The sequence below is a fragment of the Pseudomonas sp. RC10 genome, assembly GCF_038397775.1.
Lineage (GTDB): Bacteria > Pseudomonadota > Gammaproteobacteria > Pseudomonadales > Pseudomonadaceae > Aquipseudomonas > Aquipseudomonas bambusae.
Window position 1 is genome coordinate 4,268,866 of the sequence record NZ_CP151650.1, and the last position, 56,373, is coordinate 4,325,238.

Consider the following 56,373-nt stretch of genomic DNA (forward strand, 5'->3'; position numbering starts at 1 on the left):
CGAGCCCCGTTGCGCTCGCTCCCGACAAAACCAATAAAAGGGACGCCCATGTTGATCTTTCTGAGCTACGCCATGATCGCCTGCTTCATGTACCTGATCATGAGCAAGCGCCTCTCGCCGCTGGTGGCGCTGCTGCTGGTGCCGATTGCCTTCGGTTGCCTCGGCGGCTTCGCCACGCAACTGGGCGGCATGATGTACGACGGCGTGAAGATGCTCGCCCCCACCGGGATCATGCTCACGTTCGCGATCCTGTACTTCTGCATGATGACTGATGCCGGGCTGTTCAACCCGCTGATCAAGGTGCTGCTGCGGCTGGTCAAGGGTGATCCGCGCAAGATCGTCGTCGGCACCGCCGTGCTGGGATTGTGCGTCGGGCTCGATGGCGACGGCGCCACCACCTACATCATCGCTACGGCGGCTTTTTTGCCACTCTATCGTCTGACCGGCATTCGTCTGCAGGTCATGGCCACCGTGTTGCTGCTGGCGATCGGGGTGATGAACATTCTGCCTTGGGCTGGGCCGTTCTCGCGGGCGGCCAGTGCCATGCACGTCGACATCACCGAGCTGTTTCTGCAGATGGTGCCGATCATGATCGCCGGTGGCGTGTGGGTGATTTTCGCGGCGTGGTGGCTGGGCCGGATGGAATATCGCCGCCTGGGTATCGTCAGTGTCAGCGAAGACAAAGTGCTGGAAGGCTACGCGCACATTCGCCTGAGCGACCCGAAATTTCTGTTCAACGTGGTGCTGACCGTCGCCCTGATCAGCTCGATGATGCTCAGCCTGATGCCGCTGCCGATCCTGTTCATGGTCGCGTTCGGGCTTGGCTGCCTGGTCAATTACCCGACGCTGAAACAACAGAAAGAGGTCATCGGCCGTCACGCCGACAATGTGCTGGCCGTGACCCTGCTGATTTTCGCGGCGGGGATCTTCGTCGGCATCATGGGCGGCACCGGAATGGTCAAAGCCATTTCTGACAACCTGATCGCCATCCTGCCGGAGCAGGCCGGACACGGTATGTCGGTGATCACGGCGCTGCTGAGCATGCCGTTCACTTACGTGCTGACCAACGATGCATTCTACTTTGGCGTGCTGCCCATCCTCGCCGAAACGGCTGCCCACTACGGCATTGGCTCCCACGAAATGGCCATCGCCTCGCTGATCGGCCAGCCGGTTCACTTGCTCAGCCCATTGGTGGCCTCAACCTACCTGCTGTGCGGCCTGCTGGACATCGACTACGGCGACAACCAGCGGGTCTCGCTGAAATGGACCTTCGGCACCGTGCTGGTGATGCTGATCGCGGCCATCGCCATCGGCGCAATCACGGTCATCAACTGACGTGCAACGCGGACGCCGATGGCTTGGCGTGATTAGGCCACGGCGTCCAGTTCGGTCAGCAATTCGCTTGGAAGCCTCAACTCCGCCGCACCGAGGTTCTCCCGCAAATGCGCCACCGAAGACGTTCCCGGAATCAGCAGGATGTTCGGCGAACGTTGCAGCAGCCAGGCCAGCGCCACATTCAGCTGCGAGGCGCCGATGCGCTGGGCCACGCTGGCTAGCACGTCCGACTGCAGCGGCGAGAAACCACCCATGGGAAAGAACGGCACATAGGCAATCCCCTGCTGAGCCAGCTCGGCGATCAATTGTTCATCAGCACGATGGGACAGGTTGTAGTGGTTCTGCACACAAACCACCTTCGCAATGCCTTGAGCCTCTTTCACCTGTTTGCTGGTGACGTTGCTCAAACCCAGATGCCGAATCAGCCCCTGCTGTTGCAGCTCGGCCAATGCGCTGAAACCTTCGGCAATGGACTCGTCGCCCGGCGCATGCAAGTGGCCCCACGCTCGTAGATTCACCACGTCCAGCACCTCCAGACCCAGATTGCGCAGGTTGTCGTGCACCGCGCTGACCAGTTCGGCGGGGCTCTGCGCCGGGTTCCACGACGCATCGTCACCGCGCACAGCGCCCACTTTGGTCACGATCGTCAGGTCATCGGCGTAGGGGTGCAGCGCCTCGCGAATCAACTGATTGGTGACATGGGGACCGTAAAAGTCTGACGTGTCGATGTGATTCACCCCCAGCGCCAAGGCTTCGCGCAACACAGCAATCGCCGCTTGCGGGTCTTTCGGCGGCCCGAATACGCCTGGCCCTGCCAACTGCATCGCACCGTAACCCATGCGGTTAACGGTACGGTCGCCCAATTGAAACGTGCCTGCCTTGCTCGCGTCGCTCATGTCGCTTGCCTCTCTAAAAGGGTGTCAGGCCACTATAGGCGTTGACGGACCGCTCGATAATCCGGTGCAATCGGCACAGGTCGTACGGCTCACCGAACAATCCCCCCACTCAAGAGCACATCATGGCAGCGGATATTCAGGATTTGATGGCCTTCGTGGCCGTGGTCAAGGCCGGCGGTTTTCGTGAAGGCGCGCGCCTGAGCGGTCGATCGGCGTCGAGTCTGAGCGACGCCGTGCGGCGCATCGAATCGGGACTGGGCGTTCGGCTGCTCAACCGCACCACCCGCAGCGTGGTGCCGACCGAAGCTGGGGCGAGGCTGATGGAACGCATCGTGCCCGCACTGGGCGAAGTGGAATCGGCGCTCGACGTGGTCAACGACTTCCGCGATCGCCCGTCCGGCACCCTCAAACTGAACGTCCCCGCCAGCGCCGCGCGGCTGGTGCTTCCCGCGATCATTACGCCGTTTCTACAGGCCCACCCCGACATCCAGCTGGAAGTCATCGTCGAAGAAAGCTTCGTCGACATGCTCGCCGCCGGTTGCGACGCGGGCATTCGCTACGATGAACGCCTCGAACAAGACATGATCGCCGTGCCCATCGGCCCGCGCTTCCAGCGCTTCGCTACCGCCGCCTCCCCCGCCTACCTCGCCGCCCGCGGCATCCCGCAACACCCTCGCGACCTCCTCGACCACGCCTGCCTGCGCGGCAAATTTCCCAGCGGTTCGATGCCAATGTGGGAATACGAAAAAGACGGTGAAATCCTCCACGTCGACCCCTCCGGCCCGCTCGTGGTGCGCATCGCAGGCGCCATCGACCTCGGCATACAAGCCGCCGTCGATGGCCTGGGTGTGGTCTACCTGTTCGAAGACTGGCTCCGCCCACACATCGAGAGCGGCGCATTGGTGCCGATTCTGGAAGACTGGTGCATGACGTTCAGCGGCCCTTTCCTTTATTACCCCGGACGCCGGTATGTGCCGTCGCCGTTGCGGGCGTTTGTGGACTTCATCAAAGCGGATTAAAAGCATCCGAGGACTGGCGCTCCGCTGACTCACGCCGCTCCCCAATCATCTCGTAAAGCTGCTGAGCCGCCGCCGACAGCACCCGCCCCCGTCGACGAATCAAGCCGATGGTGCGGCTGACCACCGGTTCCACCAGCGGCACGCTGACCAATATCGGGTGGTCATCGGCGGGCATGGCCAGGCGTGGCACGGCGGCGATGCCGACACCTGCTTCGACCAGGCTGACGACGCTCATGACGTGCCGCACTTCGCAGAACGAGCGCGGCAGGTCCGGGGCGTCGGCCAGGGCCAGGTCCAGCAGCAGACGGTTGCCGCTGGCTTTGGCCACGCTCATGTAGTCGTACGCGTTGAGCTCGGCCCACGTCACGGCTGGCCGTTTCGCCAAAGGATGATCGCGGCGGCAGGCGACGACGAAGGCTTCTTTGAGCACGGGCTGGAAATCGATGTTGGCTTCCTGAACACCAATGTAGTTCAGGCCGAAGTCCACTTCGTTGCGCACCACGCTGGAGAGCACGTCGCTGGCGCCTTCGTCCATCACGCGGATGACGATGCGCGGGTAGCGTTCGTGGAATTCGCGCAGCACTTGCGGCAGAAAATAGCGCACCACCGAAGGCACGCAGGCCACGCTGACTTCGCCGCTCATGCGTCCCGCGACGTCGCCCAGCCCGATCAGCGACTCGTCGAGGCTGTTGAGGATCTCACGGGCCTTGCGGGCGAAGTCACGACCGAAGGCCGTGAGGTCGACGCGCCGGGTCGTGCGCTCCAGCAGGCGCACGCCCATTTTCGCTTCCAGCTTGGAGATCCGTCGGGACAGCGCAGGCTGCGACAGGTGCAGGTCCAGCGCGGCGGCGCTGAACGTTCCGAGTTCCGCGACTGCAACGAAAGCGCGCAGGTCGCTCATTTCCAGATTCATGTGTGGCATGCATAGATCCATCAGATTGTTGCAATTCAAATGCTACCACTGCTGCGCCATGATCGCCGGGTGCTGCTCGGCACGTGCAACCAGACAATCATAAAGAGAAGGAGCGCACCCTCATGAACACGATCAATCGCCGCGGACTGCTCAAGGCAGGGGCCATCGCCTCTGTCGCCGCCGCCACGCCCGGCCTGTCCCTTTCAGCGCTGGCGCAAGGAGAAGCTCAGGGAAGCACTCAAGGGGACACTATGAAAACTGCCAACCCTGCTCCAGCGCCTGAACCGGTCACCCGCATTCTCGCGCGCTATTTGGTGAACGCCCGCTACGAAGACCTGCCCGCCAACGTGCGCAAGGAAGGCACGCGCACCCTGCTCAACTGGGTCGGCGTCGCGGTCGGCGGGTCTCATCATGAGACCGTGGAGCGGGCGCTGTCGGCGCTCAAGCCTTTTTCCGGGCCGCCCCAAGCCGGTTTGCTGGGGCGCTCGGAGCGGCTGGACATCATGAACACGGCCTTTCTAAATGGGGTCGCCAGCCACATTTTCGACTTCGATGACACGCACCTGAAAACCATCATTCACCCGGCTGGGCCGGTGGTGTCGGCGATTCTGGCGTTGTCGGAGTACCACCCGGTGTCTGGCAAGGATTTCCTCAACGCCGTGGTGCTGGGCGTGGAGACCGAATGCCGCATCGGCAACGCCGTGTACCCCAACCATTATGACGTCGGCTGGCACATCACCGGGACCGCCGGGGTGTTCGGCGCGGCTGCGGCGGCGGGCAAGATTCTGGGGCTGAACGAACAACAGATGGTCTGGGCCCTGGGCCTGGCGGCCTCGCAACCGGTGGGGCTGCGCGAGTCGTTCGGCTCGATGAACAAGAGCTTCAACCCCGGCCGTGCGGCCAGTAACGGTCTGTTTGCAGCGCTGCTGGCCTCGAAGGACTACACCAGTTCCGACGGCATGATCGAGGCCAAGCGCGGCTGGGCCAACACCATCAGCACCAAGCAGGATTACCGCGAGATCACCGAAGGCCTCGGGACACGCTACGAGGCGGCGTTGAACACCTACAAGCCCTTCGCCTGCGGCATCGTGATTCACCCGGCACTGGACGCGGCGATTCAGCTGCGCAATCAGAACACGCTGACCGACGACCAGATCGCTCGCATCGACCTCAAAGTGCACCCGCTGGTGATCGAACTCACCGGCAAGAAAACGCCGAAGATCGGGCTGGAAGGCAAGTTCAGCATTTACCACTCGGTGGCGGTGGCGATCATCGAGGGTGCCGCGGGCGAACGGCAATACAGTGATCGCGCGGTCAACGACCCCAAGGTCATCGCGCTGCGCGAGAAGGTCACGGCGACCATCGACCCGTCGATCAAGCCCGAACAGGTGGACATGACCATCACACTGAAGGATGGCCGCACACTGCATAAATTCATCGAGCACGCGATTGGCAGCCTGGAAGTGCCAATGACCGATCAGCAGCTGGAGGCCAAATTCACCGACCTGGCGAAAGGCATCCTGCCTGATGCCCAGATCCGCAAGCTCATCGAAACGTGCTGGTCGGTGGAAAAACTGGCGAGCGCGGCGGAGATCGCCAAGGCAGCAGTGGTCTAGCGGCTCAATGGTGAGAGCCCTTTAGCAGCACGGCTCGCCGACGGCGCGATCTTGCGGACTCAACCGCCGGCAAGCCGTGCTGCTACAGCGGGATCGCGGCGTGCACGATCTGGCGTCGCGTGGAAAACCTGTGGGAGCGAATTCATTCGCGAAAAGGGTTCGGGCAATAGAGACGTTGAGACTGCACCGCCCCCTTCGCGAATGAATTCGCTCCCACAGGAATGAGTGCCCGCAGGTGAAAACAGGCGCGCATGACCTCAGCGGGCTGAACACGCCCTGTAGCCGACCCGTTTCGACTGGGCAATAATGCACGACGTTTTTCCGCGCCCACCCAGAAGGAATTTTCGTGTCGTCGAACGGTTCAACCCCTGCGTTGCTTGAGGTCAGGAAACTGAGCCGTCTGGATCAAAGCGGCACGACGCAACTGCTGAAACCCACTGATTTTTTCCTGATGCCCGGTGCGCAGGTCGCGATCACCGGGGCGTCCGGTTCGGGCAAGAGCGTGTTCCTGCGTACGTTGGCGTCGCTCGATGCGCCGTCCACCGGCGAGATTCTGTGGCAGCAACGCCCGCTCTCCAACGACACGATTCCGCACTTCCGCACCTGCGTGGCCTATGTGGCGCAACGCCCGGCGTTGATCGAGGGTTCGGTGCTGGACAATCTGCAGTTCCCGTTCACCCTGAACGCCCTGCGCACGCGCACGTTCAACTTGGCCTACGCCACCGAACTGCTGGTGAAAGCCGGTAAGAACACCCCTTTTCTGAGCAAGTCTGCCGGGGATTTGTCCGGCGGCGAATCGCAGATCGTCGCGCTGATCCGCACCCTGCAACTGGCGCCGCAGGTGATGCTGTTCGATGAACCCACTTCCGCTCTCGACCCGGCCTCGGCGGCCGCCGTCGAGTCGTTGGTGCTGCATTGGTTCGAGGAAGGCGCGGGGACGCGGGCGTACATCTGGGTGTCCCATGACCCCGAGCAGGCGCGCCGGATGAGCATCCGACATCTAACGATGAATCAAGGCGTGTTGCGGTCGGGAGCCGACGCATGAATTACCAGAACCTGTCGTATGTGGACTTGGCCATCGCGGCCACGCTGATCCTGATCAACGGCGTGTTGTCGCTGGTGCTCAAGCTCGGGTTGGGGCGCCAGTTGTTGTGGGCGTCGGTGCGCACGGTGGTGCAGTTGCTGGCGGTGGGTTATCTGCTGGGCTGGGTATTCGCCCACGCCGAATGGTACGTGGTGCTGCCGTTGATGTGCCTGATGACGCTGGTGGCCGGGGTGTCGGCGGCGGGCCGGGGCAAGCGCACGTACGCCGGGCAGTTGATGGACAGCGTGGCGTCGGTGTGGAGCAGCTCGTGGCTGGTGGCGGCCATCGGTCTGTTCGTGATCATCCGCATCCGGCCGTGGTACGAGCCGCAGTACGCGATTCCGATTCTCGGGATGATTCTGGGCAACACCCTCACGGCGGTGTCGCTGGGCATCGAGCGCATGACTCAAGAACTGACCTCCGGTCGCAACACCATCGAGATGATCCTGGCGCTGGGTGGCACGCGCTGGGAAGCCGCTCAGGGCGCGGCGCGGCAAGCAGTCCGTGCGGGGATGATGCCGACGCTCAACCAGATGTCGGTGGTGGGGATCGTCAGCCTGCCGGGGATGATGACCGGTCAGGTGCTGGCCGGTGAAAACCCGGTGGATGCGGTGCGTTACCAGATCATGATCATGTTTCTGATTGCGGCGGGATCGGCGTTGGGCACCGTGTGCGCGGTGCTGCTGACGTTCCGGCGGCTGTTCACGCCCGACCATCGCTTCATGATTCATCGGCTGGTCGTCCGACGTTGAAATCGAGCATCACGAACCTGTCATAAAGCAGTATTATTCTGCCATCACCTCGCGGCAGGAAATACATGCAGTGGTCCGCCGATCGTTCTCCTCCCTCAGTTTCCTCCAACGCCTGCTGATGACGCTCTGCGCCGCGACGCTGGTGTTTCTCTGGGCGCTGTATGGCCAACAGAAAGCCACCTCGCACCATGAAGCGCTTGCCGCCAAATCAGCCGAACACCTCAATCTGGCCACCATCGCAGCCGAAAACCTGCGCCAGCTGGTTGACCGGGCACAGGCCATTGGCCGGGTGACGCGAGGTGATATGGACGACCTCGGCCAGCGCCACCAGGGGCTGGTGCGCATGTTGGCCGAAGACCCGGTGTTCAAGCGCATGAGCCTGTACAGCAGCGACGGTACGCTGCTGTCCGCCAGCCATTTCGATGAGCTCCGCCAACTGCCGCCGGAATGGCTGAGCCAAATGCAGCAGCACGCCGAGCACTATGGGTACAAGGCCCTGTTGCCGAGCGCGCCTGCCACCCAGACCAATACGCTGCTGCCGAGCTGGCGCCTGCCCTTCCTGCTGCCACTGGTGGATTCAGCGACCGGCAAGATGGACAGCATTCTGATGGTGCAACTGGACGTCGGCTACCTCGCCGCCCTCTTCGAACACATCGACCTCGGTCAGAGCGGCATGATGCGCCTGCTCGACAACGACGGCCACGAACGCCTGCGCATCAGCAGCAGCGGCGTGATGGTGTCGGGTGTCCCTATGATCCCGGAGCTGTCTTCCGGCAACGAGGTGACGGGGATGCTGACGCAAATGTCCCGGGACACGCCGTACCAGAGCATGTACCTGCGCGTGCCGCAACGGGGCTTCAGCGTCGTGGTGAGCCAGGCTGACGGCGAAATCCTCGCCTCGTCCCGTCGGACCTATGAACGCCAGTTGTGGCTGAACCTGTGCATGACCCTGCTGATTCTCGGCAGCCTGATCTGGACCCTGCGGGTGTTGCGCAAGCGCCAGGAGGCGTTCAACGCGCTGGAACAGGCGCAACAGGTCAATCAGGAGTTGATCGATCGCCTGGAAGACGAGCATCGGCGCAGCAGCCACGCCGCCGCCACCGACCACCTGAGCGGCCTGCACAATCGCCGTCAATTTCTGGAAGTCGCGGCCCGCACGCTGTTCAGCCAACGGGGCAAGCGGCGTCTGATGGCGATTCTGTTCATCGACATGGACCGCTTCAAATCGATCAACGATTCCCTGGGCCACAAGGTCGGCGACATGCTGCTGCAAGCCGTGGCCGGCCGTATCAGCCGCATGCTGGAGCCCGACGACGAAGCGGCGCGCTTTGGCGGTGACGAGTTCGTCGTGCTGCTGGCCGGTGAACGCTCTGAAGAACAGATCGACAGCTGGGTGCGCGGGCTGGTGCAAAAGCTCTCGGCCATCTATTCCCTCGGCGATCACGAAGTCACCACCAGTCCCAGCGTTGGCGTCAGCATTTGCCCGCGAGACGGCCAGGACGTCGAGGACCTTATTCGCAGCGCCGACGCCGCCATGTATTCGGCCAAGCGTGCGGGTCGCGGCCAGTATCGCTTCTTTGACCCGTCACTGAACGTCGCCGATGTCGAAGAGTTCATGCTCGAACAGGCCTTCGGCAATGCCCTGAGCGAACGTCAGTTCGTGCTGCATTACCAGCCTCAGATTCGCCTCGACACCATGATCGTCGACGGCTACGAGGCGTTGGTGCGCTGGGAACACCCCGAATTCGGATTGTTGTACCCGGACCGATTCATCTCCCTCGCCGAACGCAGTGGCTTCATCATCGCGCTGGGTTGGGAAGTGCTGCGCCTGGCCTGCGAAACCCTCGAACAGTGGCTCAAGGAAGGCCGTCAGTTGCGCCTGGCGGTCAACGTCTCCGCCATTCAATTGCATCAGGCCGATTTCAGCGACCGGGTGCTGGCCAAACTGGCGCGACACCGCATCCCCGCACAATGGCTGGAACTGGAAATCACCGAGACCACGCTGCTCGATCAGGAGGGCCGCGCGGTGGAGCACCTGCAGCGTCTGCGCGAAGCGGGGATGCACATCAGCCTCGACGATTTCGGCAAGGGCTATGCCGGTTTCGCTCACTTGCAAGCGCTGCCGCTGACCAAGCTGAAAATCGATCGCACGCTCATCGCGCCGCTGTCCAACAGCCCGGACGACAGCCCCATCGTGTCGTCCACCATCATTCTCGCCAAGCGCCTGGGGCTGACGGTGGTGGCCGAGGGCGTGGAAACCCGCGAACAGGTGGTGTGCCTGAAAATCGCCGGGTGCGACGTGGCGCAGGGTTACCACTTCAGCCGCCCATTGGCAGCGGCACAACTGGCCGAATACCCGCCCTTCATCCACTCGGCTCCAACGGACGCGACTCACAGGGATGCGACGGAAAACACATGCACGCAGTGAAATGCCTTAGCGCTGTTTTGGCAGGCCTAATGTTCAACGTCTGCGTGGCCGCGCCGGCTCCGACGGCGCCCTCTCCGGCAGCGCCCTTTTCAACCGCGCAGTGCACGCAGCACAGCCTGCGCATCGCGGTGATTCCGAAAAAGAGCATGGACGAACTGCTCAAGGAACAGAAACCGCTGATCGAACGGCTGAGCAGTGCCACCGGCATTCCTGTGGAAATCGTGCCTTCTTCATCCTACGAGAGCGTGGTCGATGCCATCGTCTCGGGCGGCGTCGACATCGCCTGGCTGGGCCCCGCGTCCTACATGCTCGCGTACCAGCGTGACCCGCGCATCGAACCCTTTGCCAGCCTGACCATCAACAACGGCTTCTTCACCCCGGCCGGTCATCATTATCAGGCCCTGCTGCTGGCCCGCAGTGAAGTCGCCAGCAACATCGACGCCTTGCGCGGCAAACGCGTGGTCCTGACCGACCCCGCCAGCACCTCCGGGAGCCTGGTGCCGAACACTGAATTCTCCCGATTGACCGGAATTCCGCTGGCGCAGTTCTTCGGCTCCATTGCCTATTCGGGTTCTCACGACAAGTCATTGGACGCCCTGATCAACCGCAAGGCCGACGCGGCGTTCGTGTCCAGCGTGCGCGCCGATGAATACCTCATCAATGGCCTGATCAAGCGCGACACCTTCAAGGTGCTGTGGCGTTCGGAACCGATCTACTACGACCCTTTCGTGTTCAGCGGCAGTGTCTGCCCCCCGCTGAAGGAAAAGATCCGCGCCGCGATGCTGAACGATCAGCAAGGGCTGGCAGGGTTTCTGGCATCACAGAAAGCCTCCGGGATTGCGCCGGTCAGCCACGCCGAATACGCGCCGTTGCTGCGCATGATGCAGGCCGAACCGGTGGCGCCATGAACCATGATGTTCATCTTCAGTGAAGGGAAAGTGGCGCATAATGCGCCCGCCACGTTTCCACGATGAGGGTCACTGAGATGTCAGTCGTTCATAAAGCGGCTCAGGTGGGGTTTTCGACGCAAGCGGGGGCCTACACTCAGGGCCGACCGGATTATCCGGATGAACTGAGCATCTGGCTCAGGCGCACCGTGGGGATCGACGAGCAAGCCTCGGTGGTCGACCTCGGTGCAGGTACGGGCAAGTTCACGCGATTGTTGGCCCCCCTGACCGATCACCTCACCGCCGTCGAACCGGTCGAGGCGATGCGTCGGGAGTTCGCCAAGGGCCTGCCCGACACGGACATCGTTTCCGGAACGGCCGATGCCCTGCCCTTCACAGATGGCGCCGTCGACGCGGTGGTCTGCGCCCAGGCCTTTCACTGGTTTGCCAATGACGCGGCGCTCGCCGAGATTCACCGGGTGCTGAAACCGGAGGGTCGTCTGGGACTGATCTGGAACGTGCGGGACGAGTCCGTGGACTGGGTCGCCGAGATCACCCGCATCATCACGCCGTACGAAGGCGACACCCCGCGCTTTCATACCGGCCAGTGGCGCCAGCCCTTCAGCGGCCCGCACTTCGCCCACCTCGAACTCACCTGTTTCAACTACAGCCACTCCGGCCCTGCGGAAACGGTGATCATGAACCGTTTTCTGTCCGTCAGTTTCATCGCCGCGCTGCCCGACGCCGAGAAAGCCGTGGTCACCGAACAGCTGCGCGACCTGATCAAGACCCACCCCGCCCTGCGCGGCCGCGACAGCATCGACTTTCCCTACCAGACCCAGGCCTACCTGTGCCGACGGCTGGATTGATCAAAGGTAATCCTCGTGAAGATCATTCGCAGTAAAGCGTTCACCGGCGACCGCGCCTGGGCAGCACTGGACATCGCCAACATGAACGGCATCACCACCCGCCTGCACTGGACTGACCAGCCGTACAAATGGCACGTCAACGATGGTCAGGAAGTCTTCGCCGTTTTGGACGGTCGCGTTGAAATGCATTTCAAGGCAGACGGCGTCGAGCAGTCGACGATCCTGGAAACCGGCGACGTGTTCTACGCCTCGGTCGGCACCGCCCACGTCGCCCACCCACTGGGAGTGGCGCGGATTCTGGTGGTGGAGAGCGAAGGGAGCGTTTAGCCCTTTCCGATCGCGCTGAATCAGTCGTCGGACACAGTGACGAGGGAAGTCTTGTCTTGCGACGCGAAACGCTGCGCGTACTCCTTCGGCGTCACTCCCAACCGTCGAACGAACGCCTTGCGCAGCACATCGACGCTGTTGTAACCGCAGCGGCAGGCGATTTCCTCCATGGAGCGCCCGCCCATCTCGAACGCACGGCACGCGGCTTCAAGACGCACGTCTTCGACGTATTTCGCCGGGGTGGTGTTCAGGCCTTTCTGAAACTGGCGAATCAACGTACGAACGCTGGTGGACATGCGGTCGGCGAGCATCTCCACGGTCAGTTCGGTGTGTAAATGCTCGCTGATCCACACGCACAGTTCTTCCAGCCCCGAACCCGCAGTGCGTTGGGATTGCAGGGTGACGCTGAACTGCGCCTGCCCGCCGGGACGCCGCAGAAACAGCACCAGGTTGCGGGCGACCTCCATGGCAATCGCGTCGCCCAGGTCCTCGCTGACCAGTGCCAACGCCAGATCGATCCCTGCCGAGATCCCCGCCGAGGTGTAGACGTTTCCGTCCTTGATCCAGATCGGGTCCGGGTCGACGTTGACCTTGGGATAACGCTCCGTCAGCTCCTGCGCCACGCCCCAATGGGTGGTCGCTCGCCGACCGTCCAGCACCCCCGCCGTGGCCAACGCGAACGCCGCCACGCAGATCGAGCACAGCCGACGCACGTCCGTTGACCGCTGCTGAATCCATGTCAGCGCGGACTGATCCAGATGGCCGAGGGTCTTCCAGCCGGTCGTGACGATCAGGGTGTCAATCGGCAGGTCATCCCGCCGTTCCTGTTCCAGCGTCTTGTGGGCCAGAAGGCCAATGCCAGTGCCGCTTTGCATCTGCACATCAGCGCTCGAAGAGATCAGTTCCAGCCGATAAGGGGGCGCGTCGGCGGCGAACAAGCTGTTGGTGAAACTGAAAACCTCAGCCGGACCGATCACGTCCAGCGCGTCCACCGGGGGTAACGACAGAATGACGACCCGTTTCTGCGGCGTGTGCAAGGCCCGGGTCTGGAGGCGGGTTGGCGTGGTCACGGGACGTCTCCGGTTGAATGGATGAAGAACACGATCTTGGCACGAATCGACTGAAAACAGTCAATTATGACGATGGCAGGACCCTAGACTCGGCGGCAGACCCACTTCTCAGGTAAGCGCCATGACTTCTCCCATCTCCCTCGGTGGCATCATTGCCCCGGACACCGACCTGACCCGCAAAGCCAGCGCGCTGGTCGAGCGGGTGCATTCCAAGGCTCTGCTCAACCACGTCCACCGCTCCTGGTGGTTCGCCGATTTTCTCGGCCAGCAGCGTGGCCTGAAATACGACCGCGAAGTCGTTTACCTCGCCGCCCTGATGCACGACCTCGGGCTGACCGAGGCATTCGCGGCCGACCAGCGTTTCGAAGTGGATGGGGCGGATGCCGCCAGCCGTTTCCTGCTCGACAACGGCTATGCAGACGCGAAGGCGCAACTGGTCTGGGACGCTATCGCCCTGCACTCCAGCGCCGGGATCGCCGACCGTAAACAACCGGAAATTGCCCTGATCTACATGGGAGCCCACGTCGACGTCATGGGCCTGTTCATCGACGAAATCACTCCGTCGCTGATCGACGACACCCTGGCGCTGTACCCGCGCCTTGGCATGAAGGCGGCGTTCACCCAGGCCGTCGCCGAAGTCGCGCGGAAGAAACCGCACACCGCCATCGGCACCGGGCTGGCGGACGTGGGAAGACGGCACATCCACGGCTTCGATTGCCCGAACGTGTGCGACCTGATCGACAACGCGCCGTTCGACAGCTAAGCGGAGGTGTCCATGATTTCTGACTGGCTTTGCGGGGTGCTCGCCCGACGCGGGATTCATTATGGCTGGGCAATGGTCGCGGTGACGTTTCTGACGGCCCTGATCACGGCGGCCTCGGTGGGCGCGCCGGGAATTTTCATCGTGCCCATGCAGATGGAGTTCGGCTGGAACACGCTGGAAATCTCATCGGCGTTGTCGATTCGCTTCGTGCTGTTTGGCCTGATGGCGCCGTTTGCCGCTGCGCTGATGAACCGCTACGGCCTGCGCACCGTCACGATCACCGCGATTCTGGTGATCATGGTCGCGCTGCTGATGTCGCTGAGCATGACCAAGGTCTGGCAGTTGGTGGCGCTGTGGGGCGTCGCGGTCGGCATCGGCGCAGGAATGACCGCGCTGACCCTGGGCGCGACGGTTGCCTCACGCTGGTTCAGTCACCGGCGAGGGCTGGTGATCGGCATGCTCACCGCCAGCACCGCCACCGGGCAACTGATCTTCATGCCGATTCTGGCAAATATCACCGATCACTACGGTTGGCGCTGGGCGTTGATGTTGATGTCCGTCATGCTCGCGGTCGCGGGTTTCGCCGTGCTCATGATCATGCGCGATCGCCCCGGCGACATGGGCCTGCGCCCGTATGGCGACACCGGCGACGTTGCGCTTGCCACGCCACCTGTCAGTGCGGCGTCGATCTTCGCCGCGTCGTTGAACACCTTGCGTGACGCCGCGAAGAGCCGGGTCTTCTGGATTCTGTTCAGCACCTTTTTTATCTGCGGCGCCACCACCAACGGTCTGGTGCAAGTCCACTTGATCCCGATGTGTGGCGATTACGGCATTTCACAGGTCAAGGCAGCCGGGTCGCTGGCGGCGATGGGGGTGTTCGACCTGATCGGCACGGTGGCGTCTGGCTGGCTGTCGGACCGGTTCGATAATCGTCGGCTGCTGTTCTGGTACTACGGGTTGCGGGGGCTGTCGCTGATCGCCCTGCCTTTCACCGACTTCTCGATCTTCGGCTTGTCGGTGTTCGCCGTGTTTTACGGCCTCGACTGGATCGCCACCGTGCCGCCCACTGTCCGCCTGGCCGCCTCCCGGTTCGGCGCCGAACGCGCCGGGCTGGTGCTTGGGTGGATCTTCGCCGGGCACCAGATCGGCGCCGCCGTTGCGGCATTTGGCGCAGGCTGGTCGCGCACGGCGCTGTTGAGCTATCTGCCCGCGTTTTTCACCGGCGGCGTGCTGTGCCTGATCGCGGCAGTGACCATCCTGTCAGTGCGGGAGCAGAAAGCGATGCCCAACGCCGTGACGAGCTGATGGCGGTACGAGGGTTGCCTGAAGATTCAGCGCAGCCCCGCGGCAAACGCCTCCAGTTGCGTAATCACCGCGTTCCAGCCGTCGAAGAAGCCGAGCTGTTTATGCTGCTCGCACGCGTCTTCGTCGGGGTGCATGACGTGGGCGGTGTAGCGGGTGCCGCCGCCTTCATCGCTCATCATCACGATGGCGGTGAACCCCAGCCAGGGCGTGGCCGGGCGCCAATCGGCGGTGAGCATGGAGGTGAACACCAGCCGCGACTGTGGCACCACTTCCAGAAAGCTACCGGGGTTGCCGCTGCTGGCACCGTCCGGTCCGGTCATCAGCGTATGAAAGGCCCCGCCGGGTCGTAGATCGAAGGCTTTGACCTCGGTCACCCACGGTTTGGGGCACCACCATTCTTTCAGCAGATCGGGGTCGGACCACGCACGCCAGAGCGCGGCGCGGGGGACGTTGAGTACGCGGGAAATGATCAGGTCGTGAGGGTGGCTGTTTTCAGGTGTGTTGAGCGACATGGCGGGCATCCTCTTTTTAGGGTTGTCGGGTTTGCCGAGGGGATCGCACGGGATTAACAGCCTAGCAGGCGGCAGCGAGTCTGCGCCGTGAGCCCGGCCTGCCACCGCTTTAGCGGCCGTCGTAACCTCCGGCTGCTCCCACAGGTTTCGCGTCGTACGCGGGTCCTCGGTCCGACGCCATTTCCTCTGGGAGACGCCGACAATTGCGGTACATCAGTCGCTGCGCATGAGAATGGTCTACCGCATCCCCAGCAAACCGGCTCCCACAGGGTTCGCGTCGTACGCGGGTCCTCGCTTCAACGCCATTTCCTGAACTGCCCCCCAAAAGTTGGACAGTTTACGCCGCAGCCTGAGTCCTGTATTCAACAGGACTCATGCCATTGAGCCTCAGCTTGATGCGGTCATGGTTGTAGTAATGAATGTACTCATCCAGGCCGACCTTCAATTCTTCCACACTCTCGAAACGCTTCAGGTAGAAAAACTCTGACTTCAGCGTGCCGAAAAAACTCTCCATCGCCGCATTATCCAGGCAATTGCCTTTGCGGGACATGCTCTGCTTCACGCCTTTTTCGCTGAGTGCGTGGCGATAGCGTGGCTGTTGGTAGTGCCACCCCTGGTCCGAATGAACGACCAGTTTGGGCGCGTCTCCCAAGCAAGCCAACGCCTTGTCGAGCATGTTCCCCACCAATTCGTAGTAAGGCCGACTGGCTGTTTCGTACGCGATGATTTCGCCGTTGTACAAATCCATCACAGGAGACAAGTAGAGCTTCTGCTGACCCACTTTGAACTCGGTGACGTCGGTTACCCACTTCTGTTTTGGCCGGGGTGCATGAAAATTACGCTCCAGCAGGTTCGCGGCGATTTTGCCAACAGTCCCCCGGTAGGAACGGTATTTCTTGGGCCGTACGACCGATTGCAAACCCTGTTCGGCCATCAGCCGTTCGATGACCTTCTTGTTGACCAGCGTTCCTTCCTTTCTGAGCGCAAGCGCAATACGCCGATAGCCATACAGCCCTCTCTGCTTGTGATATTCCTGCTGCACCCGTTCCTTGAGCGCCGCATGCCGGTCCGGTTTCTGCTCAGCCTTGACCTGGTAATAGAAGGTGCTGCGTGCCAGCCCGACCAGCTCAAGGAGGTCGGGCAATGGGAATCGGTGCTTGAGTTTGCGGACGATCAGGACTTTTTCCCCCGTGTTCGCTCCTTTTCCTCGCGCAGGGCCTTGAGCTCCTTTAGGACAGCGTTCTCCATGCGCATGTACTCAAGTTCAGCCATCAACTGCTCTCGTGGCTTTTGTGCATCGTTGGTGTCGGTGGGTTTGGCGGGTTTGATTTTCATGGGCGTGTCGGCTGGCTGGATGGCAGTAGGGGTGACAGGACTGTCACTGTAATACTGGCGTTGCCAGATGCCTATCAGGGAGGACCGCCCAAGGTCAAAATGCGCAGCGGTCTGGCGTAGCGAAAGTCGATGCTCATGCATGTAGGTCAAGACTTGGCGCTTGAAATCCTCGCTGTACCGCCGCGCATAGGACATTGGCTTGATGCTGTTGCCAGTCCGATAACTGGCGACCCAGCGTCGAAGGAGACTGAAGTCGATGCCAAAATGTCTGGCCACTGTTCGGAAGCCGTTGGTGCCGTTCAGGTAGGCGGTGACCGCCGTGAGCTTGAACTGCTCGGTGTACTTGATCATAGATCCCCCAGGGGTTGGATGGGTGTCCAACTTCTTGGGGGCAGTTCATTCCTGTGGGAGACGCCGGAGGTACGACGGCAGCGACAGGGACCTATCGGCCGCCGACAGTGCCTGGCCTACAACCGAAACGATTGCTGCATCGCCCGCGCCAGCAGGTCCACGGCTTCATCCCCGCGCGAAGCCGCGCTGCGCACGAACACGATGTCGTGATCGGGAATGACCGGCAGGCCGTCGAGGATTTGCATGTGTTCGGTGACCTTGCCGCGATCGATCAGACTGACGGCCAGTCCCGCTTCCACGCAGGCTTTGACTGCCTGATTGGAAGGGCTTTCGAGGACGATGCGTGAGTGGCGCCCCGAGGCTTTGAGCGACCCCGTCATGGCTTCGCGGTAAGGACATTGCAGCGCGTGAACGGCCAGGGGCAGCGGATCGTTGAGCGCCACCGTCGTGCTCGTCGGCCCGACCCAGACCGGCGTGGTCGACATCAGCACTTGGGTGTCGGGGCCGATGTCGCCTTTGCGCTGCGCCACGACGGCGGTCTGCAATTTGCCGCGCTGGACCAGTTCTCTCAGCGCATAGCTCGGCCCGGTTTTCAGTTCCAGCACCACATTCGGCCAAGCGGCGGCGAAGGTCGGCAGGATGTCGCGGATGACATGGGTCGCGTATTCGTCCGGCACCCCCAGCGTGATGCGCCCGGCGAGGTCAGTGCCGTGCAGGTCGGCCAGCGCCTGATCGTGGGTGCGCAACAAATCGGCGGTCGAAATCAGCAGCCGCTTGCCCAGCACGGTCAGCGAAATGGACTGATTATCGCGGTTCAGCAACCGGCCGCCCGCCACCTGCTCCAGACGCTGAATGTGAACGCTCACCGCGGCCGGGCTTTTATGCAGCTGCTCGGCCGCCGCGCTGAATTTTCCGATGCGCACCACCGCATGAAAGGTGCGCAACAGGTCGATGTCGAGAATGGCCGTCATGATTCAATCCTGTTAAACGACTGCTGCACGATATTTTGATTTATTAGACTACGCCCCTTCCGTAGCCTTTGGGAATGAGCCAGCCCATTTCGATGCAACCCAACCAACCGACACGCCGCCACTGGCGTCAGACGCTGCCCTTGCCTTTGCTTGAAGCGGGGCTGCTGCTGACCTGGAGTTCCGGCTTCATCGGCGCGCGCTTTTCCATTGATTACGCCCCGGCGCTGCTGGTGGTGTTCTGGCGCTGCGTCGTGGTGTGTCTCCTGTTACTGCCGTTCGTCTTCCGCGCCCTGCTCAAGACGCCGGTTTCCGTGCTGCTGACCAACGCCGGAATCGGGCTGTTGGCCATGGCGGGCTACCTGACCGGGGTGACCCAAGGCATCGCGCTCGGCGTACCCGCCGGGTTGGCCGCATTGTGCGCTGACCTGCTGCCGTTGGGCATGGCATTGCTGGCAGCGCTGGCGTTGGGCGAGCGCTTGGCACGGCAGGTCTGGCTGGGGCTGATCGTCGGGCTGGTCGGGGTGTTGTGGGTGACCCATGGCGCGCTGGTGCTGGGGGATGCGCCGCTCTGGGCCTACGGCTTGCCGGTGGCGGGCATGTTCTCCCTCGCCGTGGCGACCTTGTGGCAAAAACACGCCAGCACGTCGCAGTCGATGGGTCTGCTGCCCAACCTGTGGTTGCAGTGTTTCGTGTCGAGCTTCGCCTTCGCCGCCATCGAGGGCAGCCAAGGCAGCCTGGCGCCGATCCCTACCACGGGCTTCGTCCTGAGCGTGGTATGGACCGTCGCCCTGTCGACCCTCGGCGGCTACGGGCTGTACTGGATTTGCCTGCGTCGGACCACCGCGACCCGGGTCGCGAGCGTGCTGTACCTCAGCCCGCCGATCACCCTGCTCTGGGCTTGGGCCATGTTCGACGAACCGTTGTCCTGGCAGATGGCGTCAGGCATGGCGATTTCCGCAGTGGGCATCTGGCTGGTGGTGCGCGCCGAGGCTCGGCAGGCGGAGAAAGCGAAAGACTCCGCGAGGCCCTCCCCCGGCTCGGTTGGCCAAGGCGATGACGTCCTTCACGACAGCGCAATCACTGAGAATCGCTGACGTCTACCAAGCGCACGCCTGCGTCAGACGGCCGACAAATGCTCGAAGAGGAGGGTCGCGCCCACCGCGATCAGCACCAGACCGCCAACAATCTCGGCACGCTTGCCGACCACTGTGCCCAGCACCCGACCGAGCATCACGCCCAGCGTCACCATCACGGTAGTGGCGATACCGATGGCCAGTGCCGCGACCATGATGTTCACGTCAACGAACGCCAAGCCCACGCCGACTGCCAAGGCATCGATGCTGGTGGCGAACGCGGTCACGGCAAGGATGAGGAACGAATGCTGGTCAGGCTTCTGCTCGTCTTCTTCGTCGTGTTTGAAGCCGTTGTAGATCATGTGCAGGCCCAACGCGAGCAACAGCACGAAGGCGATCCAGTGGTCCCAGCTCTCGACCAAACGGGTCGCGACCTGACCGATGCCCCAGCCGATGACCGGGGTAATGGCTTCAATGACGCCGAAGATCAGACCGGTGCGTAGCGCTTCGATCAGGCGGGGTTTGTGCAGACTGGAGCCTTTGCCGATGGCCGCTGCGAAAGCGTCCGTGGACATGGCCAGGGCAAGGAAGATGAGGGAAATGGGGCTCACGGTTTACGTCCAGTCGGGCGATGAGTCAACGAGGCAACCACACGCCCGACGATAGGCATGGATGCATCGTTGGTCTCGCCGGTCCGCGGGCATTCCCGAAGATGTTCGCGCCACGGCGACTGCCGAGAATGTTGACGCGGACGCTCTGAACCAAGGGTTCTGAGCAGGCTACTCCCCAACAAGGGCCGCCACTATAGGCAATATTTCGTGAAAAAAATATGAATGATTGCCTGGTCCCGAACATGACTTGGCAAACCTGTCACCCCGCGACTCCGCCTTGCTCGGCCATCAGTTCGACAATCCAGTCGATGAACACCCGCAGCTTGAGGCTGATGTGCCGGTTGGGCGCATAGGCCACGTACATAGGCATCACGCTCAACGTCCAGTCTTCGAACAAAGGGATCAGTTCACCCTGCGCCCGGGATTTTTCCGCCATGTAAACGGGCAACCAGAGTGCGCCCAATCCGGCCAGACCGGCCGTGATATACGCGTTGCCGTCATCCACCACCAAGCCGTGGCGGCTCTGCACTTGAACGGCTTCGTCACCCCGTTGCAAGGTCATCGGAAACAGCTTGCCCGTCCGCGCCCAGCGATACCCGACGATGCGGTGGTGCGCCTCTTCCAGCTCCCGGGGGTGGGTGGGCGTGCCGTTGCGTTGCAGATAATCCGGCGCGGCGTAGACACCCAATTGCAGGTCGCCGATATGGCGAGCCATCAACGATTGATCGGTGAGTTCGCCGCCGCGCACCACGCAATCGACGTTTTCGCCGATCAGATCGACCATGCGATCGCTCACGCCAAGGTCGATCTGGATGTCCGGGTAGCGCGCCTGAAATCCCGGCAGCGCCGGGACCAGAATGAACCGCGCAAACGGGCTCGGGACGTCCACCCGCAACCGGCCTCGGGGCACGGTGGCAGCGCCGGACAGGCTGGTCTCGGCGTCGTCCACGTCGGCCAGCACCCGCACCGCCCGCTCGTAGTACACCGCGCCATCGGCAGTGACGTTCACCTTGCGCGTGGTGCGGTTGAGCAACTTCACCCGCAGCCGCGCTTCCAGCTGCTGAACGAGCTGAGTGACAGTGGTTTTGCTCATGTGCAACGTCCCGGCAGCTTTGGTGAAACTGCCGGTTTCGACCACACGAACGAACGCCTGCATTGCGTCGAAACGGTCCATGACGACTCCGAAAACGAGAGAGATTGTTTGGGATTACCAAACAGTGCTGAACAAGGTTGCTCGTTTATCGGTGGCGTGCAAGGCCTTTACAGTCACTTCATCGTTAATTACGGGTCATCACTGACCCACCGATGGAGGCTGCACATGACTGTTCGCGACGTTGTTTTCCCACCTGGACGCCAAGCGCTGTACGAGCGCAACCGCTACTCCCCGGCGATCAAATCCAATGGCTTTCTGTTCGTGTCTGGCCAGGTCGGCAGCCGCGAAGATGGCTCGCCTGAGCCTGAGCTGAAAGCGCAGGTGCGATTGGCCTTCAATAACTTGAATGGGATTTTGAAAGAGGCTGGCATCACCTTCGACGACGTCATCGACGTGACCGTGTTCATCGTCGACCCGCAGAAGCGATTCGAAGCAATCTGGGAAGTCGTACCCGAATTCTGGGGCGTTGCGCCGCATCCGACGATCACGGCAGTGGGCGTGACGTGGTTATATGGGTTTGATTTCGAGATCAAGGTGATTGCGAAACTGCCGGAGTGAAACGACGGCGGCGACGGCGGCGTGTCAAACAGCCCATCCGTCTCAGGCCCACCGCCTTCGCGGCCGTCGCACAGCTCCGGCTGCTCCCACAAGGTTCAGGCCGGTCGCGAAATCTCCACATCCCGCAAACCCCGCGGGAGACGCCGGAGGCACGACGGCAGCGACGACGATGGATCAGGGACACATAACACCTCCCTTATCCCATTTACATCCCGAATCAGACTCCAACGCTCTAATCCTCCCGTGGACACTAACCTTGACCTTCCCAGCCAACATCAGGAAGACGAAGAATGTCCGCACGCCCTCAATCCCGGAGACTGCGCGTTGGTCGCTGCTCTCAGATCGATCAGGTCTACTTGATCACTGCTGTGACCCACAACCGACAACCTTTCTTCAGCGACTGGCGAGCAGCTCGACTCTTGGTGCATCAACTGCGCAAGGCGCAATGGGCTGGATTGGCGGATTCGTTGTCATGGGTAGTGATGCCCGATCACTTCCACTGGCTCATGCAACTCAAACACCGAGAACTGTCGTCGGTGGTGCACAGGGTCAAATGCCAGGCGGCGGGCCAGATCAATGGGTATTTGGGCAGATCAGGGCAATTCTGGCAGCGTGGCTTTCATGACCGAGCGCTTCGCAGTGATGAAGATGTGCGGCCGGTAGCCCGCTACATCATTGCTAACCCGATAAGAGCAGGATTGGTCAAACGGGTACACGACTACCCGCTGTGGGACGCTCACTGGCTGGACGGGTGTGAGTATTGAGCGCGAAAGCGCAGGCTCAGACGGTCTTTGAGCCGACTGACCCACCGCTTCGCTGCCGTCGTGCCTCCGGCGGCTCCCACGGAAACCGTGTTGAACCCTGATTCATTGGCATCCTCACGCACGCGATGTTGGTGTCGCTACCCTCCGCGCGCAACGAAGATAATACCGTGGGAGCTGCCGTGAACGGGCCTCCGGCGGCTCCCACGGAAACCACGTTGAACCCCTGATTCATTGGCATCCTCACGCACGCGATATTGGTGTCGCTACCCTCCGCGCGCAACGAAGAATATCTCGTGGGAGCCGCCGGAGGCACGACGGCAGCGACGGCGGAGGTCCAGACGGTCATTGCACCGACTGACCTCCGCTCGTTAACAGCCAACGCTACAGGTCACATCGCCTCTTCCAGGGTCAACTCTGGCGGCTGCCGACGCAGTCCACCTGTCAAATACATCAAATACACGAACCCGATCGCCAGCCACGACAGCCCGAGTTCCACCGCGTTGGAGTCCAGGCTGAACATCAGCCACAGGTCAGCGACCATCCCCGCCAGCGGCAGCAGCACATACAACAGCACAGCGCTCAGGCCACGGCGTTTCTGGGCGATCCAGTAGTGAAAGATCACCGACAGGTTGACCAGAATGAAGGTCAGGAACGCGCCGAAGTTGATGAATGAGGTGGACGTCGTCACGTCCATTTTCAGGGCAAGCAAGGCGACGACAGCGCTGAGCAGGATGCACCCGACCGGGGTGCCGAAGCGTGGGGACAGGTAACCGAAGAACGCCTTCGGCAACACCGCGTCGCGGCCCAGCACGTACAACAGGCGGGAACCGCTGGCCTGGGCGGCGATGCCGGAAGTGAATTGTCCGATGACCAGACCGATCAGGAAGATCGACACGAACAGGTCGCCGCCGATGTTTTTCGCGATCTCGTAGGCCGCCGAATCGACGTTGGCGAATTGCAGCGACGGCTGGGCCAGTTGCACCACGTACGAGGTGCCGACGAAGATCAGTCCACCGATCAGCGTCACCCACAGAATCGCCCGTGGCATGTTGCGTTCCGGATCGTGGGTTTCTTCGGTCAGGGTGCTCACCGCGTCGAAGCCGAGGTAGGAATAACAGGCGATCGCCGCGCCGCTCATGATCATCGACCACTGCACGCCACCGCTGGCGAAGGGCGCCAGGGTGAACAAGGGTTTCGTGGGATCGCCCAGCGTGTAGTGAACGCACAGCACGATGAACGCCGCCAGAATCAATACCTGCAGGAGCAACAGCAGGATGTTCACGGCCGTCGCCAGTTTCAGGCCGAGGATGTTGATTACCGTGGTCAGGGCGATGAACGCCAGCAGCCAGATGAATTGCGGCACCTCGGGAAACGCGGAATTGAGGTAAGCGGTGCCGATCAGCCAGATCGCCATCGGCAGGAACAGATAGTCCAGCAGGATTGCCCAGCCGGTCATGAAGCCCAATCGGGCGTCGATGGCCTTTCTCACGTAGGTATACGAAGACCCCGACACCGGGAAGGCCTTGGCCATGTGCGCGTAACTGATGGCGGTCAACAGCATCGCCACCAGCGCGGCGAGGTAGGCCATGGGCACGTGCCCCCCACTGGATTGGGCGAGAATGCCGAAGGTGCCGAGGACGATGATGGGGGTCATCAGGCCGACGCCGAAGATGACCAATGTGCTGAGGGATAAAGTGCGTTTCAAATGAGCCATTAACGTCTCCGATTATCGTTTTAGTCGTTTGCGCGCGAGGCGCCGGATGTTTGGCAGTGGCAAAGAAAGTGACAGCTAATGATTATTGAGGGTCAGCGGTTGCAGGTCAGTGGTGTTCTCCGGAAGGAATGGCGGGGCCGTGAGGGATCACGAACCGATGATCAGGTCGCGCCGGTCGCCGCTGTCGATGACGTCACCGCTCAGTCGCAGGCGCTGGTGACGGTCGTAGACGTAGGGTTCGCGGGCCTTGTCCAGCAGGTTCAGGTCGAGGGTGAGCCTGAGTGTCGCTTCGTCGCGACCGGCTTCCACCAGCAGGTCGCCAAAGGGATCGACCACCGCGCTGCCACCGGCGAACACCAGCCCGTCGTCGCCCTGCCCCACGCGATTGACCATCACCGCGAAGGCCTGATTTTCCAGTGCCCGCGCCATTACGCAGGTGCGGTGCGTGGGGCCGTAGGGGTCGAAATTGCCGTTGGTGACGATCAGCAGTTGCGCGCCGAGCTGGCCCAGCGCCCGCGCCGTCTCAGGAAATTCGATGTCGTAGCAGATCAACAACCCCACCCGAATACCCTTCCACATCACCGTGGACAGCCGGTCACCGGCGTCGAACACGTCTCGCTCGCCGGACCACAAATGGGTCTTGCGGTAATGCAGCACAATGCCCTGCTCGGGGGTGATCAGCACCGTGGTGTTGTAAAAGCGCCCGTCGTGCACTTCAGCGAACCCCACCGCCACCGCAATGCCCCGCGCCGTCGCCGCCTGCTGAACCCGCGTCAGCGTCGGGCCGTCGAGCGGTTCGGCCATCTGCGCCACGTTGTCTTTCGTGGGAAAGCCGGTGAGGTAGGTTTCCGGCAACACCAGCAATTCGGTGTCCGCCGCGCACGCTTCGATCAACGCTAATGTGCGTTCAAGGTTGTACGCCACATCCCCGTCACGCCCCGTGACCTGGGCCAGTTCTACATTCATCTTTCACTCCTGCATGCCGGTCGCCGCCGACCACCTGTCGTCAGGTATTATCAGCCCTTGCCGCCCACGGCGGTAATCACACGTCATGGGTAATCCCAAGGAGTGACAATGAGCACGCCGCCAACGTTGCAGGAAATCGCCTGGCATCGCACGTTCGGGATTCTGATTGGCGCCATCGACCAGCCGAATTTCTGGCAAACGGTGGTGCGCCGGGTCAGCGACGTGCTGCGGTTCGATAATTGGGTCGCGCTGCTGTTCAAGGACGGGCGCCCTTATCTGCTCGACGAGTCGCCCGCCGAAGATGGCGGGCCGGACCCGCTGTTTCAGGATTATCTGGGGGGCATTTATCTGATCGACCCGTTCTACCGGGTCAACTGCGAACAGGCGCAAAGTGGCCTGTTTCAATTGCGGGATGTCGCGCCGGACTGCTTCGCGCAAACCGAGTATTACCAGCGCTATTTTCACCTGAACGTGGTCGCCGACGAGATTCAGTTCAACTGCCGCATCGACGATCGGCAGCTGGTCTGCCTGTCGTTCGGCTCGCGCACGCCGATCACCCAGGACGAAGTCGCGCACTTGGCGCTGTTCCAACCGTGGATGGAAGCGTTGATTCGTCAGCGCTTGCTTCACGGCCAGCACGATCCCCATCCGCCACGGGTGCCGTCCCATCAAGGGCTGGAAAACCTCAAGGCGACGCTGACGTCGCGGGAGTTCGACATCTGCCAACTGATGCTCAGCGGGCACTCCAGCAAGCGCATCGCCGACCTGCGGGACATCTCGGTGGACACCGTCAAAACCCATCGGCGGCACATCTACAGCAAGCTCGGGATCAAGACGCAGTCCGAGCTGTTTTCTTCGTTGCTGCCGTCGTAGAAAAGGCCCGCGAACGGGCCTTTTCTCATTTCGCCAACAGCCGCTCCAGCACCACCTCCAGCGGGTGGCGCAGCTCCCGGTCCGCCTGACGCTTGACCTGGCTGCGGCACGAATACCCCGTCGCCAGCGCCTCACCCGGCTTGTCCAGTTTGGTCGCCCAGGACTGTTCGAAGATGGTCTTCGACGTGCCTTGGTTGCGCGCTTCGTGACCGTAAGTGCCGGACATGCCGCAGCAGCCGGTGGCTTCGGTGACCAGTTTCAGGCCCAGTCGCGCGAAGACTTTTTCCCATTGCGAGGTGCTGGCCGGGACGTTGGTTTTCTCGGTGCAGTGGGCCATCAAGCGGAAGGTGTCGGCTGACGGCCGTGCGGCGGATTCCGGCAACGCGTCCATCAGCCACTCTTGCGGCAGCAGCACGGTCGGGCTGCCTTCGAGGCCTGGGACTTTCTGGTATTCCTGGCGATAAACGAGGGTCATCGCCGGGTCCAGCCCCACCAGCGGCACGCCGCAATCGGCCAGCGCCTTGAGTTGGGTGGCGTTGCGCACGGCCGCCTTGGCGAACGCACCGAGGAAACCCTGCACATGCAGCGGCTTGCCGTTGGCACTGTACGGCGCGAGGAACACGCGGTAGCCCAACTGATGCACCAGCTGAATCAGCGACGCCAGCAGCGGCGTTTCGAAGTAACGGGTGAACGCGTCCTGCACCAGCACCACGCTGCGCTGACGCTGCTCGTCGCTCAGTTCGCGCAGGGCCGGGACGCTGGCGACCGCGACGTTGCAGCGGGTCAGCGTGCTTTGCAGGTTGTAGCGATGGATCAACGGGCTGTCGAGCATGCCGACGTGGCGTTCAAGCAGGCCGCTCACCCATTTCGAGCCCATCACTGCGTTATACAGCCCCGGCGCGTGGGCCAGGTACGGGATGGTGAATTCCAGCGAGCCGATCAGGTAATCCCGCAGCGGACGCTGATAACGCCCGTGGTACAGCTCCAGGAAACGCGAGCGGAATTCCGGCACGTTGACCTTGATCGGGCACTGCCCGGCGCAGGATTTACAGGCCAGGCACCCGGCCATGGCGTCGTAGACTTCGTGGGAGAAATCCGCCTGACCTCGGGACCGCTTGAGGTTGTTGCTCAGGCGCGCGGGCAGGCCTTTTATCCAGTTGGCTTTGCCTTTCGCCGCTTCCAGCACGTCGATGTTCGCCGCACCTTGCAAGCGCAGCCATTCACGAATCAGCGACGCCCGGCCTTTCGGCGAATGCTGGCGTTCGCGGGTGGCTTTCCACGACGGGCACATGGCGTCGTTCGGGTCGAAGTTGTAGCAGGCGCCGTTGCCGTTGCAATGCACGGCGCTGCCGAAGCTCTGCCAGACGCGCTCGTCGATCTGCCGGTCGAGGTCGCCGCGCAGGGTGACTTCGTTGACCTTGAGCAGACCTTCCGGGGCATCCGGCGGGGTGCAGATCTTGCCGGGATTGAGCTGGTTGTGCGGGTCGAACGCGCCCTTGAGCGATTGCAGCGCCGGGTACAGTTCGCCAAAAAACGCAGGCACATATTCGGAACGCAGGCCCTTGCCGTGTTCACCCCAGAGCAGGCCACCGTAACGCTGAGTGAGCGCGGCGACAGCGTCGGAAATCGGCTTGACCAGCGCGGCCTGCGCAGGGTCTTTCATGTCCAGCGCCGGACGCACGTGCAGCACCCCCGCATCGACGTGGCCGAACATGCCGTAGGCCAGGCCGTGGCCGTCCAGCAACGCGCGGAACTCGGCGATGTAGTCCGCCAGTTTTTCCGGCGGCACGGCGGTGTCTTCCACGAACGGCTGCGGACGAATCTCGCCCTCGACGTTGCCCAGCAGGCCCACCGAACGTTTGCGCATGGTGTAGACCTTGTTCACCGCCGCCGCGCCTTCGGACAGCGTATGGCCGAGGCGCTCGATGGTGGTGTCGGCCTGCAAGTGTTCGATGAATGCCGCGACCCGGCCATTGACCTCGTCCACGTCATCGCCGCTGAATTCCACCAGGTTGATGCCCAGGGTCGGACGGTCCGCATCGGCCGGGAAATACTCGGCGACGCTGTGCCAGACGATGTCTTTCATCGCCAGCATCAGCACCTTGGAGTCGACGGTTTCGATGGACAGCGGCTTATGCGCCAGCAGCGCATTGGCGTCACGGAGGGCGTCCATGAAGCTGCTGTAGCGCACGTTCACCAGCACCGAATAATTCGGGATTGGCAGCACGTTGAGCTTGGCCTCGACCACGTAACCCAGCGAACCTTCGGCGCCGCACAGCACGCTGTTGAGGTTGAAGCGCCCGGCCTCATCCCGCAGGTGCGCGAGGTCGTAGCCGGTCAGGCAGCGGTTGAGTTTGGGGAAGATCGACTCGATCAGATCGGCCTGCGTCTCCTGAATCTGCCGCGCCGTGCGGTAGACCTCGCCGATGCGACCCGACTGGGCGCAGGCAACGTCCAGTTCGTCATCGGAGATCGGATGACTGTGCAGGCGTTCGCCGCCGAGCAACACGCTGTGCAGTTCCAGCACGTGGTCGCGGGTCTTGCCGTAGGTGCAACTGCCCTGCCCGCTGGCGTCGGTGTTGATCATGCCGCCGACCGTGGCGCGGTTGGAGGTGGACAGTTCAGGGGCGAAGAACAGCCCGTGGGGCTTGAGCGCGGCGTTGAGCTGGTCCTTGACCACACCGGCCTGCACCCGCACCCAACGCTCTTCAGTGTTGATTTCGAGGATGGTGTTCATGTGCCGCGACAGGTCGACCACGATGCCGTCCGTCAGCGACTGACCATTGGTGCCGGTGCCACCGCCTCGGGGCGTGAGCTTGATCTGACGAAAACGCGGCTCGGCCATCAGCGTGGCGATGCGCGCGACGTCCTCGGCATCTTTTGGAAAGACCGCCGCCTGGGGCAATCGCTGATAGATCGAGTTGTCGGTCGCCAGCACCGTGCGGGTGGCGTAGTCGGCGCTGAGTTCGCCACGGAAGCCGCTGGCGCGCAGGGCGTCGAGAAATTCGGGGTACTGGCTCGCAGGCACTGCGGGCGAGAGTTGGGCGATCATCGTGGGATGGCCTCTTGTCGGTCTGATCACGGAAAACAGCAAAACACTTGTCGCCCGAGCATTAATCGGTCAGCCTCGGGTCGTTATGGGCGCCAATGATCCCGCAGGCTTCAGCGCGAAACAAACAGATATTCCTGCCGCTATCGATGACTTTTCTGAATGAATTACCGCCATCTCACGCCGTCCATGTCCCTGCTGCTGGCATTCGAAGCCGCAGCCCGGCATGAAAGCTACACCCGCGCGGCGGTCGAGCTGTCGTTGACCCAAAGCGCGGTCAGCCGTCAAGTTCAGGCGCTGGAGCAACAGCTGGGCCTGACGCTGTTCCGTCGCGAAGGCCGACAGGTGCAACTGACTGACGTCGGGCGCCTGTATCAGCGGGAAATGAGCGACGCATTGGGCCGCATTCGCAGCGCCACGTTGCAGGCCATCGCTTATCAATCCGGCGGCGGCAGTCTGCGTCTGGCCACGCTGCCGACATTCGGTTCGAAATGGCTGCTGCCGCGCCTGCACGACTTCTATACGAATCATCCCGGCATGCTGGTGCACATCAATTCGCGCATCGACGCCGTGGACTTCGACACCAGCGGCATCGACGCCGCCATTGTGGTCGGCCACACGGGCCTGCCGGGCTTGATCAGCCATCGTCTGCACGCCGAGGAACTGGTGGTGGTCATCGCGCCGCAGGTTGCGGGTAATCATCAGGACTGGACGCCAGACAAGATCGCCGGGCAGATGCTGCTCAACGTCGCCAACAACCCCAACGTCTGGGGCGACTGGTTCAGCCACCATCACCTGCCTCACCGGATGATGCGCCTGGGACCGAGTTTCGAACTGACCTCGCATTTGATTCAGGCCGTCAAAGCGGGCATCGGCATCGGCCTGGTGCCCCGGATTCTGGTCACCGACGAAATCGCCAGCGCCGAACTCATCCCCCTCGACCTGCCCTTCCCGAGCCAGCGCAGCTATTACCTGACCTACCCGCCACGCAACGAAATGCTGCCGTCGTTGCAGGCGTTTCGGGCGTGGTTGCTGGGGCAGGTTTGAGATGGGCGAGGGTCAGGCGATCACCCACCTCAACCCCCACAACACCGCCATCCCCACGCCTAATGTCAGCAGGGTATTGCGGGTCTTCCACGCCACCAGCGCGGCGATAATCGCTGCGGGAATTTGCGGGTTGTTGATCACGAAGTCGCCATGCCCGTTGGGGTACACCACTGCCGGAAGCACCAACGCGGCGAGGACACTGGCGGGCACGTAGACCAGGGCGCGGCTCAAGAGCGCAGGCATGCGCCAGCGGCCATGGAGTTCGATGAACGACACACGCATCGCAAAGGTGCCGACGCCGACGGCAATGAATACAGACCACATCACCAGATCGCTCATTGCGCCTCCCCTTCCGTCTCTTGATCGCGAGAAGACGCTGAAGCGTTGTTACGGGCGTTTTCCGCCAGCACGCCCGCGACGATCCCGCCGACCGAGGCGATGACCAGGCCGAGGTTGTAAGGCAGCTTGACCGCCAGCACGGCAATCAGGCCGCCGACGGTGGCGGCCGCGAGGGTCGGCACGTTGCGCAGACCGGGCACCAGCAGCGCAAGGAAGGACAGCGGAATGGCGAAGGTCAGCGACCAGCTTTCGGGAATGCTCGCGCCGAGCAACACGCCCGCAAGGACCGAGACTTGCCATGCCAGCCACATGGAGAACGCGGTCCCGGCGTAGTACCAATGGGCGAACGGCCCGGTCAGTTCACCCGACGCGAACCTCATCGTGCACAGTGCGTAGGATTGGTCGGAGAGCATGTACGAGACTGGCCAGGTCCAGCGCCGGGGCAGGTGGTTCAGGTGCGGGGCGAGCGATGCGCTGTACATGATGAAGCGCAGGTTGATGATCAGCGCCGTGACCACAATGGCCACCGGCAACACGCCGGTCTGCATCAGTTGCAGCGCGACCAGTTGCGCGGAGCCGGAGTAGAAAATCAGCGTCATGCCCATGGCCGTGCCCGGCGACATGCCCATTCCAATCGCCATGACCCCAGTCACCAGCCCGAAGGGAATGACCCCCGGTGTCAGTGGCAGGAGAGCACGAACCCCCTGCCAGAAGGCCTGCGCCCCGCTTCGGTACTGCATGTGGTTTCCTTGTTGTTCGAGGTGTGGCGGATTGATCGTGCGGAGTGTAGGCACAGGCGGGCGGGGATTTGAATCGACATTTTGTGCGACCAAACGGTAATTTTTGTTATGGGAAGGGTGGGACTGGGGAAGCTGACACCTCGATTGTGTCAGGCATGCCCCCTCACACCACCTGATCCTTCAACGGCAATGCCCTCGCCCGCGCACGGGCATCGGGCTGGGCCTTGTGCAAGGTCACCGGCACCGACTTCGCCGCCGGGACTTTGCTGCGTTCGGCGTGGTGCCACAGCGGGACCAGCGGGTTGCATTCCGGGTAGTAGGCCGCCGCGCAGCCGACCGGGATGTCGTAGGCGATGATTTGCATCGGACCCACTTCCCTCAACACCTCAGGCTCGATGGCGGTGCGCAGCGTGACCCATTCACCCGGCGCGAAGCCCAGCCGCACGATGTCGTTGCGGTTCATGAACACTACGCTGCGCGTACCGGACACCCCGCGAAAACGGTCTTCATAGCCGTAAATCGTGGTGTTGAATTGATCGTTGCTGCGCAGGGTCATCAGCTGAATCGCATCGCGGGCGCCATGGCCCGGCGAGACGTCATCGTCTTCATCCAGGCCCCGAGGTGCGATGAAGCGGGCCTTGCCGGTCACGGTTTTCCACTGACGCTGGGCCGCCGGGAGTGGGCGGTGAAACCCACCTGGTTCCCACATGCGCGATTCCATGTCATGGAATATCTCGGGATAAACCTCGCTGATTGCGGCCCGAATCTTCGCGTAATCCTGACGCCATGCCTCCCACGGGATACGCGCTTCGTCATTCAACGTGGCCAGTGCCAGTCCCGCAATGATCGCCACTTCCGAACGCAACTGTTCGCCGCCCGGCTCGCTCCGACCCTGCCAGGCCCGGATGCAACCGGTGCTGTCTTCCGTGGTGTAAACCTGATCGACGCCGTCCTGCACATCCCTTTCAATCCGTCCGAGGCACGGCAGCAGCCACGCCCGCTTGCCTGGCAACAGATGCGTGCGATTGAGTTTGGTCGCCACTTGCACGTTCATTTCCAGCCGCGACCAGGCAGGCTCCATGCGGTCCGTGTCCGGGATCGCGCGCAGAAAGTTGCCGCCCAACCCGATGAACGCTTTGACGCTGCCGTCGAGAATGCCCATGCACGTATCCACCGTGGCCAGGCCCTTGCGCTCCGGCACCTTGAAGCCGAACAGCGCCTCGATCTTGTCCTTCGGCACTTTGGCCGGGTCTTCGGTGATGCCCACGGTGCGCTGGCCCTGCACGTTGGAATGCCCGCGCACCGGGCAGATCCCCGCCCCCGTCTTGCCAATGTTGCCGCGCATCAACAGCAGGTTGACCAGCATCTGCACGTTCTCGACGCCGTGACGATGCTGGGTCATGCCCATGCCGTAGATAATCATCACCCGCTCGCTGCGGGCGTACACCGTGGCCGCGGCTTCCAGCGCGCTGCGGTTCAAGCCCGAGCGGTTTTCCAGCTCCGGCCAGGTGTGTCGATCCACGTCAGCGACGAAGGTGTCGAAACCGTCGGTGTGCTCGGCGATGAAATCATGATCGAGCACCGAACCACCTGACACCCGGTCCATGTCCAGCAGCGCCTTGGCGATGCCCATCACCGCGGCCGTGTCGCCGCCAATCGCTACCTGATGGTATTGAGTGCTGATCACCGTGGAGTCCGGCCCGAGCATTTCCCGGGGGGATTGCGGATTGACGAAGCGCTCCAATCCCCGTTCACGCAGGGGGTTGAAGGTGATGATCGGCACGTTGCGCTTGCGAGCTTCCTGCAACGGGTGAAGCATGCGCGGGCTGTTGCTGCCGACGTTCTGGCCGAAGAAAAAAATGCAGTCGGTGTGCTCGAAATCCGCCAGCGTCACTGTGCCGACCGGGACGCCGATGCTCTCCTGCAACCCCACCGACGTGCTTTCGTGGCACATGTTCGAGCTGTCCGGCAGGTTGTTGTTGCCATAAGCGCGGGCCAGCAGTTGGTACATGAACGATGCTTCCAGCGACGCCCGGCCCGAGGCGTAAAACACCGCTTCTTCCGGCTGCAACTGGCGCAGCTGCGCGCCAATCTCCGCGTACGCCTCTTCCCAGCTGGTTTTCTGGTAGCGGTCGGTCGCAGTGTCATAACGCAGGGGGTGCGTAAGGCGACCATGTTGCTCCAGGTCGTGGTCAGCCCAGGTGCGCAAATCCGTCAACGAATGCTGCTCAAAGAAATCCGGCCCGGTGCGCAGCGAGGTCAACTCCCAGGCCGTGGCCTTCGCGCCGTTCTCGCAAAACTCCAGCGCGTGAGGGTTGCCCGGTTTGGCCCAGGCGCAACTGACACAGGCGAAACCCTTGGGCTTGTTCTGCCGCATCAAAGCGGCGGGCGCCTTGGCGTACGCCTGTTCGCGCCACAGGATGTTCATGACCGAATGCGCCGACCCCCAGCCTCCCGAGGCGGAGGTATAGGGCCGGTAATGGGCGGTCGAGTGTGCGGCGGGATGAAGAAGTTGCATGGTGAACCCCTGTTCCAAAGCGTGACGTGCTCAGCTCGAAGGCGTGAAGGAATCAGCGTGGTTCGTGAATCGGGCAGCCGTTGTGCGCTGCACGGAAACCCGACGACATCTCGTACGACGGCTTGCGCACTCGCATCACGCCACCAATCGGACGATGGGCCTGCAAGCCGTGCCACGGACTGAACGCCATGCCGTCGTCAATCTCGCGCACGTGTTCCGGACTCCACGAAGGCTGCGGATCGACCTCGACCCGGGCGACGGTCACGTAGGGGCTGACGTCTTCCGGCCAGACCACCGACGCGTCCTCGACCGGCATTTTCTTGAGGTCGCTGGCGAGTTGTACGCGCACCTCCCACACCCCGCCGTGCTGAGCGAAATAGTCGAGCACGGCCTGACGCAAGCCATCGGGGTTGCCGCCGAAATCGACGTGTTTGTCGGTCAGCGCGGTCAAGGTGTCCGACACCGGCGCGACGGAAATCTTGGCGTAATACGGTCCGTACAACAGCGGCACCACGGTGTAGAAGGTTTCACCGAGGATATGGGTTTGCGGATGGCCACCGAGGCTTTTCAAAGTGCCGCTTTCGCCACCCATGGCTTCAATGGTGGACTCGACGCCGCGCAACAACGCCGAGAAGGCTTTCTTCATGCCCGGCGCCTTATCCGTCGTTTTCGCCAGCAATTTCAGCGTGCGCAAAAACGCCTTGGGGGTGGCGGCGGTGAACGCCTTGGCGTTTTGCATCACAAAATCCTGGGTGACGTCACCTTCCGAACCTGGCAGGCGCGGGCCTTCAACGCCGATGAGCTTCAGCGCCAGACCGCGTGGGGTCGAGACCTTGTCGTCGAGGATGTCGCCGGGGTTGGTCGAGAACCGCATCACGGCCGGGAACGTGCCTGGCTTGGCGAATGCGCCTTGGGCAAGCTGAGGCGGCAAACCTTCCGGCACAATCAGGCGGCCTTTCAGCAGCCCGTGGGACTTCGCGTGGACGCTGCGGTTGGCGTGCCCTTCATCCTTGAAAGTGGTTTCCATGATCGAGTGCAGCGTTTCGGCCAACTCTTTGCTGGTCTCGGCCTCGTCGTCGGGGATCTCTTCGAAAGAGTGCTCGAACGGCAGCGGCACCACTGGCAAACGGGTGACAGGTAAGTCGGTCATCAGCGTTATCTCCACTTCATCATCGGTTCAATCACGGTAGGGATTCGGTGCTTCGTCGCGCACTGTGGCCGTGCGCTGATCCAGCGAACTCACAGCAGATGACTGCTGACCATTTGCCATCGTTCAGCGCTTGCGCGGATTTTGACGACCGGTGGTAGAGGCGATTCGAAATACACGCCCGGCCTTCAATCCCGTTGAACTTTGTCGGCGTGCGCTCCCTCCACTGGCAAACCCAGTGCGAGCGATTGCGATGCCTTCCTACAGCAGCCTTCCACACAGTCGCCAAGGCCGCGGACAACGCCGCGGACAACATTCCGACGCCGTGACGTTCGTGCTCATGCATTTCCTTGGCGGCTCGCATCGGACATGGTTTCCGACCCTGCCGTATCTGGACGGCGAGCATGAATGCGTGGCGCTGGACACCCCCGGTTTTGGCGACGCCGCCGACGTGGAGGGTTACAGCGTCGAGGCGATGGTCGAGCACGTGGACCGTTTCATTCGCGGCCTCGGCTTGCAAAACGTCGTACTGGTCGGCCACTCGATGACCGGCAAAGTGGCCGTGGTACTGGCGTCGCGCTCACCCGAGTATTTGAAAGGGCTGGTGTTGGTGGCGCCCTCCCCACCTGGCCCGCAACCCATGAGCGAGGCGGACCGCGATCAGCAGCGCGCGTATGGCAAGACGCGTCCGGAAGCCGAGGCCTTCGTCGATGAGTCCAGCGCGTTTCGCCTGCCGGACGATGTTCGCGAAGTGGCCATCGCCGACGCCCAGCAAGTCAACTTGAACGCCTGGCGTGCGTGGGTCGATCACGGCAGTCGTGAGGACTGGAGCGAGCGCCTCGGGACGCTCGATTACCCCGTGTTGCTGGTCTGTGGCGAGGCCGACGAGCAAGTGCCTGGCCCGGACGAACAGCGTCGCACCACGCTGGCGGCCTTCCCTCACAGCCAGCTTGAAATCATTCCAGACGCCGGGCACCTGATGCCGCTGCAAACGCCAAGGGCGCTGGCCAGATTGATGCTCGATTTCGCCCGCCAACAGTGCGGCTGATTCAACACCGGCGTGTTCGTCCCGGACGCGCCGGTCCTGTTCTTTCGTCATGACAACCATCGAGGTGGATATGGATTTGGGAATCAAAGGCCGCGTGGCACTGATCACGGGCGCCAGTGGCGGCATCGGCTTGGCGACCGCCACCCTGCTCAGCGAAGAAGGCGTGCGGCTGGTGCTGAGCGATATCGACCAGGACAAGCTGGAAAAGGCCTGCGCAGGCCTTGGGACAGAATGCGTATTCGTCGCCGCCGATTTGACCCGTCAGGATGAGGTCGAAAAGGTGATCAAGGCCGGTGAAGCGAAGTTCGGCCAAGTGGACATTGTCGTGCATACGGCCGGGGTGACTGGGGCCAAGGGCGATCCACTGGAACTGTCCGACGACGATTATCTGGAGGCCTGGAACACCGATTTCTTCTCGGCGGTGCGGGTGGCGCGGGCGACGATTCCGGCGATGCGTTCACGCCAGTGGGGGCGCTTCGTCTGCATTACGTCGGAGAACTCGGTACAGCCGTATTGGGAAGAGGCGGTCTACAACACGGCCAAGGCAGCCCTCGGCGCATTTATCAAGAACCTGTCCTATAAAGAAGCGGCCGACGGCGTGCTGTGCAACACCGTGGCGCCTGCCTTCATCGAAACGGGCATGACCGACGGCATGATGAAAAAACGTGCCGAAGAAATGGGCGTGTCGTTCGATGAAGCGATCAAGAGCTTCCTCGACGAAGAACGTCCCGGCATCGTGCAGAAACGCCGGGGCAAGCCTGAGGAAGTCGCATCGGCTATCGCTCTGTTAGTGTCGGACCGAGCGTCGTTCATCAACGGCAGCAACGTGCGGGTCGATGGCGGGTCGGTGCAGGCGATTCAGAACTGAGGGAGGGTTTGTAGCGGCCGCGCCAGACACAGATCGCCGCCGTCGTAACCTCCGACGTCTCCCACAAGGAAAACATGACGGTCGGGATTCGCGGCACCCGCTGAATCCGGGGAAACACCGCAGAACTGTGGGAGCAGCCGGAGCTGTGCGACAGCCGCGAAAGCGGTGGGTCAGTGACTTGACGGTTGCCTGACACACCGCCTTCGCGGCCGTCGCACAGCTCCGGCTGCTCCCACGGAAATGAGTGGCGTGGCGGCCAGAACAACCCTGCTTCCATTCAGTTCTGCAGCGCATATGGCGGCAGTCTTCCAGATATCCCTGCTCATGACTGCCAACCAATTGCACGAAGCTCCACGTGTTCTGCGTCGATCCCAATATCTGTGGGAGCAGCCGGAGGTTACGACGGCCGCGAAAGCGGTGGATCCGTGACTCAACGGTTGCCTGACACACCGCCTTCACGGCCGTCACACAGCTCCGGCTGCTCCCACGGAAATGAGTGGCGTGGCGGCCAGAACAACCCTGCTTCCATTCAGTTCTGCAGCGCATATGGGGGCAGTCTTCCAGATATCCCTGCTCATGACTGCCAACCAATTGCACGAAGCTCCACGTGTTCTGCGTCGATCCCAATATGTGGGAGCAGCCGGAGCTGTGCGACGGCCGCGAAAGCGTTGGGTCAGTGACTTAACGGTTGCCTGACACACCGCCTTCGCGGCCGTCGCACAGCTCCGGCTGCTCCCACCGAAATGAATGACGTGGCGGCCTGCCGAGAACGACTCCGCTTCCATTCAGTTCTGCAGCGCGTACCGTCGGCAATGTTCCAGATACCCCTGCTCATGACTGCCAACCAATTGCACGACGCTGGACCACAGCCAGGACGGCGCATCCAGTGTTTGGGTGCGGTTGGCTTGCAGTTCGCGAATCCACGCGGCACGGGTCGCCAGATCCATCTGCCGCGCATGGGCAATGCCCACCACTTTTGCCAGATACCCTGCGGCACGCATGGCTTCCGGCTGGCTGAGTTGATCCAGCTCCAGCTTCATATCCTGGGGCAGCAGCTCGCGAATGAAAAAACCATGGTCCAACATACGCGTCGCAACCATGCGGTTGCCCAGACCGGGTGACAAGCTTCGTGCGCCTTCGACCACCCGCTTGCCGTTATCCCGAGGCATGCCCGCCCTGACCGTACGCGGCGCGGCGGCAGCCACGGCTTCCTTGATGTCGAGCAGGCAAAGATCCTGATCGTCGTCATCGCCCACACCAATCAGCACGGCATAGCGCAACAGGCCTAACGAGCTACAGCCCTTGACCCAATAGGCCGAATCCAGCAGCTCGACGCGGTCATCCTTCGACCGGCCTTTCAGCGAGGTCACCAGCGCGTGAATCTCATCCGTTGCGCACAAAATTTTCAGCGCGTTGCGCTCATCCTTGGACAACGCCCAGAAGTGCTTGCCCAGCGGAATGGTCGGCTTCATGTCTTCGATGCGTTCCTGGGCAAGGTGCTTCCAGGTGCGCTGCACGGCGCTGCGCATCCCGGCCTTCACCTGCGCCGGTCGTTGCGGTTCTTCCTCGTCGTTGGCTTCGAAGGCCTGTTCGTATCCGAGCATCATTTCTTCAAGCATCCGTGCTGTGGCGACTCCCGGCAGATCAGAACCGCGGGCTGCCGTGGCCAATGACAGCGCCAGGCGCACCAGATCGTGGGCCGGGTTGCCAATGACAGTCTGGTCCAGGTCGCGGATGTGAATGTCGATCTTGCCCTTGAGGTCGCCGGTCGGCCCCAGATTGCCCGCGTGGCAGTCGCCGCAAATCCACACCGGCGGTCCACTGGGCAGGCGTCTGCCGGGCTGGGAATGCAGCCACTCGTAAAACTGCACTGTGCTGCCGCGCACATATGCGTGGGCGGAACGGGCCATTTTCAGGTTGCGGAGTTGAGTGAGAGGTTCCAGCCGTGCCGTGGGACGAGGGGTTTTCATGAATGCGTCTTTGAGAGGGGAGGCTCTATTGACCCGCACCACGGCCTGAACGTTTCAGAATGTTTCAACAAACCACCTCTCCGACACGTTCGGGCAAATTCGCTGAATTATCTTGATCAGGAGGACTCTCTTTTTCAGGCAGCACTTTCAATGCGTCCTTTTAAAAAGCTTTTTGTGAGAGAACCGAGATGGCCAACAGCACCCACTTCCGCATCGATTACCTGATCCACGGCAGTTATAAAACCTTCTACATCCACTCCCCGGCCATGGACGCAAGTGAGGCCTGGCACTGGGCGACGGTCGATGCCGGTATTGGCCAGATTCCCAAGTACCGCTCCGACAAAGTGCCGCGTCTGACCCAGCGCCAGGCCGAGCAGTTGGGCCTGACACACGTGGAATGGACCGCTGCCTGACCCTGCATCTGGACGGATGAATTTTCGCGTCCGTCTTCTTTTTTCCTGGCGTCTTGTCCCGTCAAAACTGCTAACGTGGCCGCCACTGCGGACCCATTGATCAACGACAAGACGTAAGGAACGCCATGTTCAAGTTCATCTTTCTCGCTGTACTGATTGGCATCGGTGGCACGGCCCTGCTCGACCTCTGGGCCTTGTTTCTGAAAAAGGCGTTTGGTTTGCCAACGGCGCCATGGCATTTGGTGGGCCGCTGGTTCGCGGGCATGCGCGAGGGCCACTTCGTGCACCACCGAGGCATCGGCAATTCCCCTGAAGTCCACAACGAGCTGAAAATCGGCTGGACCATGCACTACGTGGTCGGCATCGTATTCGCGGCGGTGTTGCTAATGATCTGGGGCGTGCAGTGGGCGCACTCGCCGACCTTCTTTCCGGCACTGATCGTCGGTCTGGTCACCGTCGGTGCGGGCTGGTACATCCTGCAACCGGGCATGGGCGTCGGGGTCGCGTGCAACAAGGCGCCAAACCCGAACATGGCCCGTATGCAGAACGTCGTGGGCCATGTGGTGTTTGCGATTGGCATGTATTGGACGGCGTTGATCGTGGGGTGATGGCTTCCTGCCAACCCCAGTCACTGAAGGCGTGGCACGCACGCTTTTGGTTTACAACTCCGCCACGATCCGGCCGATGTCAGCCATGACAGCATTGACCTGTTCGGCATTGGCCCGCGATTCGCTGTAGTACACCGTCACGATCAGCGGAGCGCGGTGGGTGGGCCAGAGGATCGCCACGTCGTTGCTGGCGTTGTTCGCGCCGGAGCCAGTCTTGTCGCCAACCCGCCATTTCTTCGGCAACCCCGCTCGCAGCTTTTTGTCGCCCGTGGTGTTGCTGACCAGCCAGGCGATCAGTTGATCACGCGAGGCGCCGGTCAGCACGTCGCCGAAGATGAGCGAGCGCAGGGTCTGCAACATGGCAATCGGGGTAGTGGTGTCTTGCGGATCACCCGCGCGGTTTTCGTTCAGCTCGGGTTCGCGGCGGTCCAGTCGGGTCACGTCATCGCCGGTCCAGCGCAGCCACTGGGTCAATCCCGCCGGCCCGCCGAAGCTGTCGAGCAGCAGGTTGGCGGCGGTGTTGTCGCTCAGGGTCACGGCAGCTTCGCAGATCGAACCCACGCTCAGACCAGCCTCCCCCGTGTGTTTTTCGGTGGTGGGCGAATACGGCACCAGTTGGTCCTTGCCGTAGACGATCAGCCGCGACAGGTCTTCTTCCTTGCGATCGACGCGGGCCAATACGTGGGCCGCCGCCAAGGCCTTGAATGTGCTGCACATCGCGAAGCGTTCATCCCCGCGATGGCTGACGAGGCGCTGGCTGCCGGTGTCGAGGATGGCCACGCCCAGACGTCCGCCGTGGCGGTGTTCAAGTTCGGCGAGTTTTTGCTGGAGGGAGGCGTCGGATGAGCCGTCGGCATCGCTGGCCAGAGCCTTCAGGCTCCACAGCGTTGGCACCGCGAGCAGCGCGGCGCCGAGAAGGGTTCTGCGAGTGATCAAAATGCACGTCCTTGTTGTGGCAGATGAACGACATAATCACCGAAACGGCCACCGTCTGCCACGACGACCGTTACACCTCGGCGACCTGTTTTGTTTAGGCAGGCACGCCCAGAATGACGTGGGACGCCTTAATGATCGCGGTCGTGCTGACGCCAGTGGCCAGGCCCAATTCGGTGACGGCTTCGCGGGTGACGATGGCGTACACCTCGGTGCCGCCGGCCAGGGTGACGACCACCTCGGCATTGACCGCACCGTCGCTGACGCGGGTCACGGTGCCTTTCAGCGTGTTGCGTGCCGAGAGACGAAAGCCGCTGTCGTCGGTCATCAGCATGACCCACGGCGCCTTGATCAGCGCCACCGCTTCCTTGCCCACCGCCAGGCCCAGGCTCTTGACGCTTTGCAGGGTCACGACGGCAACAAGGTCTTCCCCGCCCGGCAAGGTCAGGGCCACTTCGGCGTTGACCGCGCCTTCCTGAATTGCCTTCACGGTGCCTTTGAATACGTTGCGCGCGCTGACTTTCATATGCGAAATCTCGATGGTTGAGAACGGTGTGTGATGTGAGGACGTTGAACCGACGCACATCATCCATGTAGCGCACGTGCTGTTTCAACCACTTTACGGGCGCTTCGTTCAAACGCGCATGACAATCACCGATGACGGCTGAACGTCGACACCGAGCGCACCCAACTGATCAGCCGCAAGGTGGCGGGGTTGTCGTGCTCTTCATGATCGGAGGCCAGCTCACCCGCCAGGGACGCCAAGGATTGCGGCAACAGCCAGGACACTTCCTGCTCACTGGCATGGCACAGATTGGGATCGTCTTCTTTCTCGAACGCAGGCCATTCACTCATTCGGCACCTCCCGTCACAGCATGTCGTTGACACATGGATGTTCACAGATCGAGCAGCTTAGAGATCAAGCACCAGCGGCCCTGAAGCCGGGATTGCACAGCAGATCAGCACCTCGCCCTCCGCCGGCATTTCCGCAGGCGGAACGGGGTAGTGCACCTGGCCCTTGACGAGCCGGGTCTTGCAGGTGCCGCACGAACCGCTGCGGCAGCTGTATTCAGGTTCCAGACCTCGACTTTCGGCCAGCTCCAGCAAGGTGCCTCCGTCGGGCTGCCAGCGCGCCTCCTTGGCGGACCGTTCGAACACCACCGGCACCGACGTGGTGGCGGCAGGCGGCTGCTGCAGCACCACCGCCTGTGGGTCGTGCGTGCGTTTGAGGGTCGAGGGGCCGAAGGTTTCCGCGTGAATCCGCTCGTCACGGATGTGCATCGCCCTCAGTTCGTCATACAGGCCCTGGGTGAAACTGGCCGGTCCGCAGACATAAAAATCGAAGTCGTCGAACGGCAACAGCGTCTTGAGCAGATTCAGGTCAATGCGACCTGCAAGGTGAAAGTCTTTGCGGGGGCGGGCCGTGCGCTCGGGTTGGCTCAGCAGGCGAACGACCGTCAGTTCTTCTCCGGCGTTGGCTACCAGTGTGTCCAATTCCTCGCGAAAAGCCAGATCCACCAGACGACGTGCACTTTGAATGAACCAGACCGGGCGTGAACGACGCTTGCGTTTGTTCTGATACAGCACCTCTCGCAGCATCGACAGCATGGGCGTGACCCCGATCCCTGCGCCCAACAGCACCAGCGGGCGCGTTTCCAGCGGCTCGACGAAGAAGCCGCCCTGAGGCGCCCGGGCGTCGATCACATCGCCCACCTTGAGCTGGTCGTGCAAATGCCCAGAGACCAGACCGTCACGTTTGACGCTGATGCGGAAAAAGTCATCGGACGGCGCGCTCGACAAGCTGTACGTGCGAATGACCGGCTTCGCCTGCCCCGGCAACGACAGGCGCAATGGCAAGTGCTGGCCTGCCTTGTAGACCGGCAAGCCTGCACCATCGACCGTCTCGAAATGAAACGAGCGAATGCCCTCGCTTTCGTCCTGGATGCGCGTCACTCGCAAGGGCCGCCATTGATCGCGCAACGTTTCCGCCTGCAACCGGGCCGCCGCTTGATCCCAGTCACCCGTCATCAGGCTGTTGGGAGAAAACCCTTCGAAGCCCCAACAGGAACGCAGGGCCGCTGGCCGACGAAGCACCTGATGAACCTTGACCTGCCACAGCCGCTCGGCGCCCTGGAACGCTGCGATTTCAGGGCCTTCGAGGATGACCGTGGCGTGCCCGGCGACGTGCAGCACGTCGCCGGTCGCAAAGTCGATAAACAACAGTCCGGCCTTGGGATTCACCAGCAAATTGCCCAAGGTGTTGAAAAACAGGTTGCCGGCAAAATCCGGGATCGTGAGGAGATCGCCTTCGACTCGGACAAATCCCGCGCGCCCGCCACGGTGGGACACGTCGACGAATCGACGCGCAGGATCGCCTTCAAGATCGACGTAGCTGGCGACAAAAAAGGTGTCGGCGCCGCGAATGGCGGCCACCGCCGCTTCGTCCAACGCATTCAGGCGTTCAACCGACGGCCGCTGAGCTGTGGACGGGCGTTTGCCGCTTTGCAGCGGGCGCAATTGAATGTACTGCGGGCAGTTGCCGAACGACTGGTCGACGGCGAGGGCAAAACCCTGCTCAGTCAGCGCTTCGATATGCCCATTGAGACGGTTACGCCGACGGGTGTAGAGATCGATCCCCAACAGCCCGAGCGCCGCGCCGGGCGCGAAGGCGCTGGCGACCGGATCGTCAGCGTCCGGGGCCCAGCCGATCGCCAGGTGTTTGGGGTCGGGCGACGCAATGAAGCCTTCGTGCGCATCCATCATGCTCGCCCATGGCCAGCCCTCGCCGTCCACTGCACCGACGATCAGATACGGAATGTGCTCGTAGAACTCGCGGTGCTGATCCGGCATGAAATCGCGGACCACTCTGCGGCCCACGGCATCCATTCGCTCGACGACGCCCGCATGGGTTTGCACGTGCAGCTCACCGGCGTGCCAGGGCGAGTTTTTTTCCAGCGTGACAGTGTTCATGGCGCAGGCTCCCAGGGATGAGGACGCTACGATTCCAGTACCACCACCAACGGGTGTGAAGCGATTTCGCCTCACACCCCGGTGCGTTAAAAAAGGTTTCTACCGCCTCACACCACCAGACCCGCTTTGGTCGTCGGCATCGGCACGAAACCTTTCAGGCTTTCGATGCGAGCCAGCCAGTTGCGAATATTAGGATACGCCTCCAGTGAGACATTGCCTTCCGGCGCGTGGGCGATGTAACTGTAGGCGCTCACGTCAGCGATGGTGGCGTGATCGGTGACCAGAAACTCACGGCCGTTCAGCTGCTTTTCGATGACCTGCAGCACGGCGTGGGCACGGGTAATGGTGTCCTTGGGATCAAAATCTGCACCGAATACCGTGATCAGGCGAGCGCGCGCTGGGCCCGACGCGATCTGGCCGGACGCGACCGACAACCAGCGCTGCACCTGGGCAGCGGCTTCGGCGTCGGCCGGTAGCCACTGGCCGGTGGTGTCGTACTTCTTGGCCAGGTACACCAGGATAGCCGTGGAATCGGCGATGACCGTGTCACCGTCTTCAAGCACCGGCACCTGGCCGAAGGCGTTGATGGCCAGGTATTCAGGGGTTTTGTGGGCACCATTGGCCAGGTCGACGAACTGGATCTGCGGCTCCAGGCCCAACAATGACAGCATCAGCTGCGCGCGGTGAGAGTGGCCAGACAACGGAAAGTGGTGAAGAGTGATGGCAGTCATTGGAAGGCTCCTGGCGGATCGTGGTTTGAGGTCTGCACGGCGGGACGTCTGCGTAGGCATTCATCGCGCTGATGGGATGAATGATGAATCACGACGTCGATGTGCAGAATCACCAGCGAAAGCAATCCAGCGTTTCAGAAAATGAAAGGGTGCCGCTTCGTCTCAAGCGCTCAGGGCGGAGTGAGTGCGCAGCCGTTCGACCGCAAAGTCGATAAAGCTGCGAACCCGCGCCGAGGCCCGCAGGCCTTCTCGGTAGATCAGATGCACCGGCAGCGGCGCGACCTCGAACGTCTGGAGCACCGCTCGCAAACGTCCTTCTTCGAGGTACTCGTGAACTTCGTGGCTCAGGCAGGACACCAGACCGGCGCCTTGCAGGGCGGCATCAATGGCCGCGACCTGACTGGTGCAGCGCAACACCGGTTTCGAGATCAGGTGACGCACCCCGCCCTCCGGCTCAAAGCGCCACGGCTGCGTCCAACTGTCCGCGCTGCAGACGATCAGCCTGTGGTCCGTCAACGCGACCGGCTCCCGTGGTTCTCCGTGGGCCAGCAGGTACGCGGGGCTTGCGCAGATCAGTTGCCGAACACGCCCCACCCGGCGCGCCACCATGTGAGCGTCTGGCAGCTCGCCGATTAGGACCGCCACGTCCACGCCGTCCTCGTGCAGGTCGGGAAAAGCGTTCTGGTAGGCGATGGACATCTGAATGCCGGGCCAGGCGTCGAGGTATTCAAGGACCACCGGCATCATCATCCGGTCGCCGAACAGCACAGGCGTCGCCAGCGTCAGCAGGCCTCTGGGCTCGACGTGCAGGCCGTTGGCGGAAGCATCGGCCTCATCGGTGGCGCGCAGCAGGCGCACGCACTCCTCGGCGAAATGGCGTCCGGTTTCCGTCAGCCTTACGCCTCGCGTGCTGCGCTCCAGCAGTTGCGTGCCCAGGCGTTGTTCAAGCGCCCACAACGCCCGGCTGACCGTGGCCTCGGACACGTTCAGCAGACGCGAGGCCGCGGCCAGCCCCGACGACTGCGCCACCGCCGCAAAGATGGTCATCTGCCGATGGCGTTCCATTTACGTGCGGCTCCCCCCGGCGGCGCGGATCGCCGGGTCTTGCCTCATGCGCTCGACACAGAAATCGACGAAGGTTCGCACCTTGGCCGAAACCTTGCGTTCAGCCTGATAGCAGACATGCACGGGCACAGGAGGCTGTTCGAAGTCTTCCAGGATCAGCACCAGTTCACCTGATGCCACGCGGCTCGCCACTTGATAGGACAACGCCCGGGTGATGCCCCAACCCAGCGCGGCGGCGGTGAGCGCGGGCTGATTTCCGGAAACGCTCAGGCGTGATTGCACGTCCACCTGAAACGGTTTACCCGCGTCGACGAACGTCCAGTGGCGGGTCAACACGCTGGCAGCCGAAACGATCAGGCGATGGTCTTTCAGTTCCAGGGGGTGCTGTGGATGCCCCTGCGTCGTCAGGTAACCAGGCGACGCACACAGGACGGTGCGCACTTCCCCTACCGGAATGCCGTGCTGGCTGTCATCCATCAGGTGGCCGATGCGCACCGCGACATCGATGCCCTCCTCGGCCATGCGTGTGATGCGGTCCAGCAGCAGCGCATTGACGCTGACGCCCGGGTGCTCCCGCAGGTATTCCACCACCAGCGGCATCACGAACAGTTCGCCGAACAGCATCGACGCGGTGACCGTGAGTTGCCCGACCGGCGCGGCAATGCTGCCACCGGCGGAATCTTCAGCCTCCTCCAGCTCGCTCAGGATGCGTCGGCAATCACTGAAATAACGCTGCCCCGCCTCGCTCAAGTGCACGCTGCGGGTGGTGCGCGACAGCAGCACCGTGCCGATGCGCTTCTCAAGCGCCGCGATGGCCCGGGTCACGCTCGGTGCAGACACCTCCAACCGCCGAGCGGCCGCTGCGAAGCTGCGCTCTTCACACACGGCGATGAATATGTGCATTTCCTGAAATCTGTCCATGGGAGGGCTCGGCGTTACGGCAAGGTTTGGAAAGGAGGTGATAGTAGCGTTTTGGCTTGATCTGCACACAATGACTCGTAGCAGAGAGACTCTGGTACAGCCGATACATTTCCTTCGACCGGCCGATTTTTCGCGAATGAATTCGCTCCCACAGGGGGTCAGCGCCCGGCCGCAACTTCCGCAGCGACCTCGTACGCCTGTGGGAGCGAATTCATTCGCGAAGGCGGCGTGACAGGCGACAGAAATGCATCGCTTGTACGGCCCTTTCGCGAATGAATTCGCTCCTACAGGGGGTCAGCGCCCAGCCGCAACTTCCGCAGCGACCTCGTACGCCTGTGGGAGCGAATTCATTCGCGAAGTGGGTTCAGGCGATAAAGATGCATCGTTTGTACGGCCCTTTTGCGAATGAATTCGCTCCTACAGGGGGTCCTCTACCGCCAATAGAGGGTTTGGCCTTCAGCAATTGCGCCGAGCGATCAGACACATCCTGTAATATTCGCTTGACGAACCGTCCCCCGATAAGCGTTCATATTGGCGAATGATCATACTCCAATTAACACTTTTGCCTCTCGGGGATCACTCATGGTTTCGTCGGTTCTGGCGGCGTCGCTTTCGCGTCGGCGCATTCATTACAGCTGGGTCGTCCTGGCCGTGACTTTCCTGACCATGCTGGTGATGGCGGGCGCGGTGGGGGCGCCGGGGGTGTTCATCCGGCCGCTGGAAGCCGAATTCGGCTGGGACACGGCAGAAATTTCCTCGGCGCTGGCCGTGCGCTTTGCGTTGTTCGGCCTGGTCGGCCCGTTCGCGGCGGCGTTCATGAACCATTTCGGCGTGCGCCGCGTGGTGCTGACCGCCCTGACCCTGGTGGCCAGCGGCATGCTGCTGTCGCTGTTCATGACCCAGTTCTGGCAACTGGTCGTGCTCTGGGGCCTGGTGGTGGGCTTCGGCACCGGCCTGACGGCCATGGTGCTGGGTGCAACCGTCGCCACGCGCTGGTTCTCGCAACGTCGCGGCGTGGCCATGGGGCTGCTGTCCGCCAGTTCCGCTACCGGGCAACTGGTGTTCATGCCAATGCTCGCCAACGTGACCGAGCACTTCGGCTGGCGCACGGCGCTGACCTGCATTTGCGTGGCCATCGTCGTCGCCGGGGTCGCGGTCATCGCACTCATGCGCAACCACCCCGCCGACCTGCAAATGCCGTCCTACGGCGAGACTGAAATCCTGCCCGCCCCGGCCAGCACGCAGACCTTCTCCCAGCTTTTGATCGCGCCCTTGCACGTGCTGCGCGACGTGTCCAAAACCTGGACGTTCTGGGTGCTGTTCATGACGTTTTTCATCTGCGGCGCCAGCACCAACGGCCTTATCCAGACCCACTTCATCAGCATGTGCGGCGATTACGGCCTGATCGCGACGACGGCGGCCAGCATGCTGGCGGTGATGGGGATCTTCGATTTCATCGGGACGATCGGTTCAGGCTGGTTGTCGGACCGCTATGACAACCGCTGGCTGTTGTTCTGCTATTACGGCTTTCGGGGGATCGCGTTGATCATCCTGCCGTTCTCGGATTTCACGGTCTACGGCCTGTCGTTCTTCGCCCTCATCTATGGGCTGGACTGGATCGCCACCGTACCGCCCACCGTGAAGCTGACGGTACAACGGTTCGGTCCGGCCCGCGCCAACATCGTCTTTGGCTGGATCTTCGCGGGCCACCAATTGGGCGCTGCCTTTGCGGCCTACGGGGCCGGCTGGACACGCACGCACTTCGCCAGTTACCTGCCAGCCTTCTTTATATCCGGCTTGCTCTGTGTGATCGGTGCGTTGATCGCGTTGTCCATCGTACCGGCCCTGAAGTCGGCAGCCCCCGCTCAGAGCAATTGACGCGCCGTCAGCCAGACCCCGTAACCGACGGCCATCAACCCCCACGCCAACAGCGGGTGAAACACCACCCGCCAGGCCAGCGCCCGAGGGTCGAAACCGACCCCATGGACGAAGCCCCCGGCCACGCCCCACATGACCAGCATCAGCAGGCTGTGGGAATAGTGGCCGTTGGCGTCGAGCATCGACGCGGGGTGCACCAGCAGCACCAGGCTCATCGGCACCGCCATCAGCAGGGACAGCGCCCTGCCGAGGCTGTGCTTGAAAGGTGCGTTCAGCGCCTCAGCGGTCACGACCGTTCTCCAGCGCGTTGGCGTCGGATGACTCCAGCCACAACGCGTTGATGATGCCGAAGCTGCAAGCCAGCAATACGCCAAGTATCCAGGCGAAATACCACATGTTGTTCTCCTCGATTCGGTTCCGGACTCAATACAGGCCGTGGGGGTTTTGGTCGATGTGCGCCGTGGTGACCTTGCCCCACATCTTGGCGTAGCACCACAGCGTGTAGCAGAGGATGATCGGCACGAAAATGGCCGCCGCGATGGTCATGATGATTAGGGTTTTCTGGCTTGACACAGCGTCCCACACGGTCAGGCTCGACGCGGGATCAAGGCTCGACGGCATCACGAAAGGGAACATCGCAAAGCCCGCCGTGCACAGCGCGCCGACGATGGCCAGGCTGCTGCCGAGAAACGCCATCCGGCCCTGCCCTGCGCTGGCACACAGCAAGGTCAGCAGCCCGCCGAAGATACCCAGCAGCGGCGCGATCACGGTCAACGGGTGAGCGTGGTAGTTGGCCATCCAGCCGTGGTTGGTGGCTTCGACGGTCTTGGCCAGCGGGTTCAGCGCAGCGCCTGCGTCGAACGCCGAAGTGATCTCCAGCCCCTGAATCCCGCCCAGCAGCAACCAGACACCGGCACCGACGAAGGACACCAGGAAGACCAGCGCCAGCAACTGAGTGGCGCGGCGAGAACGACGGGCAATGGCGCCTTCGGTGCGCATCATCAACCAGCTGCCGCCGTGCAGGCCGAGCATGCTCAGGCTGACGACACCGGCCAGCAAGCCGAACGGGCTGAGCAGTTGCCAGAAATTGCCGTGGTAGCTGGTACGCAGGGTGTCATCGAACTGGAACGGCACGCCCAGCAGCAGGTTGCCGAAGGCCACGCCGAACACCAGCGACGGCACCAGACCGCCGACGAACAGGCCCCAGTCCCAGCTTTGCCGCCAGCGGGTGTTGTCCAGCTTGCTCCGGTAGTCAAAACCAACCGGGCGCACGAACAGCGCGAACAGCACCAGCAACAGCGCCCAGTACAGCCCCGAGAACGCTGCCGAATACACCAAAGGCCAGGCGGCGAACAGCGCGCCACCGGCGGTGATCAGCCAGACCTGATTGCCGTCCCAGTGCGGGGCGATGGTGTTGATCACCACCCGCCGTTCGTTATCAGTGCGGCCGACAAAGGGCATCAGCATCGCTGCGCCCAGGTCGAAGCCGTCGGTCAGGGCGAAGCCGATCAGCAGCACGCCGACCAGCACCCACCAGATGAGTTTGAGTGTCTCGTAATCGAACATCGTGTGTTCCTCAGGCCAGCGTCGGTTGTGGGGCGGCAGGCACGTCGCTCTCGCGGCGCTCGAAGTGGTAGCGGCCGGTGTGCAGGCTGCTCGGGCCCAGGCGGGCGAACTTGATCATCAGGTACATCTCGATGATCAGCAGGACGGTGTAGAAGCCCACCAGCGCCAGGATCGAGCCGATGACATCGCCGCTGGACAGGGTCGACGCCGACAGATGAACCGGCAGCACTTCACCGATGGACCAGGGCTGACGACCGTGCTCGGCCACCCACCAGCCGGTCTGCGTGGCGATCCACGGCAGCGGCAGGCTGAACAGCGCCCATTTCAGCAACCAGCGCTTGCTGGATTCGTTCTTGCGCGCCGAGGCGTAGAAGGCACAGGCGAACAGCGCCAGCATCAGCACACCGCTCAGGACCATGATGCGGAAGGTCCAGAAAATCGACGCGACATGCGGGATGGAATCCAGTGCGGCCTGCTTGATCTGCTGCTCGTTGGCGTCCACCACCTTGTCGGTGTACTTCTTCAGCAGCAGGCCGTAACCCAGGTCTTTCTTCACATCGTTGAAGGCAGTGAGGGTTTGCTCGCTCTTGTCGCCCGCGCGCAGTTTGCCCAGCAGGTCGTAGGCGACCATGCCGTTGCGGATGCGACCCTGGTGCTCGGTGACCAAATCCTTGATGCCGGTGACCTGCTTGTCCACCGAACGGGTGGCGATGATGCCCATCACGTAAGGAATCTTGACCGCGTAATCGGTGCGTTGGGTTTCCTGGTTCGGCAGCCCGAACAGGGTGAACGCGGCCGGTGCAGGCTCGGTTTCCCATTCGGCTTCAATGGCCGCCAGCTTGGTCTTCTGCACGTCGCCGATTTCGTAGCCGGACTCGTCACCCAGCACGATGACCGACAGGATCGAGGCCATGCCGAATGCCGAAGCGATGGCGAAGGAACGGCGAGCGAAGCCGATGTCGCGGCCCTTGAGCAGGTACCAGCTGGAAATCGCCAGGACGAAGATCGAACCGGTCACGTAACCGGACGCCACGGTGTGCACGAACTTGACCTGGGCAACCGGGTTGAACAGCAGGTCGGCGAAGCTGGTCAGCTCCATGCGCATGGTGGTGAAGTTGAACTCGGCGCCGACCGGGTTCTGCATCCAGCCGTTGGCGATGAGAATCCACAGCGCCGACATGTTCGAACCGATCGCCACCAGCCAGGTGACGGTCAAGTGCTGCACGCGGGTCAGGCGGTCCCAGCCGAAGAAGAACAGGCCGATGAAGGTCGATTCCAGGAAGAACGCCATCAGGCCTTCGATGGCCAGCGGGGCGCCGAAGATGTCACCGACGTAGTGGCTGTAATAGGCCCAGTTGGTGCCGAACTGGAATTCCATGGTCAAGCCAGTGGTGACGCCCAGGGCGAAGTTGATGCCGAACAGCTTGCCCCAGAACTTGGTCATGTCCTTGTAGACCTGCTTGCCGGTCATGACGTACACCGACTCCATGATGGCCAGCAGGAACGTCATGCCCAGCGTGAGCGGCACGAAGATAAAGTGATACAGCGCGGTCATCGCGAACTGCAGCCGAGAGAGGTCGACGACTGATTCCGAAATCATTTTGGGTTCTTCTCATCAGATACGGGAGGGGCGCCCAATACATGCAGGCCAGCTTGCACCCCGTCATCCTTGACTTCGACCGGCGCGTCGAACCAGACGCTACGGATGCCCATCAACAGGACGAGCTTGATCAACAGGATCAGCCCTATTTCTTTCGCCAAGGGGTGTTTGAGGAAATCGAAGGGACCGGGCATGTTGAAGACTCGTCGGGGTGCGTCGTAATTTTCCTACGGCACCTTCCGAGACCATTGACCCACGTCAAAAAACGCCGGGTAACAGGGTGTGACACAACGCCACACTGGGGTTTATCGCGTTTAATCGCAGAACTCCCTGACGCTGGCGCATTGACGGTCTGCGCCGCTGACAGGCCGGACTGCCACCGCCGGAGAAGTAAATGATAAACGGCAGATAACAGCCTCAAGTGCCGGATTTTTCAGCCGATATCTAGGCCATAAGAGGCAGTCAGGTCATGTTCCCCCGCTCCGTCTGGAGACCGGATAACAGCCACTGCTGCCATCGACGAGGTCGCAGGCCATGGCTCCCCTAACGCTCAAGATGAAGACACGCAGCGTGTTGTACGGCGCGGTTTTGCTGTGCCTGAGCGTTCTCGGGGCAAGCGCCGAGCCGATCCGGATCGTCACCGAAGAGTTGCCGCCCTATAACATGACCCGGGACGGCCAGTTGACCGGCATGAGCACTGAGGTGGTGCGCGCGGTCCTCAAGGAAGTGAACGTCGACGCCACCATTCAGTCGATGCCGTGGGCCCGGGCCTACGATCTGGCGCTGCACGATCCCAACGTGCTGATCTATTCCATCACCCGCACCGTCGAACGCGAGCCGCTGTTCAAATGGGTCGGCACCATTGCCGCGTCGCGCTGGTTCATTTATTCCTCCTCGACCCACCCCATCTCGCTGTTGGACCTGGACGACGCCCGCGACTGGCAGACCGCAACGGTCAACGAGGACGTCGGCGAGCAATACCTGATGAGCAAGCGCTTCAAGGTCGGCCGTCAGCTGCAATCGAGCAACCGCTACGAACTCAACTATCAGAAGCTACGGACCGGGCATGTGGACCTGTGGATCTCCGACGAGCTGAACGCCAATTACATTGCCCATCAGGCGGGAGACAACCCGGCGCAGACTCTGGTGCAATCCTTGCGTGTGCCCGAACTGGAAGAAGCAGGCGGGTTCAGCATGGCTTTCAGCCGAGGGACCCCGGATGCTACTGTTCGGCTGTTTGAGAAAGGGCTGAGGACTGTCCGTGAGAACGGAACCTACGATGCCATAGCACGTAAATGGAATTGAGCATGCTGGCTGAGTCCGAGTCCAAGATCCCTGAAAACGCCGCCGCGCCCCCGCGTGCCGGCTCGTTGGCGCGCAGGCTGGTGTTGGCGACGCTGGCGTTCTGCATTCTGTTTACCGTGGCCACCGTCACCGTCAGGACCTGCTTCGCCTGGAACACCAACCTCTCCAACATGAACGCCGAACTCGGTCTGATCGATCAGGTGTTCCAGGGCACGTTGTCCAAAGCGGTCTGGGAAATGGACAATGAGGCCTTGCAAACGCAGATCGACAGCGTGGCCCTTGCGGCGCCAGTGGGTCGCGTCGAGCTGCGCATTCTGCGCCCCGGCCGGCCACCGGAAGTGCTGGAGCGTCAGCATCCGGGCCATGGCACTTCATCACTCGCCCCCGCGCTACACCGTCAACTGACCGTCGTTCCCTACCCCGGCGCCAATGAAGTGGTCGGTGAACTGACCATCGAGGGCGACGAAAGCCTGCTGTGGAAACGGCTGTGGAAGGAAGTCGCGGTCATCATGCTGACCCAGATCATTCAGTCGCTGGCTCTGGCCGGGTTGATCATGGGCATGTTCAACCGTTCGGTGACCCTGCATGTGCGCCGTATCGCCGAGCACTTGGAACAACTGACGCCGCAGAACCTGAAACACCATCTGGCGCTCGGGCGCGGCAGCAAGGTCAGCGACGAGCTGGACCTGCTGGAAGCCGGGGTCAACGACCTGCAAGACAAACTGGCCAATCACCTCGAACGCCAGACCCGCGACGAACTGGCCCTCGCCGCCAGCCGCGATCAGTTGGCCGAGTTGGTGGAGCAACGCACCGCCCAGCTCAAGGCTGCCAATACCCGGCTGGAGGCCATGACCCGCTTCGATCCGCTCACCGGCCTCGCCAACCGTCGTCACTTCGACGAAGTGAAAGAGCTGGAATTCAACCGCGCCTTGCGCCATCGGCAAGCTTTCTCGGTGCTGATGTGCGACATCGACTATTTCAAGCTCTACAACGACAACTACGGCCACGCCAATGGCGATCAATGCCTGCGCGATGTGGCGTTGACCATGAGCGCGCTGTTTTCGCGCTCCGGCGAATTGGTGGCACGCCTGGGTGGCGAAGAGTTCGCGGTGCTGCTGCCAGGACAAAGCCGCGAACAGGCGCTGTGCTCCGCCGAACGTTTGCAGGCGCTGCTCGCCGACCAGAAGCTGCCTCACAAAGGCTCGGGGGTGTCGCCGTACGTGACGATGAGCATCGGCATCGCCGAACTCGACCCCGCCAACATGGACCGTTTCGATCAACTGCTGCAAAGCGCCGACAAAGCCTTGTACCGCGCCAAAAGTCAGGGCCGCAACCGGTGTGAGATCTGACCCGATCAGGGAGAATGCGACATGCGCCGTACCCGCTATTCGATCAAACAGCGCTTGGGCGTGTTATCGGCCAGCGTCCTGGTGCTGGTGTGCCTGAGCGCCCAGGCCGAGACGATGCACGTCGTCACCGAGGATTCCTCCTACAGCTGGCTCCAGGACGGCAAAGTCGCGGGCCCGGCCAGCGAGATCGTCGAAAAGACCCTCGTCAATGCAGGACTCAAGGATTACCACATGGCCCTGTACCCGTGGGCGCGGGCGTACGACATGGCGCGGCTCGAACCGAACGTGGTGATTTACCCCATGATCCGCAACGCCGAGCGCGAGACGCAGTTTCACTGGGTGGGCGAGCTCGAACCGGTGATCCAGGTGTTCTTCAAACTGCGCGAGCGAAAAGACGTCGCTGTCGGCACGCTGCAAGACGCGAAGAAATTCACCATTGGCGTCGTCCGTGACGACGCCCGCCAGCAATACCTGGAAAGCCAGCATTTCAGCCGAATGGTGGTCTCCGCCAACAACCTCGACAACCTGCGCAAGCTGCTCAGCGGCCAAGTTGCACTGGTGCCCATGCCCGAGCGAGAAGCCCGCGACCAGTGCCGCGACCTGAACGTCTCCTTCGACCTGCTGGAAAACGTGTACACCATCGACGACCTTTCCCAGAGCCTCTACATTGCCCTCAGCCTGAAAACCCCGCCTGACACGGTCCAGCGCGTGACCCAGGCCTTCGCTCAGTTGAAAGCAGACGGGAGCGTGGCGAAGGCGCTGGCACCGTAGAGGGGGCCCGTCACGTTTTGGCGCCCCCTGTCGCCACGCCGTTCTCATTTATCCCTGCCGCTGCGGCACCACCGCCTGCAGCAGTTTGCCGAAATGATCGGCGGTGAACGCCACCGGCTCCGAGTCCTTGACGCCTACGGTTTTCTTCAACAGCCAGTCACGACGCAGTGGGTCCAGTTGCAGGCTGTATTTTTCTTGCCCGTGCAGGCTCACACCTGCCAGCGACACGCTGACCTGGCCCTTGGCACCCATGGCGTCCGGCACGAACGCCACCTCATGATTGCCCAGAAAAAAGCTCATGCGCCGGGTCATGAACGGTGAGTTCTCATCCGGGTAACCCTTGCCTTGAGCCAGGTGAGGTTCGTACTCGAAACGCGTCTGGTCAGCGTCGATCAAGGGCTTCAGCCAAGTCCCGACCTGCGCGTAAAGCGCTTCGATGCTGGCATTCCACTGCGCCAGATCGTCCTGAAAACGTTGCTGTTTCTGTTCTTCGTAGCGTTGATTGGCCGCCAGCAGATCGCTGAGGCGTTGAATCTCGTCCATAACGGCGATTCCCGGTTCACGCAGCCGAGTATTCGGATGCGTGAAGGAAGGGTGGCACAGCCACGGCAGGGTGTCGCGTCAGATCGTCGAACGATCAGGATTTAGGCGGGATGACTTCCAGTTGCGACAGGCGATGGCCCTTGACCAGCGCTGCGTCGATGTCGGTCTTGGCGGTTTCGGCGGCAGCCTGGGAATCGAACGGGCCGATCATCACCACTTCCTTGCCTTCGACCTTGACCACGTACGACGGGTAATGGTGCTCGACCAGCCAGTAGGCCATGTCGCTCAAGGCTTCTTTCAAATGAACGCGAATGGTCCACTGCGATGAAGCCGGGGTCGGGGCTTCCGCGACCGAATCGGTGGCCGGAACCTTGGCGGGCGTCGCCGGTTTACCACCGTCGCACCCTGCCAGCATCAGCACCGCCACCATCATTGCCATCTTGCGCACGTCTGTCGCTCCTCGGTTGAAGTGGCGAGAGTCTATCACCGTGGACCTGACCAAGAAGCAGGGTAAAGAATCGATGAATGGGGTGCGGGCACTGTGAATCAACGTTGGCGCGCCAAAGCTGCGACGTTCCGACGCGGGTCAAACGGGATATTGATCGCAGGCGGCGCAAATAGATGGAACCGGTTCTGGACGCGTCCACCTAATGATCAGCTTGGGGAGGTTTCCACAAGCCCTGTGCCAATCCGGGCACATTTTGAGAGGTGGTTAACGTGGCTAAAGATGACAAGAAAAGCAAAGGCGAAGCGACGAAAGCCAGCAAGGACCTGAAGGATAAAAAAGCGACGTCGGCGAAAAAAGCGGCCGCGGCTTCAGCGCTGTCCAAATCTTCCGAAAAGAAAGAC

Annotated in this window: 54 protein-coding genes and 1 pseudogene (1 of these 55 only partly in view); 25 read left to right on the forward strand and 30 right to left on the reverse strand. The window is 62.1% G+C overall.

Translation table 11 applies throughout. The features are described 5' to 3' along the window. The first annotated feature begins 48 nt into the window (after positions 1–48). A complete protein-coding gene (locus AAEO81_RS19550) occupies positions 49–1,335 on the forward strand; it encodes a citrate:proton symporter (protein ID WP_341958617.1) in 1,287 nt (428 codons plus the stop codon). A gap of 32 nt (positions 1,336–1,367) precedes the next feature. Here the strand turns inward: AAEO81_RS19550 and AAEO81_RS19555 are convergent, their stop codons facing one another. Continuing rightward, on the reverse strand, positions 1,368–2,231 hold the full coding sequence (locus AAEO81_RS19555; protein ID WP_341958618.1) for an aldo/keto reductase family oxidoreductase: 864 nt from the start codon (positions 2,229–2,231) through the stop codon (positions 1,368–1,370). A 122-nt stretch (positions 2,232–2,353) separates the two neighbouring features. On the opposite strand from AAEO81_RS19555, the gene AAEO81_RS19560 reads away from it, so the two are divergent. Further along, complete coding sequence (locus AAEO81_RS19560) at positions 2,354–3,250, forward strand: LysR family transcriptional regulator (RefSeq protein WP_341958619.1); 897 nt, start codon at positions 2,354–2,356, stop codon at positions 3,248–3,250. On the opposite strand, the gene AAEO81_RS19565 is transcribed toward AAEO81_RS19560, so the two are convergent. Beyond that, entirely contained in the window at positions 3,237–4,172 is a 936-nt protein-coding gene (locus AAEO81_RS19565; RefSeq protein ID WP_341958620.1) for a LysR family transcriptional regulator, read from the reverse strand. The two genes, AAEO81_RS19560 and AAEO81_RS19565, sit on opposite strands and share 14 nt — an antisense overlap. A 113-nt stretch (positions 4,173–4,285) precedes the next feature. Between AAEO81_RS19565 and AAEO81_RS19570 the strand changes: the two genes are divergently transcribed. From AAEO81_RS19570 to AAEO81_RS19600, 7 genes are all read left to right on the forward strand, one after another. Beyond that, entirely contained in the window at positions 4,286–5,779 is a 1,494-nt protein-coding gene (locus AAEO81_RS19570) for an MmgE/PrpD family protein (RefSeq protein ID WP_341958621.1), read from the forward strand. Positions 5,780–6,125: 346 nt separating this feature from the next. Further along, positions 6,126–6,824 carry an ATP-binding cassette domain-containing protein gene (locus tag AAEO81_RS19575; protein WP_341958622.1) on the forward strand — a complete coding sequence of 233 codons (699 nt, stop codon included), beginning with the start codon at positions 6,126–6,128 and terminating at the stop codon, positions 6,822–6,824. Then, a complete protein-coding gene (gene fetB / locus AAEO81_RS19580; RefSeq protein WP_341958623.1) occupies positions 6,821–7,615 on the forward strand; it encodes an iron export ABC transporter permease subunit FetB in 795 nt (264 codons plus the stop codon). The genes AAEO81_RS19575 and fetB overlap by 4 nt, the downstream gene beginning before the upstream one ends. A gap of 70 nt (positions 7,616–7,685) precedes the next feature. Beyond that, the gene (locus AAEO81_RS19585) at positions 7,686–10,043 is read left to right on the forward strand and encodes an EAL domain-containing protein (protein WP_341958624.1); all 2,358 of its coding nucleotides are present in this window, start codon (positions 7,686–7,688) and stop codon (positions 10,041–10,043) included. A 29-nt stretch (positions 10,044–10,072) separates the two neighbouring features. Next, positions 10,073–10,951, forward strand: coding sequence for a phosphate/phosphite/phosphonate ABC transporter substrate-binding protein (locus AAEO81_RS19590; RefSeq protein WP_341958625.1), 879 nt, complete (start codon positions 10,073–10,075; stop codon positions 10,949–10,951). Between the two features lie 77 nt (positions 10,952–11,028). Then, positions 11,029–11,799, forward strand: coding sequence for a class I SAM-dependent methyltransferase (locus AAEO81_RS19595; RefSeq protein ID WP_341958626.1), 771 nt, complete (start codon positions 11,029–11,031; stop codon positions 11,797–11,799). Between the two features lie 15 nt (positions 11,800–11,814). Further along, complete coding sequence (locus AAEO81_RS19600; RefSeq protein WP_166597384.1) at positions 11,815–12,126, forward strand: cupin domain-containing protein; 312 nt, start codon at positions 11,815–11,817, stop codon at positions 12,124–12,126. A gap of 20 nt (positions 12,127–12,146) precedes the next feature. Here the strand turns inward: AAEO81_RS19600 and AAEO81_RS19605 are convergent, their stop codons facing one another. After that, a complete protein-coding gene (locus AAEO81_RS19605) occupies positions 12,147–13,196 on the reverse strand; it encodes a helix-turn-helix domain-containing protein (RefSeq protein ID WP_341958627.1) in 1,050 nt (349 codons plus the stop codon). 121 nt (positions 13,197–13,317) lie between these two features. Here AAEO81_RS19605 and AAEO81_RS19610 point away from each other — a divergent pair, with 121 nt between their 5' ends. Then, entirely contained in the window at positions 13,318–13,959 is a 642-nt protein-coding gene (locus tag AAEO81_RS19610) for an HD domain-containing protein (protein WP_341958628.1), read from the forward strand. A 12-nt stretch (positions 13,960–13,971) separates the two neighbouring features. Next, positions 13,972–15,264 (forward strand): MFS transporter, encoded by a 1,293-nt coding sequence (locus AAEO81_RS19615; protein WP_341958629.1) that lies wholly within the window; start codon positions 13,972–13,974, stop codon positions 15,262–15,264. A gap of 26 nt (positions 15,265–15,290) precedes the next feature. Here the strand turns inward: AAEO81_RS19615 and AAEO81_RS19620 are convergent, their stop codons facing one another. From AAEO81_RS19620 to AAEO81_RS19630, 3 genes are all read right to left on the reverse strand, one after another. Then, the gene (locus AAEO81_RS19620) at positions 15,291–15,776 is read right to left on the reverse strand and encodes an SRPBCC family protein (RefSeq protein ID WP_341958630.1); all 486 of its coding nucleotides are present in this window, start codon (positions 15,774–15,776) and stop codon (positions 15,291–15,293) included. Positions 15,777–16,113: 337 nt separating this feature from the next. Then, a protein-coding gene (locus AAEO81_RS19625) for an IS3 family transposase (RefSeq protein WP_341958632.1) occupies positions 16,114–17,462 on the reverse strand; the annotation gives its coding sequence in 2 pieces (ribosomal slippage) (positions 16,114–16,995 and positions 16,998–17,462; 1,347 coding nt in all). Positions 17,463–17,578: 116 nt separating this feature from the next. Beyond that, positions 17,579–18,433, reverse strand: a complete 855-nt coding sequence (locus AAEO81_RS19630) for a LysR family transcriptional regulator (RefSeq protein ID WP_341958633.1) — start codon at positions 18,431–18,433, stop codon at positions 17,579–17,581. Between the two features lie 74 nt (positions 18,434–18,507). On the opposite strand from AAEO81_RS19630, the pseudogene AAEO81_RS19635 reads away from it, so the two are divergent. Beyond that, positions 18,508–19,431 (forward strand): annotated as a pseudogene (locus AAEO81_RS19635) (DMT family transporter); the annotation flags it as partial. Between the two features lie 119 nt (positions 19,432–19,550). Here the strand turns inward: AAEO81_RS19635 and mntP are convergent. Both mntP and AAEO81_RS19645 read right to left on the reverse strand, forming a co-directional pair. Further along, positions 19,551–20,117 (reverse strand): manganese efflux pump MntP, encoded by a 567-nt coding sequence (gene mntP / locus AAEO81_RS19640; RefSeq protein ID WP_341958634.1) that lies wholly within the window; start codon positions 20,115–20,117, stop codon positions 19,551–19,553. Positions 20,118–20,376: 259 nt separating this feature from the next. Next, entirely contained in the window at positions 20,377–21,291 is a 915-nt protein-coding gene (locus AAEO81_RS19645; protein ID WP_341958635.1) for a LysR substrate-binding domain-containing protein, read from the reverse strand. Between the two features lie 144 nt (positions 21,292–21,435). Between AAEO81_RS19645 and AAEO81_RS19650 the strand changes: the two genes are divergently transcribed. Continuing rightward, on the forward strand, positions 21,436–21,828 hold the full coding sequence (locus AAEO81_RS19650; protein WP_166597373.1) for a RidA family protein: 393 nt from the start codon (positions 21,436–21,438) through the stop codon (positions 21,826–21,828). A gap of 290 nt (positions 21,829–22,118) precedes the next feature. Continuing rightward, entirely contained in the window at positions 22,119–22,592 is a 474-nt protein-coding gene (locus AAEO81_RS19655; protein WP_341958636.1) for a transposase, read from the forward strand. A gap of 388 nt (positions 22,593–22,980) precedes the next feature. On the opposite strand, the gene AAEO81_RS19660 is transcribed toward AAEO81_RS19655, so the two are convergent. Next, positions 22,981–24,306, reverse strand: a complete 1,326-nt coding sequence (locus tag AAEO81_RS19660) for an APC family permease (protein ID WP_341958637.1) — start codon at positions 24,304–24,306, stop codon at positions 22,981–22,983. Between the two features lie 147 nt (positions 24,307–24,453). Continuing rightward, entirely contained in the window at positions 24,454–25,272 is an 819-nt protein-coding gene (locus AAEO81_RS19665; protein ID WP_166597370.1) for a carbon-nitrogen hydrolase family protein, read from the reverse strand. A 108-nt stretch (positions 25,273–25,380) separates the two neighbouring features. Between AAEO81_RS19665 and AAEO81_RS19670 the strand changes: the two genes are divergently transcribed. Beyond that, positions 25,381–26,145, forward strand: coding sequence for a LuxR C-terminal-related transcriptional regulator (locus AAEO81_RS19670; RefSeq protein WP_341958638.1), 765 nt, complete (start codon positions 25,381–25,383; stop codon positions 26,143–26,145). Positions 26,146–26,170: 25 nt separating this feature from the next. On the opposite strand, the gene AAEO81_RS19675 is transcribed toward AAEO81_RS19670, so the two are convergent. Continuing rightward, on the reverse strand, positions 26,171–29,197 hold the full coding sequence (locus AAEO81_RS19675) for an FAD-binding and (Fe-S)-binding domain-containing protein (protein ID WP_341958639.1): 3,027 nt from the start codon (positions 29,195–29,197) through the stop codon (positions 26,171–26,173). Between the two features lie 159 nt (positions 29,198–29,356). Between AAEO81_RS19675 and AAEO81_RS19680 the strand changes: the two genes are divergently transcribed. Next, positions 29,357–30,241, forward strand: coding sequence for a LysR substrate-binding domain-containing protein (locus AAEO81_RS19680; protein ID WP_341958640.1), 885 nt, complete (start codon positions 29,357–29,359; stop codon positions 30,239–30,241). 12 nt (positions 30,242–30,253) lie between these two features. Here the strand turns inward: AAEO81_RS19680 and AAEO81_RS19685 are convergent, their stop codons facing one another. The 4 genes from AAEO81_RS19685 to AAEO81_RS19700 all read right to left on the reverse strand — a co-directional run bounded on the left by AAEO81_RS19685 (position 30,254) and on the right by AAEO81_RS19700 (position 34,988). Then, a complete protein-coding gene (locus tag AAEO81_RS19685; protein ID WP_341958641.1) occupies positions 30,254–30,580 on the reverse strand; it encodes an AzlD domain-containing protein in 327 nt (108 codons plus the stop codon). Then, entirely contained in the window at positions 30,577–31,320 is a 744-nt protein-coding gene (locus AAEO81_RS19690) for an AzlC family ABC transporter permease (RefSeq protein ID WP_341958642.1), read from the reverse strand. Before AAEO81_RS19690 ends, AAEO81_RS19685 begins: the two co-directional genes overlap by 4 nt. A gap of 163 nt (positions 31,321–31,483) precedes the next feature. Next, positions 31,484–33,838 (reverse strand): FdhF/YdeP family oxidoreductase, encoded by a 2,355-nt coding sequence (locus AAEO81_RS19695; protein WP_341958643.1) that lies wholly within the window; start codon positions 33,836–33,838, stop codon positions 31,484–31,486. 52 nt (positions 33,839–33,890) lie between these two features. Beyond that, positions 33,891–34,988 (reverse strand): catalase family protein, encoded by a 1,098-nt coding sequence (locus AAEO81_RS19700; RefSeq protein WP_341958644.1) that lies wholly within the window; start codon positions 34,986–34,988, stop codon positions 33,891–33,893. Positions 34,989–35,325: 337 nt separating this feature from the next. On the opposite strand from AAEO81_RS19700, the gene AAEO81_RS19705 reads away from it, so the two are divergent. Next, complete coding sequence (locus AAEO81_RS19705; RefSeq protein ID WP_341958645.1) at positions 35,326–36,033, forward strand: alpha/beta hydrolase; 708 nt, start codon at positions 35,326–35,328, stop codon at positions 36,031–36,033. 70 nt (positions 36,034–36,103) lie between these two features. Beyond that, positions 36,104–36,901, forward strand: a complete 798-nt coding sequence (locus AAEO81_RS19710; RefSeq protein ID WP_341958646.1) for an SDR family oxidoreductase — start codon at positions 36,104–36,106, stop codon at positions 36,899–36,901. A gap of 785 nt (positions 36,902–37,686) precedes the next feature. Here the strand turns inward: AAEO81_RS19710 and AAEO81_RS19715 are convergent. Further along, complete coding sequence (locus tag AAEO81_RS19715) at positions 37,687–38,871, reverse strand: DUF2252 domain-containing protein (RefSeq protein WP_341958647.1); 1,185 nt, start codon at positions 38,869–38,871, stop codon at positions 37,687–37,689. A gap of 188 nt (positions 38,872–39,059) precedes the next feature. On the opposite strand from AAEO81_RS19715, the gene AAEO81_RS19720 reads away from it, so the two are divergent. Next, positions 39,060–39,284, forward strand: a complete 225-nt coding sequence (locus AAEO81_RS19720) for a DUF6555 family protein (RefSeq protein WP_166597358.1) — start codon at positions 39,060–39,062, stop codon at positions 39,282–39,284. 125 nt (positions 39,285–39,409) lie between these two features. Further along, positions 39,410–39,892 (forward strand): DUF2938 domain-containing protein, encoded by a 483-nt coding sequence (locus tag AAEO81_RS19725; RefSeq protein ID WP_341958648.1) that lies wholly within the window; start codon positions 39,410–39,412, stop codon positions 39,890–39,892. A 51-nt stretch (positions 39,893–39,943) separates the two neighbouring features. Here the strand turns inward: AAEO81_RS19725 and bla are convergent, their stop codons facing one another. From bla to AAEO81_RS19760, 7 genes are all read right to left on the reverse strand, one after another. After that, the gene (bla, locus tag AAEO81_RS19730) at positions 39,944–40,828 is read right to left on the reverse strand and encodes a class A beta-lactamase (RefSeq protein ID WP_341958649.1); all 885 of its coding nucleotides are present in this window, start codon (positions 40,826–40,828) and stop codon (positions 39,944–39,946) included. A 94-nt stretch (positions 40,829–40,922) separates the two neighbouring features. After that, positions 40,923–41,351: a TOBE domain-containing protein gene (locus AAEO81_RS19735; RefSeq protein ID WP_341958650.1), complete on the reverse strand. Its 429-nt coding sequence runs from the start codon at positions 41,349–41,351 to the stop codon at positions 40,923–40,925. Positions 41,352–41,476: 125 nt separating this feature from the next. Then, entirely contained in the window at positions 41,477–41,680 is a 204-nt protein-coding gene (locus AAEO81_RS19740; protein WP_341958651.1) for a hypothetical protein, read from the reverse strand. Positions 41,681–41,737: 57 nt separating this feature from the next. Next, entirely contained in the window at positions 41,738–43,795 is a 2,058-nt protein-coding gene (locus AAEO81_RS19745) for a pyridoxamine 5'-phosphate oxidase family protein (RefSeq protein ID WP_341958652.1), read from the reverse strand. 107 nt (positions 43,796–43,902) lie between these two features. After that, positions 43,903–44,526 carry a glutathione S-transferase gene (locus tag AAEO81_RS19750; protein WP_341958653.1) on the reverse strand — a complete coding sequence of 208 codons (624 nt, stop codon included), beginning with the start codon at positions 44,524–44,526 and terminating at the stop codon, positions 43,903–43,905. Positions 44,527–44,688: 162 nt separating this feature from the next. Further along, a complete protein-coding gene (locus AAEO81_RS19755; RefSeq protein WP_341958654.1) occupies positions 44,689–45,591 on the reverse strand; it encodes a LysR family transcriptional regulator in 903 nt (300 codons plus the stop codon). Next, complete coding sequence (locus AAEO81_RS19760; protein WP_341958655.1) at positions 45,592–46,512, reverse strand: LysR family transcriptional regulator; 921 nt, start codon at positions 46,510–46,512, stop codon at positions 45,592–45,594. Positions 46,513–47,094: 582 nt separating this feature from the next. Between AAEO81_RS19760 and AAEO81_RS19765 the strand changes: the two genes are divergently transcribed. Then, positions 47,095–48,390, forward strand: coding sequence for an MFS transporter (locus AAEO81_RS19765; protein WP_341958656.1), 1,296 nt, complete (start codon positions 47,095–47,097; stop codon positions 48,388–48,390). On the opposite strand, the gene AAEO81_RS19770 is transcribed toward AAEO81_RS19765, so the two are convergent. The 5 genes from AAEO81_RS19770 to cydP are packed head-to-tail and all read right to left on the reverse strand — an operon-like array spanning position 48,378 to position 51,750. Beyond that, positions 48,378–48,680: a cyd operon YbgE family protein gene (locus AAEO81_RS19770; RefSeq protein ID WP_341958657.1), complete on the reverse strand. Its 303-nt coding sequence runs from the start codon at positions 48,678–48,680 to the stop codon at positions 48,378–48,380. The genes AAEO81_RS19765 and AAEO81_RS19770 overlap by 13 nt on opposite strands. Then, the gene (gene cydX, locus AAEO81_RS19775; RefSeq protein WP_166597348.1) at positions 48,670–48,786 is read right to left on the reverse strand and encodes a cytochrome bd-I oxidase subunit CydX; all 117 of its coding nucleotides are present in this window, start codon (positions 48,784–48,786) and stop codon (positions 48,670–48,672) included. The genes AAEO81_RS19770 and cydX overlap by 11 nt, the downstream gene beginning before the upstream one ends. A gap of 27 nt (positions 48,787–48,813) precedes the next feature. Continuing rightward, positions 48,814–49,956 (reverse strand): cytochrome d ubiquinol oxidase subunit II, encoded by a 1,143-nt coding sequence (cydB, locus tag AAEO81_RS19780; RefSeq protein ID WP_341958658.1) that lies wholly within the window; start codon positions 49,954–49,956, stop codon positions 48,814–48,816. Between the two features lie 10 nt (positions 49,957–49,966). Continuing rightward, a complete protein-coding gene (locus AAEO81_RS19785; protein ID WP_341958659.1) occupies positions 49,967–51,556 on the reverse strand; it encodes a cytochrome ubiquinol oxidase subunit I in 1,590 nt (529 codons plus the stop codon). Beyond that, complete coding sequence (gene cydP / locus AAEO81_RS19790; protein ID WP_166597345.1) at positions 51,553–51,750, reverse strand: cytochrome oxidase putative small subunit CydP; 198 nt, start codon at positions 51,748–51,750, stop codon at positions 51,553–51,555. Before cydP ends, AAEO81_RS19785 begins: the two co-directional genes overlap by 4 nt. Positions 51,751–52,090: 340 nt before the next feature. Here cydP and AAEO81_RS19795 point away from each other — a divergent pair, with 340 nt between their 5' ends. The 3 genes from AAEO81_RS19795 to AAEO81_RS19805 are packed head-to-tail and all read left to right on the forward strand — an operon-like array spanning position 52,091 to position 54,981. Continuing rightward, entirely contained in the window at positions 52,091–52,861 is a 771-nt protein-coding gene (locus tag AAEO81_RS19795; protein WP_341958660.1) for a transporter substrate-binding domain-containing protein, read from the forward strand. 2 nt (positions 52,862–52,863) lie between these two features. Further along, complete coding sequence (locus tag AAEO81_RS19800; protein WP_341958661.1) at positions 52,864–54,210, forward strand: diguanylate cyclase; 1,347 nt, start codon at positions 52,864–52,866, stop codon at positions 54,208–54,210. Positions 54,211–54,231: 21 nt separating this feature from the next. After that, complete coding sequence (locus AAEO81_RS19805) at positions 54,232–54,981, forward strand: transporter substrate-binding domain-containing protein (RefSeq protein WP_341958662.1); 750 nt, start codon at positions 54,232–54,234, stop codon at positions 54,979–54,981. 48 nt (positions 54,982–55,029) lie between these two features. Here the strand turns inward: AAEO81_RS19805 and AAEO81_RS19810 are convergent, their stop codons facing one another. Together AAEO81_RS19810 and AAEO81_RS19815 are read right to left on the reverse strand one after the other, a co-directional pair. Then, complete coding sequence (locus AAEO81_RS19810) at positions 55,030–55,524, reverse strand: hypothetical protein (RefSeq protein ID WP_341958663.1); 495 nt, start codon at positions 55,522–55,524, stop codon at positions 55,030–55,032. A 94-nt stretch (positions 55,525–55,618) separates the two neighbouring features. Further along, entirely contained in the window at positions 55,619–55,972 is a 354-nt protein-coding gene (locus AAEO81_RS19815) for a hypothetical protein (protein WP_341958664.1), read from the reverse strand. A 260-nt stretch (positions 55,973–56,232) separates the two neighbouring features. Between AAEO81_RS19815 and AAEO81_RS19820 the strand changes: the two genes are divergently transcribed. Then, a protein-coding gene (locus tag AAEO81_RS19820; RefSeq protein WP_341958665.1) for a hypothetical protein crosses the window boundary here: on the forward strand, positions 56,233–56,373 show its 5' portion. 108 nt of this gene lie beyond the right edge of the window; the window shows 141 of its 249 coding nt (coding positions 1–141); it begins with the start codon at positions 56,233–56,235; its stop codon lies beyond the right edge, outside the window.

Excerpts from the sequence above, each read along its gene's own strand:
- AAEO81_RS19795 (WP_341958660.1), top strand. The coding sequence starts at position 52,091 with ATGGCTCCCCTAACGCTCAAGATGAAGACACGCAGCGTGTTGTACGGC.
- AAEO81_RS19735 (WP_341958650.1), bottom strand. The coding sequence starts at position 41,351 with ATGAAAGTCAGCGCGCGCAACGTATTCAAAGGCACCGTGAAGGCAATT.
- AAEO81_RS19765 (WP_341958656.1), top strand. The coding sequence starts at position 47,095 with ATGGTTTCGTCGGTTCTGGCGGCGTCGCTTTCGCGTCGGCGCATTCAT.
- AAEO81_RS19685 (WP_341958641.1), bottom strand. The coding sequence starts at position 30,580 with ATGAGCGATCTGGTGATGTGGTCTGTATTCATTGCCGTCGGCGTCGGC.
- AAEO81_RS19740 (WP_341958651.1), bottom strand. The coding sequence starts at position 41,680 with ATGAGTGAATGGCCTGCGTTCGAGAAAGAAGACGATCCCAATCTGTGC.
- AAEO81_RS19800 (WP_341958661.1), top strand. The coding sequence starts at position 52,864 with ATGCTGGCTGAGTCCGAGTCCAAGATCCCTGAAAACGCCGCCGCGCCC.
- cydB (WP_341958658.1), bottom strand. The coding sequence starts at position 49,956 with ATGTTCGATTACGAGACACTCAAACTCATCTGGTGGGTGCTGGTCGGC.
- AAEO81_RS19650 (WP_166597373.1), top strand. The coding sequence starts at position 21,436 with ATGACTGTTCGCGACGTTGTTTTCCCACCTGGACGCCAAGCGCTGTAC.
- AAEO81_RS19570 (WP_341958621.1), top strand. The coding sequence starts at position 4,286 with ATGAACACGATCAATCGCCGCGGACTGCTCAAGGCAGGGGCCATCGCC.
- AAEO81_RS19705 (WP_341958645.1), top strand. The coding sequence starts at position 35,326 with ATGCATTTCCTTGGCGGCTCGCATCGGACATGGTTTCCGACCCTGCCG.
- AAEO81_RS19620 (WP_341958630.1), bottom strand. The coding sequence starts at position 15,776 with ATGTCGCTCAACACACCTGAAAACAGCCACCCTCACGACCTGATCATT.
- AAEO81_RS19550 (WP_341958617.1), top strand. The coding sequence starts at position 49 with ATGTTGATCTTTCTGAGCTACGCCATGATCGCCTGCTTCATGTACCTG.
- AAEO81_RS19565 (WP_341958620.1), bottom strand. The coding sequence starts at position 4,172 with ATGCCACACATGAATCTGGAAATGAGCGACCTGCGCGCTTTCGTTGCA.
- AAEO81_RS19615 (WP_341958629.1), top strand. The coding sequence starts at position 13,972 with ATGATTTCTGACTGGCTTTGCGGGGTGCTCGCCCGACGCGGGATTCAT.
- AAEO81_RS19715 (WP_341958647.1), bottom strand. The coding sequence starts at position 38,871 with ATGAAAACCCCTCGTCCCACGGCACGGCTGGAACCTCTCACTCAACTC.
- AAEO81_RS19750 (WP_341958653.1), bottom strand. The coding sequence starts at position 44,526 with ATGACTGCCATCACTCTTCACCACTTTCCGTTGTCTGGCCACTCTCAC.
- AAEO81_RS19590 (WP_341958625.1), top strand. The coding sequence starts at position 10,073 with ATGTTCAACGTCTGCGTGGCCGCGCCGGCTCCGACGGCGCCCTCTCCG.
- AAEO81_RS19630 (WP_341958633.1), bottom strand. The coding sequence starts at position 18,433 with ATGACGGCCATTCTCGACATCGACCTGTTGCGCACCTTTCATGCGGTG.
- AAEO81_RS19690 (WP_341958642.1), bottom strand. The coding sequence starts at position 31,320 with ATGCAGTACCGAAGCGGGGCGCAGGCCTTCTGGCAGGGGGTTCGTGCT.
- AAEO81_RS19560 (WP_341958619.1), top strand. The coding sequence starts at position 2,354 with ATGGCAGCGGATATTCAGGATTTGATGGCCTTCGTGGCCGTGGTCAAG.
- AAEO81_RS19700 (WP_341958644.1), bottom strand. The coding sequence starts at position 34,988 with ATGACCGACTTACCTGTCACCCGTTTGCCAGTGGTGCCGCTGCCGTTC.
- AAEO81_RS19785 (WP_341958659.1), bottom strand. The coding sequence starts at position 51,556 with ATGATTTCGGAATCAGTCGTCGACCTCTCTCGGCTGCAGTTCGCGATG.
- AAEO81_RS19555 (WP_341958618.1), bottom strand. The coding sequence starts at position 2,231 with ATGAGCGACGCGAGCAAGGCAGGCACGTTTCAATTGGGCGACCGTACC.
- AAEO81_RS19675 (WP_341958639.1), bottom strand. The coding sequence starts at position 29,197 with ATGATCGCCCAACTCTCGCCCGCAGTGCCTGCGAGCCAGTACCCCGAA.
- AAEO81_RS19665 (WP_166597370.1), bottom strand. The coding sequence starts at position 25,272 with ATGAATGTAGAACTGGCCCAGGTCACGGGGCGTGACGGGGATGTGGCG.
- AAEO81_RS19745 (WP_341958652.1), bottom strand. The coding sequence starts at position 43,795 with ATGAACACTGTCACGCTGGAAAAAAACTCGCCCTGGCACGCCGGTGAG.
- AAEO81_RS19755 (WP_341958654.1), bottom strand. The coding sequence starts at position 45,591 with ATGGAACGCCATCGGCAGATGACCATCTTTGCGGCGGTGGCGCAGTCG.
- AAEO81_RS19725 (WP_341958648.1), top strand. The coding sequence starts at position 39,410 with ATGTTCAAGTTCATCTTTCTCGCTGTACTGATTGGCATCGGTGGCACG.
- AAEO81_RS19695 (WP_341958643.1), bottom strand. The coding sequence starts at position 33,838 with ATGCAACTTCTTCATCCCGCCGCACACTCGACCGCCCATTACCGGCCC.
- AAEO81_RS19680 (WP_341958640.1), top strand. The coding sequence starts at position 29,357 with ATGAATTACCGCCATCTCACGCCGTCCATGTCCCTGCTGCTGGCATTC.
- AAEO81_RS19710 (WP_341958646.1), top strand. The coding sequence starts at position 36,104 with ATGGATTTGGGAATCAAAGGCCGCGTGGCACTGATCACGGGCGCCAGT.
- fetB (WP_341958623.1), top strand. The coding sequence starts at position 6,821 with ATGAATTACCAGAACCTGTCGTATGTGGACTTGGCCATCGCGGCCACG.
- AAEO81_RS19595 (WP_341958626.1), top strand. The coding sequence starts at position 11,029 with ATGTCAGTCGTTCATAAAGCGGCTCAGGTGGGGTTTTCGACGCAAGCG.
- AAEO81_RS19805 (WP_341958662.1), top strand. The coding sequence starts at position 54,232 with ATGCGCCGTACCCGCTATTCGATCAAACAGCGCTTGGGCGTGTTATCG.
- AAEO81_RS19660 (WP_341958637.1), bottom strand. The coding sequence starts at position 24,306 with ATGGCTCATTTGAAACGCACTTTATCCCTCAGCACATTGGTCATCTTC.
- AAEO81_RS19810 (WP_341958663.1), bottom strand. The coding sequence starts at position 55,524 with ATGGACGAGATTCAACGCCTCAGCGATCTGCTGGCGGCCAATCAACGC.
- AAEO81_RS19760 (WP_341958655.1), bottom strand. The coding sequence starts at position 46,512 with ATGGACAGATTTCAGGAAATGCACATATTCATCGCCGTGTGTGAAGAG.
- AAEO81_RS19610 (WP_341958628.1), top strand. The coding sequence starts at position 13,318 with ATGACTTCTCCCATCTCCCTCGGTGGCATCATTGCCCCGGACACCGAC.
- AAEO81_RS19645 (WP_341958635.1), bottom strand. The coding sequence starts at position 21,291 with ATGGACCGTTTCGACGCAATGCAGGCGTTCGTTCGTGTGGTCGAAACC.
- cydX (WP_166597348.1), bottom strand. The coding sequence starts at position 48,786 with ATGTGGTATTTCGCCTGGATACTTGGCGTATTGCTGGCTTGCAGCTTC.
- AAEO81_RS19670 (WP_341958638.1), top strand. The coding sequence starts at position 25,381 with ATGAGCACGCCGCCAACGTTGCAGGAAATCGCCTGGCATCGCACGTTC.
- AAEO81_RS19720 (WP_166597358.1), top strand. The coding sequence starts at position 39,060 with ATGGCCAACAGCACCCACTTCCGCATCGATTACCTGATCCACGGCAGT.
- AAEO81_RS19655 (WP_341958636.1), top strand. The coding sequence starts at position 22,119 with ATGTCCGCACGCCCTCAATCCCGGAGACTGCGCGTTGGTCGCTGCTCT.
- cydP (WP_166597345.1), bottom strand. The coding sequence starts at position 51,750 with ATGCCCGGTCCCTTCGATTTCCTCAAACACCCCTTGGCGAAAGAAATA.